The organism is Spiribacter salinus M19-40 (assembly GCF_000319575.2).
Taxonomy (GTDB): Bacteria; Pseudomonadota; Gammaproteobacteria; order Nitrococcales; family Nitrococcaceae; genus Spiribacter; species Spiribacter salinus.
This window is the reverse complement of record NC_021291.1, coordinates 1,522,624-1,577,500: the sequence shown is the minus strand read 5'-3', so window position 1 is coordinate 1,577,500 and position 54,877 is coordinate 1,522,624. Positions and strand designations below refer to the sequence as shown.

36 protein-coding genes, 5 tRNA genes, 2 rRNA genes and 2 pseudogenes (2 of these 45 running past the window's edge) are annotated in these 54,877 nt (G+C 61.3%); 42 read left to right on the top strand and 3 right to left on the bottom strand.

Annotated features, from left to right (window positions below):
• The 20 genes from SPISAL_RS07810 to SPISAL_RS09005 form a co-directional block, all read left to right on the top strand.
• Positions 1-1,053, top strand: a 23S ribosomal RNA gene (locus SPISAL_RS07810); it begins 1,838 nt to the left of the window's first position.
• A 96-nt stretch (positions 1,054-1,149) separates the two neighbouring features.
• Positions 1,150-1,266, top strand: a 5S ribosomal RNA gene (gene rrf, locus SPISAL_RS07805).
• A 99-nt stretch (positions 1,267-1,365) separates the two neighbouring features.
• Positions 1,366-2,151, top strand: coding sequence for a biotin--[acetyl-CoA-carboxylase] ligase (locus SPISAL_RS08715; protein ID WP_016353933.1), 786 nt, complete (start codon positions 1,366-1,368; stop codon positions 2,149-2,151).
• Complete coding sequence (locus SPISAL_RS07795; RefSeq protein WP_016353932.1) at positions 2,148-2,885, top strand: type III pantothenate kinase; 738 nt, start codon at positions 2,148-2,150, stop codon at positions 2,883-2,885. Before SPISAL_RS08715 ends, SPISAL_RS07795 begins: the two co-directional genes overlap by 4 nt.
• Positions 2,886-2,943: 58 nt before the next feature.
• Positions 2,944-3,019, top strand: a tRNA-Thr gene (locus SPISAL_RS07790).
• Positions 3,020-3,041: 22 nt separating this feature from the next.
• The gene (locus SPISAL_RS07785) at positions 3,042-4,781 is read left to right on the top strand and encodes a type I secretion system permease/ATPase (RefSeq protein WP_016353931.1); all 1,740 of its coding nucleotides are present in this window, start codon (positions 3,042-3,044) and stop codon (positions 4,779-4,781) included.
• A complete protein-coding gene (locus SPISAL_RS07780) occupies positions 4,778-6,178 on the top strand; it encodes an HlyD family type I secretion periplasmic adaptor subunit (protein WP_016353930.1) in 1,401 nt (466 codons plus the stop codon). The genes SPISAL_RS07785 and SPISAL_RS07780 overlap by 4 nt, the downstream gene beginning before the upstream one ends.
• A 4-nt stretch (positions 6,179-6,182) precedes the next feature.
• Entirely contained in the window at positions 6,183-7,583 is a 1,401-nt protein-coding gene (locus SPISAL_RS07775) for a TolC family outer membrane protein (RefSeq protein WP_016353929.1), read from the top strand.
• Positions 7,546-8,706 carry a glycosyltransferase family 4 protein gene (locus SPISAL_RS07770; protein WP_187287965.1) on the top strand — a complete coding sequence of 387 codons (1,161 nt, stop codon included), beginning with the start codon at positions 7,546-7,548 and terminating at the stop codon, positions 8,704-8,706. Before SPISAL_RS07775 ends, SPISAL_RS07770 begins: the two co-directional genes overlap by 38 nt.
• Complete coding sequence (locus tag SPISAL_RS07765) at positions 8,703-10,148, top strand: Coenzyme F420 hydrogenase/dehydrogenase, beta subunit C-terminal domain (protein WP_016353927.1); 1,446 nt, start codon at positions 8,703-8,705, stop codon at positions 10,146-10,148. Before SPISAL_RS07770 ends, SPISAL_RS07765 begins: the two co-directional genes overlap by 4 nt.
• Entirely contained in the window at positions 10,145-11,392 is a 1,248-nt protein-coding gene (locus SPISAL_RS07760; protein WP_016353926.1) for an oligosaccharide flippase family protein, read from the top strand. The genes SPISAL_RS07765 and SPISAL_RS07760 overlap by 4 nt, the downstream gene beginning before the upstream one ends.
• The gene (locus SPISAL_RS08710; RefSeq protein WP_016353925.1) at positions 11,376-12,617 is read left to right on the top strand and encodes a polysaccharide pyruvyl transferase family protein; all 1,242 of its coding nucleotides are present in this window, start codon (positions 11,376-11,378) and stop codon (positions 12,615-12,617) included. Before SPISAL_RS07760 ends, SPISAL_RS08710 begins: the two co-directional genes overlap by 17 nt.
• Positions 12,614-13,366 carry a glycosyltransferase family 2 protein gene (locus SPISAL_RS07750; protein WP_016353924.1) on the top strand — a complete coding sequence of 251 codons (753 nt, stop codon included), beginning with the start codon at positions 12,614-12,616 and terminating at the stop codon, positions 13,364-13,366. Before SPISAL_RS08710 ends, SPISAL_RS07750 begins: the two co-directional genes overlap by 4 nt.
• Positions 13,363-14,529, top strand: coding sequence for a glycosyltransferase family protein (locus tag SPISAL_RS07745; protein WP_016353923.1), 1,167 nt, complete (start codon positions 13,363-13,365; stop codon positions 14,527-14,529). Before SPISAL_RS07750 ends, SPISAL_RS07745 begins: the two co-directional genes overlap by 4 nt.
• A 145-nt stretch (positions 14,530-14,674) precedes the next feature.
• Positions 14,675-15,892: a hypothetical protein gene (locus SPISAL_RS07740; protein WP_016353922.1), complete on the top strand. Its 1,218-nt coding sequence runs from the start codon at positions 14,675-14,677 to the stop codon at positions 15,890-15,892.
• Positions 15,893-15,986: 94 nt separating this feature from the next.
• On the top strand, positions 15,987-21,536 hold the full coding sequence (locus SPISAL_RS07735) for a beta strand repeat-containing protein (RefSeq protein ID WP_016353921.1): 5,550 nt from the start codon (positions 15,987-15,989) through the stop codon (positions 21,534-21,536).
• A gap of 358 nt (positions 21,537-21,894) precedes the next feature.
• Positions 21,895-22,023 carry a hypothetical protein gene (locus SPISAL_RS09030; protein WP_281166704.1) on the top strand — a complete coding sequence of 43 codons (129 nt, stop codon included), beginning with the start codon at positions 21,895-21,897 and terminating at the stop codon, positions 22,021-22,023.
• A 379-nt stretch (positions 22,024-22,402) separates the two neighbouring features.
• Positions 22,403-24,415 carry an FG-GAP repeat domain-containing protein gene (locus SPISAL_RS07730; protein ID WP_016353920.1) on the top strand — a complete coding sequence of 671 codons (2,013 nt, stop codon included), beginning with the start codon at positions 22,403-22,405 and terminating at the stop codon, positions 24,413-24,415.
• 89 nt (positions 24,416-24,504) lie between these two features.
• Positions 24,505-24,954 (top strand): hypothetical protein, encoded by a 450-nt coding sequence (locus SPISAL_RS09010; protein ID WP_016353919.1) that lies wholly within the window; start codon positions 24,505-24,507, stop codon positions 24,952-24,954.
• Between the two features lie 50 nt (positions 24,955-25,004).
• Positions 25,005-25,673, top strand: a complete 669-nt coding sequence (locus tag SPISAL_RS09005; RefSeq protein WP_016353918.1) for an integrase core domain-containing protein — start codon at positions 25,005-25,007, stop codon at positions 25,671-25,673.
• 360 nt (positions 25,674-26,033) lie between these two features.
• Here SPISAL_RS09005 and SPISAL_RS07715 read toward each other — a convergent pair whose 3' ends face one another.
• Together SPISAL_RS07715 and SPISAL_RS07710 are read right to left on the bottom strand one after the other, a co-directional pair.
• Complete coding sequence (locus tag SPISAL_RS07715) at positions 26,034-28,538, bottom strand: beta strand repeat-containing protein (RefSeq protein WP_016353917.1); 2,505 nt, start codon at positions 28,536-28,538, stop codon at positions 26,034-26,036.
• Positions 28,539-28,634: 96 nt separating this feature from the next.
• The gene (locus tag SPISAL_RS07710) at positions 28,635-31,760 is read right to left on the bottom strand and encodes a beta strand repeat-containing protein (protein ID WP_016353916.1); all 3,126 of its coding nucleotides are present in this window, start codon (positions 31,758-31,760) and stop codon (positions 28,635-28,637) included.
• Between the two features lie 398 nt (positions 31,761-32,158).
• On the opposite strand from SPISAL_RS07710, the gene SPISAL_RS07705 reads away from it, so the two are divergent.
• From SPISAL_RS07705 to SPISAL_RS07695, 3 genes are all read left to right on the top strand, one after another.
• Positions 32,159-33,331, top strand: a complete 1,173-nt coding sequence (locus SPISAL_RS07705; protein ID WP_016353915.1) for a site-specific integrase — start codon at positions 32,159-32,161, stop codon at positions 33,329-33,331.
• 100 nt (positions 33,332-33,431) lie between these two features.
• Positions 33,432-34,586, top strand: a complete 1,155-nt coding sequence (locus tag SPISAL_RS07700) for a site-specific integrase (RefSeq protein WP_187287964.1) — start codon at positions 33,432-33,434, stop codon at positions 34,584-34,586.
• A gap of 75 nt (positions 34,587-34,661) precedes the next feature.
• Positions 34,662-34,856, top strand: coding sequence for a DUF6447 family protein (locus SPISAL_RS07695; RefSeq protein WP_016353913.1), 195 nt, complete (start codon positions 34,662-34,664; stop codon positions 34,854-34,856).
• 15 nt (positions 34,857-34,871) lie between these two features.
• Here the strand turns inward: SPISAL_RS07695 and SPISAL_RS07690 are convergent, their stop codons facing one another.
• Positions 34,872-36,068, bottom strand: coding sequence for a Calx-beta domain-containing protein (locus tag SPISAL_RS07690; protein WP_016353912.1), 1,197 nt, complete (start codon positions 36,066-36,068; stop codon positions 34,872-34,874).
• Between the two features lie 116 nt (positions 36,069-36,184).
• On the opposite strand from SPISAL_RS07690, the gene SPISAL_RS07685 reads away from it, so the two are divergent.
• The 19 genes and pseudogenes from SPISAL_RS07685 to rpsJ all read left to right on the top strand — a co-directional run.
• A tRNA-Tyr gene (locus SPISAL_RS07685) sits at positions 36,185-36,269 on the top strand.
• 36 nt (positions 36,270-36,305) lie between these two features.
• Positions 36,306-36,379: transfer RNA gene (locus SPISAL_RS07680), tRNA-Gly, on the top strand.
• 9 nt (positions 36,380-36,388) lie between these two features.
• Positions 36,389-36,463, top strand: a tRNA-Thr gene (locus SPISAL_RS07675).
• 42 nt (positions 36,464-36,505) lie between these two features.
• A pseudogene (locus SPISAL_RS07670) lies at positions 36,506-36,724 on the top strand (GTP-binding protein); the annotation flags it as partial.
• A gap of 1,016 nt (positions 36,725-37,740) precedes the next feature.
• A pseudogene (locus SPISAL_RS08905) lies at positions 37,741-38,208 on the top strand (EF-Tu C-terminal domain-related protein); the annotation flags it as partial.
• A gap of 72 nt (positions 38,209-38,280) precedes the next feature.
• A tRNA-Trp gene (locus SPISAL_RS07660) sits at positions 38,281-38,356 on the top strand.
• 32 nt (positions 38,357-38,388) lie between these two features.
• On the top strand, positions 38,389-38,766 hold the full coding sequence (gene secE, locus SPISAL_RS07655) for a preprotein translocase subunit SecE (RefSeq protein WP_016353909.1): 378 nt from the start codon (positions 38,389-38,391) through the stop codon (positions 38,764-38,766).
• A 6-nt stretch (positions 38,767-38,772) separates the two neighbouring features.
• The gene (gene nusG / locus SPISAL_RS07650) at positions 38,773-39,306 is read left to right on the top strand and encodes a transcription termination/antitermination protein NusG (RefSeq protein ID WP_016353908.1); all 534 of its coding nucleotides are present in this window, start codon (positions 38,773-38,775) and stop codon (positions 39,304-39,306) included.
• 75 nt (positions 39,307-39,381) lie between these two features.
• Positions 39,382-39,813, top strand: coding sequence for a 50S ribosomal protein L11 (gene rplK / locus SPISAL_RS07645; protein ID WP_016353907.1), 432 nt, complete (start codon positions 39,382-39,384; stop codon positions 39,811-39,813).
• Between the two features lie 3 nt (positions 39,814-39,816).
• The gene (gene rplA, locus SPISAL_RS07640; protein WP_016353906.1) at positions 39,817-40,509 is read left to right on the top strand and encodes a 50S ribosomal protein L1; all 693 of its coding nucleotides are present in this window, start codon (positions 39,817-39,819) and stop codon (positions 40,507-40,509) included.
• A 205-nt stretch (positions 40,510-40,714) separates the two neighbouring features.
• A complete protein-coding gene (gene rplJ / locus SPISAL_RS07635; protein ID WP_016353905.1) occupies positions 40,715-41,233 on the top strand; it encodes a 50S ribosomal protein L10 in 519 nt (172 codons plus the stop codon).
• A 69-nt stretch (positions 41,234-41,302) separates the two neighbouring features.
• Positions 41,303-41,680 carry a 50S ribosomal protein L7/L12 gene (gene rplL, locus SPISAL_RS07630; RefSeq protein WP_016353904.1) on the top strand — a complete coding sequence of 126 codons (378 nt, stop codon included), beginning with the start codon at positions 41,303-41,305 and terminating at the stop codon, positions 41,678-41,680.
• A gap of 202 nt (positions 41,681-41,882) precedes the next feature.
• Positions 41,883-45,950, top strand: coding sequence for a DNA-directed RNA polymerase subunit beta (gene rpoB / locus SPISAL_RS07625; RefSeq protein WP_016353903.1), 4,068 nt, complete (start codon positions 41,883-41,885; stop codon positions 45,948-45,950).
• 14 nt (positions 45,951-45,964) lie between these two features.
• Positions 45,965-50,215, top strand: a complete 4,251-nt coding sequence (gene rpoC / locus SPISAL_RS07620) for a DNA-directed RNA polymerase subunit beta' (RefSeq protein WP_016353902.1) — start codon at positions 45,965-45,967, stop codon at positions 50,213-50,215.
• A gap of 125 nt (positions 50,216-50,340) precedes the next feature.
• Positions 50,341-50,715: a 30S ribosomal protein S12 gene (gene rpsL / locus SPISAL_RS07615; protein ID WP_016353901.1), complete on the top strand. Its 375-nt coding sequence runs from the start codon at positions 50,341-50,343 to the stop codon at positions 50,713-50,715.
• A gap of 14 nt (positions 50,716-50,729) precedes the next feature.
• The gene (gene rpsG / locus SPISAL_RS07610) at positions 50,730-51,200 is read left to right on the top strand and encodes a 30S ribosomal protein S7 (protein WP_016353900.1); all 471 of its coding nucleotides are present in this window, start codon (positions 50,730-50,732) and stop codon (positions 51,198-51,200) included.
• Between the two features lie 18 nt (positions 51,201-51,218).
• Positions 51,219-53,312, top strand: coding sequence for an elongation factor G (gene fusA, locus SPISAL_RS07605; protein WP_016353899.1), 2,094 nt, complete (start codon positions 51,219-51,221; stop codon positions 53,310-53,312).
• 55 nt (positions 53,313-53,367) lie between these two features.
• Positions 53,368-54,558: an elongation factor Tu gene (gene tuf, locus SPISAL_RS07600; protein WP_016353898.1), complete on the top strand. Its 1,191-nt coding sequence runs from the start codon at positions 53,368-53,370 to the stop codon at positions 54,556-54,558.
• Between the two features lie 12 nt (positions 54,559-54,570).
• Positions 54,571-54,877, top strand: the 5' portion of a protein-coding gene (rpsJ, locus tag SPISAL_RS07595) for a 30S ribosomal protein S10 (RefSeq protein WP_016353897.1). It continues 5 nt past the right edge of the window; the window shows 307 of its 312 coding nt (coding positions 1-307); its start codon is at positions 54,571-54,573; its stop codon lies off the right edge, out of view.

Here is a 54,877-nt window from a genome sequence, read left to right as displayed (position 1 = left end):
TGATGGGGTTAGCTCTTCGGAGCGAAGCTCTTGATCGAAGCCCCGGTAAACGGCGGCCGTAACTATAACGGTCCTAAGGTAGCGAAATTCCTTGTCGGGTAAGTTCCGACCTGCACGAATGGCGTAACGATGGCCCCGCTGTCTCCACCCGAGACTCAGTGAAATTGAAATCGCTGTGAAGATGCAGCGTTCCCGCGGCAAGACGGAAAGACCCCGTGAACCTTTACTACAGCTTCACACTGGACTTTGAGCATGCTTGTGCAGGATAGGTAGGAGGCTTTGAAACCGGAGCGCCAGCTCTGGTGGAGCCATCCTTGAGATACTACCCTTGCATGGTTGAGGTTCTAACCTAGACCCGTTATCCGGGCCAGGAACAGTGTGTGGTGGGTAGTTTGACTGGGGCGGTCTCCTCCCAAAGAGTAACGGAGGAGTGCGAAGGTACCCTCGGCGCGGTCGGAAATCGCGCTATGAGTATAAAAGCACAAGGGTGCCTGACTGCGAGACTGACAAGTCGAGCAGGGGCGAAAGCCGGCTTTAGTGATCCGGTGGTTCTGTATGGAAGGGCCATCGCTCAACGGATAAAAGGTACTCCGGGGATAACAGGCTGATTCCTCCCAAGAGTCCACATCGACGGAGGAGTTTGGCACCTCGATGTCGGCTCATCACATCCTGGGGCTGTAGCAGGTCCCAAGGGTATGGCTGTTCGCCATTTAAAGTGGTACGCGAGCTGGGTTTAGAACGTCGTGAGACAGTTCGGTCCCTATCTGCCGTGGGCGTCGGAGATTTGAGAAGATCTGCTCCTAGTACGAGAGGACCGGAGTGGACGAACCTCTGGTGTTCCGGTTGTCACGCCAGTGGCACTGCCGGGTAGCTACGTTCGGAAGGAATAACCGCTGAAAGCATCTAAGCGGGAAGTCCACTTCAAGATGAGATCTCCCCGAGGACTTGATCCTCCTGAAGAGCCGTAGAAGACGACTACGTTGATAGGCTGGGTGTGGAAGTGCAGTAATGCATGAAGCTAACCAGTACTAATTGCTCGTGAGGCTTGATCATATAACCCCAAGTGGATTGTATGCATCGGTCCTGTATGCCATAGACAACATTTTCTGATCCGCCGGCGCCGCGATGCGCCGACGGAAAACCGGCTTGCCTGGCGAAAATAGCGCGTGGGAACCACCCGACCCCATTCCGAACTCGGAAGTGAAACTGCGCAGCGCCGATGATAGTGCCGCCTCGCTGTGGTGCGAAAGTAGGTCATCGCCAGGTTTTTACACCCAAACCCCTGCAGTCTCTGGCTGCGGGGGTTTTCTTTTTTCAGCACCCCGCGGCGATAATGGCCGAACCAACGGTAAGGCGTTTTCAGCCATGACCACGCAAGACACCCTCGCTGCAGTCCAGGCAGGGCTCGGCCCCCGCCATGCCCAAACGGCCATTCACGTGTTCGAGTCGCTGGCCAGCACGAATGAATGGCTCGCTGCGCAGTCCCTGGCCGGTCCTACACTGGTGACTGCGCGGACGCAGACCCAGGGTCGCGGCCGACGTGGCCGAGCCTGGGCCTCGCCCGCGGGCGGATGGTATTTCAGTGTGGGCGTGCCGCTGTCCCCGGACGAGCCAGTTCAGCCGACCGTGACACTGCTGGTCGGAATCGCCCTTGCCGAGGCGCTAACGAGCGCAGGCTTCCCGGGCATTGCCGTTAAATGGCCGAACGATTTGGTCGTTAACGGCGCCAAACTGGGCGGTATCCTCGTCGAACGGCTGCCAACGGCGCTGATCGTGGGTGTTGGCATCAATCGGTCAACAACCGCGATTCAAAACCTGCCGACCGACCGGCGCGCCATCGGCCTGAAAGACCTGGGTGACCGACCGACCCACGAAAACCTCATCGGCCAACTCGCCGCGGCGATATTCGACGCCGTCATGCGCTCGCCCGACGCCGCCGCGGCCATCCTGGATGCCTGCTGGCCCGCACGCGACGCCCTCGCCGGGCACATCGTCGTGGTTACGCAATCGGACGGCACGGGCACCCCACTACAAGGCGAAGTGCTCGGCATCACCCCCAACGGTCAGTTGCGGCTTGCCACGGCATCGGGTGAGCAGTGGGTGAACGCGGGTGAGTGCCGTATCCAGGGCGGCTGGGAGGCAACGGCATGAACGACCTGGTGGTTGATGTCGGCAATAGCCGCATCAAATGGGCGCTGGCAGCGAATGGTCGAGTCATCGGTAGCAGCCGCGCCGTGGCCCACGACAACCTTGAGCTGTTGTTCGCTGAATGGTCGCGGCTGAGTGCGCCGCCGCAACGCGTGCGCGGCGTGTCTGGCCCCGCGTCGGCCGGCACCCAGGCCGCAATCGCGCAATGGACCACGACCCATTGGGATCTCGCGCCCCACTGGTTGGAGACACCGGCCACGGGGGGCGGGGTGCAAGTCGCCTACCCAACGCCAGCGCAGCTGGGGACCGATCGCTGGCTTGCCATGGTTGGCGCCAGAGCCGCGGGCAAAGCGCCCGCCTGCATTATCGACTGCGGCAGCGCGATCACCCTGGATGTGCTCGATGCGCATGGCCAGCACCAGGGCGGCCTGATCCTGCCGGGCCTCGCCGCCCAACAAGCCGGCCTAACCGGCCTGGCCCCCGGCCTGCCCCGCGTTGACTGGCCCAACAGCACGCCCTTTCCGGCCAACAACACCCCCGACGCGCTGGCAAGCGGTTACCTGCACGGCACCGCCATGGCGCTCCAGGGGCTGTTGCAACGGTGCGCAACGAATACGCCTGAGGCGCTGACGGCGGTCTTAACCGGTGGCGATGCTACATTGATCAGCCGTTATCTGGACCGGTCGGTCACCTTGCGCCCGGACCTTGTCCTCGAGGGCATAGCCGCCCTCCAGTAGCATTTGCGAATTGCCCGTTGCGGTCAACCGGGGTACCCTCTCGCGTTGCATCAAAGATGCTGGCGTAGCTCAGTTGGTAGAGCAGCTGATTTGTAATCAGCCGGTCGGGGGTTCGAATCCTCTCGCCAGCTCCAATCTCCTGCTTAAGGGTGGCGCATGAACAGGGACGCATCTGGCCAAAAGGTGCCCGAGCTCAAACGGATCCTCCAAACGGCGCGGTCCGGCTTTATCGCGGTCGGCGTATTCAGTCTGTTTATTAACTTGCTGATGCTCGTGCAGCCGTTCTACATGCTGCAGGTCTTCGACCGTGTCCTGCGCTCCCGCAGTGAAGAGACCCTGCTGTTCCTCAGTCTGATTGTGCTTGGCCTGTTTGTGCTGATGGGCGTGCTGCAGCTGATTCGCTCGCGCATCCTGGTGCGGGTGGGCGTGGCCGTCGACCAGCGCCTGGGCGAGCGGCTGTTTGATGCCATGTTCCGCAACTCGCTCCGCCAGCGCGGCAGCGGCACGCCGCAGCCGATGGACGATCTGTCCAACGTCCGCCAGTTTCTGACCGGTCCCGGCATCCTTGCGCTGTTTGATGCCCCCTGGACGCCGGTCTACCTGGGCGTGATGTTCCTGTTCCACCCCTGGCTCGGCGTGTACGGCGTGGCCTGTACGCTCATTATCGGTGCGCTGACGTGGGCCAACGAGGTCTTTACCAGCGCCCCGCTCGCCAAGGCCAACGAGGCCAACCGCAGCGCCCGGCGTTTCGCCGGTGACAACCTGCGCAACGCCGAGGTGATTCATGCCATGGGCATGGAGCCGGAAATCCGCGATCGCTGGCTCTCCCGGAACTCCAGCACCATTAACGGCCAGGCGTTTGCCAGTGACCGCGCCGGCGTGTTCAGTAACGCCAGTCGCGTCTTCCGGTTCATGGCCCAGGCGTTTGCCTATGGTCTTGGTGCGCTGCTGGTGCTCCAGGGGCAGATGAGCGGCGGCATGATCATCGCCTGCGCCATCCTCATTGGCCGGGCCCTGGCCCCACTTGATCAGATCACCGGCGCCTGGCGCCAGATTCAGCAGGCCCGGGAGAGCCACGGACGCCTGACCCAGCTGTTCGAGGGCTTCCCGGAGCAGCCGCGCCTGACCACCCTGCCGGCGCCGAAGGGCCGGCTCGATCTCGCCAACGTCCTGGCGGCGCCCCCCGGCACGCGGACGCCGGTGCTGCGCAACGTCAGCCTCAACGTCACCCCGGGCGAAGGCCTGGGCGTGATCGGCCCCAGCGCGGCGGGCAAGTCCTCGCTGGTGCGGGTGATACTGGGCGTCTGGCCGGTGCTGAACGGCTCCGTGCGCCTCGACGGCGCGGATGTTGATCAATACAACCGCGACGAACTAGGCCCTTACGTGGGCTATCTGCCACAGGATATCGAGCTCTTCGAGGGCACCGTGGCACAGAATATCGCGCGCTTTGGCCGGGCCGATGACGAATCCATCGTCAGCGCCGCCCAGCTTGCCGGCGCGCATGAAATGATCCTGCAACTGCCGAATGGCTACGACACGGCCGTGGGGGTTGGGGGGAATACCTTGTCCTCCGGCCAGCGCCAGCGCGTGGGCCTGGCCCGGGCGCTCTTTGGTGACCCGAAATTGGTCATCCTGGATGAGCCCAACTCCAACCTCGATGACGCCGGCGAGCAGGCGCTTACCAGCGCCGTCGAGCGGTTGAAGTCGCAGGGCGCGACGGTCCTGGTGGTGACCCACCGACGCTCGATACTCTCGCAAATGGATAAGCTCCTGGTGCTCCAGCAAGGCCAGGTGGCGGCGTTTGGCGCGCGCGAAGAGGTGCTGGGACGGCTCCAGTCCAACACCGCTCAGCCGCTGCGCGTCGCCGGTAACCAATCCAACGGGGGGCAGTCATGAAGTCGCTGATCGAGCGTTTCCGGGGAAGCGTCGCCACCGGGGAGTATCTGCCCGGCAACGGCACCGCCAGCGAAGAGGCGACCCCCACCGATGGCGTCCCCAAGGCCTCGGGTAATTACCGGCGCTACTCGCTGATCGGCGCCATTGTCCTGTTCGTCGGCTTTGGCGGGTTTTTGATCTGGGCGGCCACCGCGCCGCTCGCGGGTGCGGTCATCTCCAACGGCCAGGTCGTTGTCGAGGGGTATCGCCAGACCATTCAGCATCTCGAGGGCGGCATTATTTCCGCGCTGAACGTCGAAGAAGGCGAGCGCGTGCAGAGCGGTGATGTCCTGGTCGAGTTTGATGGCACACAGGCCAGCTCTGATCTCAACGTCGTCGAATCCCGTCTGCTCTCGGCCCTGGGCCGCCGGGCGCGTCTGCGCGCCGAGCGCGATGGCCTGGAGGAGATCGACTTCCCCAAAGAGTTGACCGAGGCCGACGATCCGCAAGAGGCCGCCGAGATCATGGCCAACCAGCGCAGCCTCTTCTCGGCCCGGCGCGAGGCCCTGGTGACCGACCTCGACCTGCGGGCCCAGCGCATTGACGAGCTCGAAGAGCAGATCCGCGGGCTGGAAGCGCGCCTGTCCGCGGTCGAGTCGCAGATCGACTCGTTTGCCGAGGAAGTCGAGGAGTGGAGCGGTCTGGTGCAGGATCAGCTCGCCGACAAACAGCAGCTTCGCGACGCCGGCCGGCAGCTGGATGACTACCGCGGCGACCGCGGTCGGCTGATTGCCGATATCGCCGGGGTGCGGGCCCAAATCGCCAGCACCCAGATGGAGCGCACCCTGCGGCGTCAGGAATACGACCAGGAAGTGGCCTCCCAGCTCGGTGAGGTGCAGGAGAGCATTCTCGACTCCCGGGCACGCATCAGCGCCCTGCGCGACACCCTGCAGCGGACCGTGGTCACCGCCCCGGTGAGCGGCGAGGTGGTCGGGCTGCAGTTCCACAGCGAGGGCTCGGTGGTGAACTCCGGCGGCGAGCTCATGGACATCGTCCCGCAGCAGCGCACGCTGCTCATCGACGCGCGGGTACAGCCCGATGACATTGATGATGTGCGCGTGGGCCAGAACACCGACTTGAGCTTCCCAGCGCTGAATACGCTGTTTATCAACGACATCGAGGGCGAGGTGATCTCCATCTCCGGCGATGCGCTGACCGACCAGCAAAACGACGAGAGTTACTACCTCGCCCGGATTCGCGTGAACGAGGCGGGTGTGGATTCGCTGCGCGAAGAAAACTTTGAGCTGGAGCCCGGCATGGGTGTGCAGGTGTTCATTAAAACCGGCTCCCGCAGCCTGCTGGGTTACCTCACCAAGCCATTCCGTGACATGGCCTCCAGAGCATTCCGCGAGAGCTGACGACATGATGCAGACACGTTTTTTGATGGCCGCCCTCGCGCTGAGCGTCGTGGCCGGGCCCGCCGCGGCACAGTCCAACACCGATGAAGAGCCCCTGGGCCTGTTCACGGCCTATCAGCAGGCGCTGGACCAGGCGCCAGTCATCGGCGAGCGCCGCGCGCTTGTGGAGGCAGGCGAGGAGGTCGTCAATCAGGCCAAGGCCCGGCGCTGGCCCACGCTGTCGGCCAACGCCCGCTATACCGACTCCGAATACGAGACCAACGACGTCCAGTTCGATCCAGAGACCGGGCAGCGCAGCGAAGGCCTCGCGACCACCGAAGAGGACAGCTACAACTTCGGTATTGACCTTGCCCAGCCCCTGTATGACCGCAGTGTCTCCAAGGGCCTGGCCGAGGCGCGCTCGAAGCGTGCCGTGGCGAATGCCGAGCTTGCGGCCACCCGCCAGGACCTGGCCTCTGAGGTGGCGCAGGCCTACCTGCGCGTTTTGCGGGCCCGGGCAACGCGCGAACTCGCCGACGCCGAGGCCGAGGCCTATCGCACGCGCTGGAACCAGATGGAGCGCCAGCTCGAGCGTAATCTCGCCAGCCGAGTGGATGTCCTCGATGCGCGGGTGCGCTACGAGACCGCCCAAAGCGATATCGCTGAGGCAGAAAACGAGCTCGATGCCGCGCGCCTCGGGCTTGAGCGCCTGACCGGCGCCTACCCACAGGCCCTGCGCTCGGCCGATCCGCGCTCGATGACCCTCGAGGCGCCCCCCATGGACAGCCGCGTCGCCGCGCTCATGGAAGAGGCCGCGGAGACCAACCCCCAGGTGGGCGTGCAGCGAGAGCGCCTGGGCCAAACACAGGACAGCGTCTCTGTGCGTCAGGCCGAGCGCTTTCCCACGATCACGCTCGAGGCCCGCTATAGCGACACCAACGCCACCGACCGCGTGGTACAGGGCGAGGATGCGCGCGTGCAGCTGATGGTTCAGATGCCGCTTTTCTCCGGCGGTGGCGTGAGCGCGGGCATCGCCGAAGCCCGGGCCCGGGAGCGAGCACAGCGCTCGGCGCTGGACAATGCCCGGCGCGAGGCCATGATCGAAACGCGCCAGGCGGTGAACGAGCTGCGCAGCGCCCATCGGCGCATTGAGGTCTCGCGTCAGGCCGCGCAGACCGCCGAGGCCCAGGTCGAGGCCGGCGAGCAGGGCCTGGGGGTTGGGCTGCGCGACCTGGTCGAAGTGCTCGATGCCCGGGCGCAGCTATTCAGCATTCGCCGAGACCTGGCCGAGGCGGCCTATGACTACCTCATCGCCGAGGTCCAGTTGCAGACCATCACCGGGGCGTTCGAGCCCAGCCGTCTGCGCGATCTGGATCGGGCCTACCTCGATGAAGTGGTCTACCTGCCGGGTGCCGATGGCGGGTAAGCGCCTCTTATTCGTTGTTAACGACCCGCAATCTTTTCTGCTTTTTCGGCTGGCGTTAGCACTCGAGGCGCAAAAGGTTGGGTTTGAGGTCAGCATCGCCACCGGGCCGGGTGTCGGTGCCGAGCGAATTATCCGCCACGGACTGCCGCACTATCCCCTCCCCATGACCTCAGCGGGCACCCGCCCGCTCAAAGACCTGCAAACCCTGCTGGCCATCGGGCGGCTGTTTCGCCAGCTGCGCCCGGATCTGGTCCACCTGGTCACGACGAAGCCGGTGATCTATGGCGGGCTGATGGCGCGTTTGACGCGCGTACCGGCCATGGTCTCGGCCATCGCCGGCCTCGGGTTTTTGTTCACAAGAGAGCGCAGAAGCCTGACCCGATGGCTTGTTGAACGGCTCTACCCCCTCGCGCTCCACCATCCCAACAGCACGGTCATCGTCCAGAACGAATCCGATCGTGCGGTCTTGGACGGCCTAGGCGCGCTGCCCGGCGGTGAGGCCGTTTTGATGCCCGGCTCTGGCGTGTCGCTTGATGAGTTTGTTGCAACGCCCATGCCCGCTGGCCACCCGATCGTCGTCCTCCCGGGGCGCATGACCTCGGATAAGGGCGTGGGTGAGTTTGTTGAGGCGGCGCGTCAACTGCAGCGCCGCGGCGTTGAGGCACGATTCGTCCTGGTGGGTGATCACAAAAGCGAAAACCCGAGCGCCATTCCGCAGAGGACACTCGAGCGCTGGGTCAATGAAGGCGTGGTGGAGTGGTGGGGCCACCAACCGGATATGCCAAGCGTAATGCAGCAATCGACGCTCGTGGTCCTGCCCTCGTACCGAGAGGGGATGTCGAAGGCCCTGCTCGAGGGGCTGGCCACGGGCCGGCCCATTGTGACCACCCATGCCCCGGGCTGCCGCGAGACGGTCGAAGACGGCTGGAATGGCCTGATCGTTAAGCCGGGTGATGTCGATGCGCTGGCGCTGGCGATCGAGGCCCTCCTGAACGACCCGGCGCGTTGCGCGTTGATGGGGCAGCGTGGCCGTGAAAAGGCTGAGGCCGAGTTCGACATCCAGCGGGTGGTCGATCGGCACATGGGCGTGTATCAAGCGCTTGTGGCACAGGATGCGGCGTGAGCGCACCCCACGCCCAACACGCCGCCCCGGCCTATCGGTTTCAAGCGCTGCTTGAGCGGGTGGTGGATGGGGGGTTTTGCATCGGGTGTGGCGCCTGCGCGGCGGTGCCCGATTCACCGCTGGTGATGCAGCTCCAGGCCGATGGCCTCTATCGCCCGCAAATCCGCCCGGGATATACGCAGCCCGATGCGGGCCCCGACCTGGGCCAGGTCTGCCCCTTCTACGCCGATGACGACGAAGACACCCTGGCCTCGGCACGGTATGCGGATGCGCCCGCGCGCAACGCAGCGCTCGGTTTTTACCGTCAGTGTTACGCCGGCAGCGTGACCGATCCGGAAAGCCGGGCGGTCAGCAGCTCGGGGGGGCTGGTTACCTGGGTGCTCGATGCCCTGCTACAGCGGGGCTGGGTGGATGGCGTGATCCACGTTGGCGCGGTGGAGGGCGACCCCGAGGGGGCGTTGTTCCGCTACGAGGTCGCTCGTCGCCCGGGTGAGGCCAGCCGAGGGGCGAAGACGCGCTATTACCCGGTGGAGTTCTCGCGCGTCGCAGGCTTTATTCGGGCGCATCCGGGGCGCTATGCCTTTGTCGGGGTGCCATGCTTTGTGAAGGCGATACGCTTGCTGGCCAAGAATGACCCCGCCATTGACGCTGCCATCACCTACACCATTGCGCTTTTCTGCGGGCACATGAAGTCGGCGGCCTATGCCGAGCACCTGGCCTGGCAGCTGGGGGTGCCGCCCGGTGCGCTCGATGGCATCGACTTTCGCAGTAAACGCGCGGGGGTGCCGGCTAACCGCTATGGCGTGACCGTGCGGGCCAAAGATGCCAACGGCGGTGAGCGGGTTGAGCGTTTTGCGCCCATGGAGCAGCTCCATGGCGGGGATTGGGGGCTGGGGCTATTCAAGCCGCGGGCCTGTGATTTTTGTGATGACGTTGCCGGGGAGACGGCGGATCTGGCCTGCGGCGATGCCTGGCTGCCGGAATATGTCAGCGACAGCCGCGGGACCAGTGTGTTGATTGTCCGAGAGGCGGGCCTTGAGCGCTTACTCATGGATGGGTGTCGCGGGGGCGAAGTGGATTTGGAGCGCCTGGCGCCCGAGCGCGTGGCCGCCTCGCAGGATGCGAGCTACCGGCACCGGGGCGAGGGCCTTGCGTATCGCCTGGCGCAGTGGGACCAGACGGGCCGCTGGCGGCCGCGTAAGCGGGTGCAACCCCGGCATGATGGCCTCAGCCCGCGTCAGCAGCGTGTCGTCGACCTGCGCGTGGTGCTCGCCGAGCGCAGTCATGGCGCGTTCATGCGAGCGCGGCGCAGGGGCCGCCACTGGGTGTTTCGCGCCCTGATGGCGCCCTGGATACTGCGCTATACCGTCTGTCACCGCGGGTTGTTGCGGGCGTGTGCGCAACCGCTGCGGCGGCTGTGGCGACGAATAGGCCAGTCATGAAGCGCTTACTGGCGGTGCTGGGCAGTTCGGTGATCGGGGCCGGGATCGGTTTTGCCGCCACCGTCATCATTGCCCGGCGTTTTGGCGCGGCGGACTTCGGTTTTTTTGCCAGTTTGATCGCGATCTGGGCGCTGCTGGCGCCCGTGATCGGTTTTGGCTCGGGTAAGTTGATCCTGCGGGCCCAGGCGCAGGGCGCGCCGGCATTGGCGGTCTGGTTGCTGGGGCGAGGTTTGCTGGTGATTGCAGCTGCCCTGATGGTGGTGACCGCATTCGTGCTGGTTGCCGGCCCGTTGGCCTACGACCGGCATTGGGGGGTGTTCCTGCTGGCCAGCGTCGCGTTGGCCAGCCTGGTGCTGCAAGACCCGACCAAGGCGGTTTTCCAGGCGCGTGACCACTATGCCGGCCTTGCCGGCTGGCAGCTCCTGCCGCCCATCGCACGCCTGGTGGCGGGCGGCGTCGCGTTGCTGGGCGGATTATCCTTTCTGGGGTTTATGGCGGTGTACGCCTTTGCCGAGCTCATTGTCATTGCAGTTTCCCTGGGCTGCCTGTCGCATTACCGCCGCCACATCCGCCAACAGCCCGATGCGCAGGCGCCCGCGCCTGCCATGCCGCAGATTTTGCGCCAGGGGATGCCGTTTGCCGTTAGCGGCATGCTGTACACCATTTATTACCAAGTCGATGTGGTCATGCTGGGTTTAATGGCAGGCCTTGAACAAGCCGGTATTTACAAAGCGGCGTTCGTATTCATTGCGGCTGCCTACCTTTTGCCAAGTACCTTTTTTCAACGTTTTTTACTATCGCGCATTTTTCGCTGGTGGGAATCATCCATTCACCTTGTGCCGATCGTGCAGCGCAGTCTTTTTGGCTGTTTTATTTTTGGCGGTTTGGTCGTGGGTTTTTTTGCGCTTTTCGCTGATCCGTTGATCGCCATTGCCTACGGCAAAGGCTATAGCGAAGCGGCGGTGTATCTGCGCTGGCTCGGCTTGGCAGTGGTGTTGCACACCCTGGCGATCGGGGTGGGCGCCTACCTGGTGACGGCGCCCGGGATCGCCCGCAAGGTCCGGGTGCAGGTGGTCACGGCGGTTTTGAACGTGCTGGGTAATCTGCTGATGATCCCGGCATTCGGTATTATGGGGGCCGTCATCGCCACGATTGGCACCGAGGCCGTGCTCCTCACGGGGTACGCCGCCATGCTGATGCGCGAGCTTCGTGATCGAAGGATAGCCCATGCAGATCCTGTTTAGCGGGCACAACAGTTGCTTTAACCGGGGTTGCGAGGCCTTCGTGCGCACAAGCGCCCAGGCCTTCAAACAGCTATGGCCGCAATCGCAGATCACGCTGCCCACGCGGACGCCCGCCGACGATGCACAAGCGCTCTCTGACCTCGGCGATTACGTCCATCCACAAGGCCGCCACGCCGGGCTTTTAGAGCGCGCTCTGTGCCGCGCTCAGCAGCGCCATGGCCTTGCCGCACTTGCTGTCTGGCCGGGGCCTGTCCCACGCCGCTGGCATCGCGCGCTCCAAGGGGTCGATCTGGTGGTCGCGGTGGGTGGGGATACCTACTCACTGGACTACGGCGTGCCCAGTGGAATAGCGGGGTTTGATGGTTTGGCGGCCGCCGCGGGCGTACCTGTCGTGCTGTGGGGGGCGTCCGTGGGCCCGTTCCGAGCATTGCCAGCCTACGAGCGCGCGCTGGCCCGATCACTGGCCCGCTACCGGCTCATCGGCGCCCGAGAATCCCTGACCCAGGCCTATTTGGAAGACGAACTGGGCCTCACCAATGTGGTCGCCATGATCGATCCGGCGTTTGCCCTGGCGCCAGAGCCGCTACCCGCCTCGACAGATTGGCTCACCGCTATTGGGCGTGCGGAGCGCGTGATCGGCTTGAACCTGAGCGATCTCATCGCCCAGCAGGCCGGTGGCGAAGCGGCCCTGGCCGCCGCGACCGCGCAGTGGCTGCAGGCGGTGCTGAGCGATCCGGGCACATGGGTGGTGCTGATCCCCCACGTTGCCAATCCACGGCAACCTGGCCGCAGCGATGGGCCATTCATGCGCCGCGTAATGGCGGCGGCGGACATCACGCCAGCGCAGGCCGCGCGGGTGGTGATGGCGGGTGAGGACTGGCGGGCCGGGCAGTACAAACAACTGGTCGCCCATTGTGATGTGCTACTGGCCGCGCGCACGCACCTGACGATTGCCGGGTTCTCCCAGGGTATCCCCACGGTGTCATTGGGCTACAGCCAGAAGGCCCGCGGTCTTAACATCGATGTCTATGGCACCGAACAGTTTCATATCGCGGCCTCGGCGGTCTCGGCTGATTCGCTGCAGGCTGCCATCGAGGCGGCGCTCAGCGCGCGCGAGACACTCCAAGGCCATTCACTGCGCTACACCCAAGCGGGCCAGCAGCGCAACGAAGCGGTACTCGCGCAAGCGCCCGGGTGGCTTGCCGCGGAGTCGCCCGCGGCATGATCACCGTCATCATCCCCACGTGTGATCGCCCAGCGCGACTGGCCCGCGCGCTTGCCTCAGTCTCGGCGCAAGGCGTGGCGCCTGCGCAGGTGGTTGTTGTGGACAACGGGCGCACACCGACCCAGCCCATCGCACTCGAGGAGCTGGAGGTGAGCACCACGCGGGCGCCGGTGCGGTGTGGTGCCGCCCAGGCCCGCAACATCGGCGCGGTGCTGGCACAGAGCGAGTGGTTGGCCTTTCTCGACGATGACGATACCTGGCATACGGATTATCTCAGTGCCTGCCATCAGGCAATGACGGCCGATACCGCAACGCGGTTGTGGCTTGGCGGCGTTGAGTTGCTGGACGAGGCAGGTCAGGTCACCGCGGTCAAGCGCTGGGATGCCGGGAAGCCGCGCGCCGTGCTCTGGCGTAATCCCGGTGTGGTTGGCAGCAATGTGGTCATCCATCGCGAGACATTTCTGCAGGTGGGTGGATTTGATCAGCGACTGGCCTGTGGTGAGGATCGCGCCCTGCTGTGGCGCTGCCTGCGCGCGGAGGTGCCGGTGGCGCGGGTACCCGGCGCCCGCGCGTTCCTGCAAAGCCATGGCGAGGGCCGGCTGAGTGACCCAGGGCCGCTATTACACGGCAAAGCGCATTTCGCGTGGCTCTACCGGCGTGAGATGCGCTGGCGCGAGCGGCTGGCAACACTCGCGAATATGGCGATGGGCCTCTGGGTGGCCGCACGCCAGGGGCTGCTCCGCCGATGAAGCGCGCGGTGAGTCTCTGGCTGCTGGACAAAGTGGATCCGCCCACCGAGTCCTTTATTGACGGCATGCTCGCCGAGGCCCTGCCAAAGACCGGCAAAACGTCGGTGATTCTTCTGGTTAGCCGTCATCCCGCGCGGCCGAATAAGCCGTATCGCTATGGCAGGGCGATCTGCGTGCCGCGGCTGCTGGCTCGGCGGCATGTGGCGCGGTTTCTTAACTTTCCACTTGCCTGGTGGCTTCTGGTGCGGCTGCAGCGTCGGATCAGCCGCCAAGGCCGTCGCTGCGCGTGGTTTGTGCGAAACGAGCCGGTGTATCTTGCCGCGGCGGTTTGTGCCCGGCGCAAGGACACGCCGGTGATCTACCAGCAGTCGTTCCCGCATGACGACTTTTGCAGGAACCCGGTCAAGCGGGGCGTTGCCCGCCGCATCTTGCGGGGGTGCCGGCGCGGCGTGGATGGGCTGCTGGCTGTCTCGCCATTGGGGCTAAGCCGGTTATCCGGTCAGTTTCCCGACGCCGTCAAAGGGGCGGTGATCCCGTTGCTGGCGCCCCGTCCCGCTTTACCAGACCCGCTGCCTGTGCCGACACGACACTCACCCTGCGAGTGCGTGTATATCGGCACCCATGAACCCGCTCGCCAACTCGATGTTGTCCTGGAAGGCGTTCGTCTGGCGGTGGCTGAGGGTGTGGATGTGCGTGCGACCTTCATCGGAGGGCATCCGGATGATGTCACTCGGCTGCGGGGCGTGCCCGGCGTATTAAGCCTGGAGGCCCAGGACCGGGTCCGCTTTGTTCCGCCATTTCCCCGGGCCCAGCTGCTTGAGCAGCTTCCCGGTTTTGACGTGGGGCTCTCGCTCATTCCGCCCACCGACATTTTCCGTGAGTCATCGCCCACGAAACTCACTGAATACATTGGTGCCGGGCTCGCGGTGCTTGCCTCATCCGGTATTCCCTTGCAAGAACAGTTTGTTACGGAATCTGGCGCAGGCGAGCTGGTGCGGTTTGATCCCGCTGCAATAGCCGTGGGGTTGGGCCAGCTTGCGACTGAAGCACAGCGATGCCATGGATCGCGTCGGCGTGCTGCCAGGGACTATGCATTACGACAATTAACGTATGACCAGCACGTCGATGCCCTGCTCGATTGGGTGGGTGATGACCAGAATTGACCCCTCAAAGGCCCCATGGCACCCTATAACTGTGTGGGGGGTACAGAAGATTGTCATTGCGTTGTCATTGTTCGTAAGTCACTATTTCACGCATCTATTGGTTTGATCGAGCAACAGTGATGATGGCTCGATTAACCTGTCCTCGGTGAACGTGGGCGATGGCAGCAACGACATCGTCTCGGTGCACTCGGGTAACGCGAGCGCCAACACGCTGGTGGTCGACGAGGCCTTCGGTAAGGTCACGGTGGTGAACTGGCACAAGGTCTCGCCGGATGACGTCGATAATCGGGACGAGATGGGTGAACATGCGCTCGACTTCTCGGCCTACCTTGACGACCAGATCGACGACTCGGATAACGACAACGCCGACACGGCGGTCGAGGTGGCGGCCAGCGCGAACATGGTGGCGGGCGCCTCGGCGCTAGGCACTGCTGTGAGCGCCGGTCTCGATAACGACAACACCGCCAGGGCGAACTCGGTTAACTCCATTCGCTTCGAGCAGAACCTCGCAGACGGTGAGACCTTCGAGGGTCTTAACGACTCCAATCTGCTCACTGCACTGAACGCAGCCGATGCGGACGACGAGTACGGCAACCTCAATGATGCCCTGCTCAACCCGGGCACCACGGCGGATCTGGTGGGTGATACGCAGAACCACATCGTGATGGTCGAGAACGACCTGAACGAAGGTGAGTACAAGGTGTTCCACCTGACTTCTGAGTCCGACGCTGATGATTTCAGCACGGCCGATGAGCTCGGTACGCTCGACTTCGGTGCCTCCATTAACTTCAACGTGGCAGGTAGCACGACGTTCGAGAACTACGTCGAGGCCGTGAGCCAGGCGAAGGATGACGGGGCAACGGACTTCACCTACGACGTTGTCGACTCCGGTGGCAATGTGGTGGCGACGGCTGACGCGGACGTCAACGACGGTACCGGGGACGCTGGTGGAGCTGGCGGCGGCGGTGCTGGTGCTGGTGGAGCCGGCGGCAGCGGTGCTGGTGGCGGCGGAGCTGGCGGCGCCAGCGAGACCGTCGAGGTCACTGGTGCGGGCGACGACGATGCCGCTAACGCCGACGTTACCTTCGACTTCGACGATGGCGCCTACGAGTTCGACATCGCCAACTTCGACACCGGCGACACGCTCGACTTTGGGGACGTCGCAGGGGTGGACCAGGCGATCTTCAACGTGCTCGCTGATGCGAACCTGGGCGATGGCGAGAAACAGCTATCCGCCGCGAATGGTGACACCGGGGACACGGTCGAGGTGACTCTAACCGGTCTGACAGCTGCGCAGGACAACGCAGTGTTCAACCAGTCGAGCTTCGAGAACACCTTCGGTGCCGATAGTCTCGTTTTTTAGGGCTTGTAAGCAGTGGAGTATGGCCCCGCGTCCTAAGCGGCGCGGGGCACCTCCCAGAGACAACCGGTTTTATCAGTAAAAGGAAACTAAGATCATGGCTAAGACATTCCTCGACGCCGACGACACGTTCATCGTTGCGAATAACAACAGCACAATCGTTGGTGGGAACGGCAGCGAGACCATTCAAATCAATTCGGGCATCACCGGCCTCGAGCTCGATGGCAACATTGAGAAGGTCGAACTCAACAATTTAGCAGCCGCTGACGTTGAGCTTCGCGTGAACAACAGCAACCAGCTGGAGTTTGTGAACGATGGCAACGTGGTTGCGACCGCTACGGCTGGGCTTAACTCGGCCGTTGATGTTGCTTTCAGTGATGGCAATGCAACGCTGACACAGACGGGTGGAGCGAGCTACACCCTCGCCGATCCGGACGACGACACCGATTCTGTGACGGTTGACGCCAATAACTCGCAGGACGGCAACGCTGTCGGCCTCGGTGACGAAACGTCCTCCGACGATGACGGCGGTGGCGACACCGGACAAACCTTCACCCTCACTACAAGTGCTGACTCTGTCGACGAAGGCGGCTCTGTTGTCTTCACTCTCGATTCAGAAAATGTCTCCGCCGGTGAGGAGTACAGCTATTCCATTACCGGGGTTGATAGCGCCGATATAGATGGCTCGCTCACTGGGACGGCCAAGATTGGGGCGGATGGCAAAGCGACCATTGCAGTAAATTTGAACGCCGATGAGATCACTGAGGGCGCCGAGACGCTGACCCTGTCGGTGGCCGGTCAGACGGCTGATGTGACGGTGAACGACACCTCCACGACGCCTGAGCCCGAGACCTTCACGCTGACAGCGAACGATGTGTCGATCACCGAGGGCGATAGCGGCACCAATAACATGGTGTTCACCGCGGAGCTCGATTCTGCGCCGACTGAAGCCACTACGGTTAACTTCCAGACCCTGACCTCCGGTAGTGCAACGGCGGGCGATGATTTTGACGTCGCGGCTGGCACGATCGAATTCGCTGCTGGCCAGAGCACAGCCACTGCGACCGTAACGGTGAATGGCGACACGGCGTTTGAGCAGGATGAGACGGTTGATGTTCAGTTCTCGGGCGACAGCCTGACATCTAGCGTGACTGCAACTGGCACCATCACGAACGACGACGTGGACCCCGACACTGTTCCGCAGACGATTGCTCTGACCACCAACGTAGACACTGGTGCAGACTTCGTTGGCGCTGGTGCCGACGATACGTTCCGTGCTGTGGTTGGCTCCGACGGCACCACCGCTAACGGCACCACGCTGCAAGCTGGTGACGACCTTGATGGTGGCGCAGGTTCCGACGAGCTGGCTATCAGCATCACCGGTACGCACAACAATGCCGTTACCCGTGACACCTTCACTCTGAGCGGCATCGAGCGTGTATCCGTCTCCAACTCGGAACAGTCAGGCAACGACGACACGATCTCGCTGAGCTTGGCGACTGGTGTCGAGACAGTTGAGCTGAGCAGCTCAGTTGCAAATGGCAACACTGTGTTTGACAACGTTCAGAACGTCGTAGACGCGGAGATGTCGAACGGTGAAGGTAATCTGACGGTCAACTATGCAAACGCAGCAGTGGCTGGTACCGCAGACGAAATGAAACTGACGGTTTCGGGCGTCACGGCCGGTACCTTTTCCGTCGACGATGGCATCGAAACTTTCTCGGTCGTGTCTTCGGGGACTGCAGATAACACGCTTACGGAAATCGACTCAGGCGATGTTGAAACTCTGACAATTTCTGGATCTGCAGATCTCACCGTCACTGACGATGTTGATGGAGATGTGACCACTGTGGACGCGTCCGTTGCGACTGGTGACATTGATGTTGAAGAGGTTAACGCTGCTGCCATGACCCTTACGGGTGGTGCAGGTGACGACACTCTTGAATTCGACAACCAAGCAGCTAACGATACAGCGACCGGCGGTGCTGGAAACGATCGTATCATTTTTGCTGGTGGTGAATTCGACAACGATGATACCGTCGATGGTGGTGACGGCACTGATACGCTGGTTGCGCAGTCCGCTGATCTGACCGGCTACACCATTCCGGACACTGCCACTTTGAGCAACATCGAAGCACTCGAAGTTTCAGACGATCTGCAGGATAATCTTACGACTGCAGATCTGCAGGCTGGAATCAACACGGTTACCTTGGCTTTGGATCTTGATAATGGTGCGCGTACCATTACATTGGAAGCTGGTGCCAAGACTGTGAATCTTCAGTCTGCGCTCGACGCTGCATTAACGGTTGAAGATACCGGCACTGCTGTGGACGACACTCTTTCGATCGTGAATGATCAGGATGGTGCCGTTGATGTGGTTAGTGATGAAAACCTTGCCATTGACGGCTTTGAAACTGTCACAATCGACGGCAGCGCCAACGGTGCTACAGCGCAGAATCTGGGCGATGTCACACTGACGCCGGACACGGATGGGACCGCGACGCTCAATCTCACCGGATCTGATGAGTTCAATGCACCGGACACGATTACCGCAGATGTCATTGATGCTTCCGGCCTCACTGGCGATGCACTCTTAAACATGACAGCTGCTGCTGCTGGTGTCGAAACCATCACGGGTACGGCTAATGCGGATACGCTGTTGGGTGACGCTTCGTCGACCATCAACGGTGGTGCTGGTGATGACACGATCACTGGTGGCACAGGCAACGATACGCTGAATGGTGGTGCTGGAGCTGACGAAATCACCACCGATACCGGTGATGACACGGTCGACGGGGGTGCTGGTGATGACACCTTCACTCTGGCGGGTAACTTGACCAGCGCAGACACTATCGATGGTGGTGTCGGCGACGACACACTTAATGTCACGAACTTGACAGGGGACGCTCTGACGAACGTCTCGAACGTCGAGACTGTCGCTATTACTGGCAATTCTACTGTATCTCTGTCCAGCAACCTTGTTGGTGGCGAGTCTCTCGATCTGTCAGACGCAGCTAACCAGTCGTTGACCTTTGCCGACGGCTATACTGCGGCAATCTCGGTCGCCCTCGGTGACGATGCTGGAGACACGGTTGTTAACACTGCTGGTATCGCACTTACTGTCAGCGCCAATTCAGACAATCTTGATGCGGGAGACGACACGACCCTGACCGGTAGCACCGACGCTGTGGACACACTCAACGTGACCAACGCGACTGGTACCATCGATATGCAGACGGACATCACCGACTTCGACGTCGTCAATGTTCTCGATAATGCCAATACCGACGGTAACGATGTTACGATCGACGTTACAAACCACGGCGCGGCTGATGGGACCCTGACGATCGACGCATCGGCATTGGATGATGGTGAGGTTCTCACAGTCGATGGGGAGGCTGATGCCGACCTCACGGTGACTGGTGGTGCCGGTGCTGATGACATTGATCTCGGTGCTGGTAGCGACACCATATCGACAGGTGCAGGTGACGATACGGTTCGTGGCGCTAGCGTTTTGGATGCCACTGACACGCTCGATGGTGGTGATGGCACTGACACCCTTCGGACTTCGGCTGCGCTCACAGACATTCAGCTTCTGAATGTGTCGAACTTCGAAACCCTTGTGGCGACCACAGACGATACTCAGACACTTGCTGGCGAGTTCAGTGAGTCTGGGATTACCACCGTTCGTGGTGAGGACGGCAGTGATACTGACATTGACGCCGACGGTGCGACCGTAGACGTCGACTTCATTGCGGCCGATACCGGCACCGATGACGCCGAGGCGTTTTCCGGTGGTACCGGAGACGACGATTTCATCGTCGGGCGCCTTGATGGTGCATCTGCAATCGACGCCGACGATGAATTCGACGGGAATACCGGTACAAACCGCATTATCCTCGACAACGAAGATGATGATGACAACGACACCGGTGACGCCGTGAGCGCAACACTGGACGCCGGTTACACCAACTTCAGCACTATCTTGGTGCAGGACGATGCGACTGATGACGCGGCTGGTGATGTTAGTGTGACGCTTGATACAGCCTTTGCCGAGGCGTCCGTTACAATTGATGGCTCTGCACTGGATGCCGGGGAAGTCCTCACGGTTGACGCCTCTAACAACAATGACGAAGAGCTTGTCACTGTAACTGGTGGTGCTGGTGCTGACGCCATTACTGGCGGTGCTGGTGCCGACACAGTTGTTGGTGGTGCTGGTGCTGACACCCTTGTTGGTAATGGCGGCGGAGACACCCTCACCGGTGGTGCTGGTGCCGATACCTTCGAGTATGCCTCTACGACTGATCTTGATACCGACGCAGGCGCCACGACGAACTCAACCAGTACGTCTAGCGACAACATTACTGACTTCACAAGCGGTACGGACAGCATCGCGCTAGATTTGACCCTTGCAGCAGGTGACCAGACGGTAGATGTCACCGACAAGGGCGATGCCGGGTCCATTTCCGATGGTCTTGCGTTGCTTAGCAGTACCAATGGCGAGTACTTCTTTGACACCGGTAGTAACCGACTAGTCGCGGACTTGGACGGCAACGGGTTGATTCAGGCAACGGACTTGGTTGTTGATCTCGACGGAGAAACCGGCTTCGATAGTTCGGACCTGAACGTTACTGTAACTGGCAATACTGGCGACGACACCATTACAACCGGTGCTGGCAGTGACACCATCACGGGTGGTGACGGTGCTGACGAGCTGACTGGCGGTGCTGGGGATGATGAATTCATCACTGATGTTGGTGAAAGTGCCACTGGCTCGATCGACAGCCTCCAAGATTTTGGGACTGGTGCTGACCGTTTGGTACTCCGTGGTGAAGTGGCGAATGATACCGATCTAGACCTTCCCGGTAATATAACTGCAGCAGATGGAGTTGATGCTGTCTTTGGAAATGCCGATGACTTCTCGTTCACAAATGACACAGGTGGCTCAATCGACTTTGATGAGCAGAATGTTCAGTTAGGTGACGAAAATCAGGCGTATATCAGCGATGCAACTAACATCACTGGTGGTGACTTTGACGATGTTATAACTGGTCAGGGAGCCGCTAACACCATCACGGGTGGTGCTGGTGCTGACACCATCACGGGTGGTGCTGGTGCTGACACGCTGGACGGCGGTGATGGTGCAGATACGTTCGTCTTTAACGATGGAGACCAAGCAGACACTGTCAACAACTTCGTCGTAGGGGACGATGACTTTGACATCGACAATACTGATGGCAACCTTGTAGAAGATGGTACTGGTGACGGTACAGTCGACATCGACACTGTTAACGTAATCGACACGGCTGCTGATATCACAGTGGCTAGTGGTATTCAGATCGTTGATAACGGTGATGGTGATATTGCGGATGCGGATGATCTGACTACTGCCAACATTGCGGATCGCCTGAACGATACGGGTGATGACAACAATGGTGGTGGAGGTGACAACATCATTTCGTTCGCCAACGCAGACGATGAAATACTCTTCGCTATCAGTGATGGAACCGACACAGCGATCGTTGAAGCGGACGCTGGCGGCGATGACACCGTTATTGAGCAAGGAGAGCTGACTGTTCTCATCACGCTTGATGGCATCGGCGATGCTGGTACGTTGAGTGCGGCTAACTTTGACGGCTTTGCCTAAGCCAACCCCAAAACCAATCCTCCTCTGAGGAACGGTCCTGAGAAAGCCCTCGTCACTTAGTGGCGGGGGCTTTTTTCTGTCTATGGTTAGGGAAATACACCAACGCCAACATGTGTAATCATTCCACGCGCTAAGCGCAGCTCACGTGATACCAGTGTGGATATGGTGTTCTTCTGCACTGTCGTATCCAATGCTTGTTCTGCCATGCGCTTACGACTGGGTTTTTTGGGCTGTTACGATTTGCAAAGACATTAAAAGGAGCCAAGACATGACCAAAGCAGCCATCTTTACCTTACTAATCCCCCTCCTAACCGGCTGCAGCGGTATTCCCTTAGTACCGGGCATCTAACGGGAGCATATGAAAGACCTCGACATCGCTATTGTCCCGCTAGGACGTCAACAAGATCGCCTCTCTAGGCAGATCAAGGCGCTGTATGACGAGGACTTTGATTACCGCACGTTGCAGCGCTGGCGGGATGGCTGGTAACGATGATGACGGGTGATTAACACAATCGTTGAATGAGGCCGTATTACAGGCTGTTTTCCTCGGAACATGAAGCTATCCCCGCCTAAGGCATAAACTGTAGTGGCCACAAATTCCTGCGGCCCGAGAAGTAACCGCCACACTGCCCTTGAGCGCCCAAACACCGCCCCTCCTAAACCAAGCAGTCATTACGCCCAGCGGCCGCTTTCAACCAAACCGCTAAGCTATACCCGCCGAACACTCTTTCTGCGGTTTGATAACTGGCTAGATCGGGACAACTAGGACCATTGATTCGCTCACGGCATTCCGGATACCGTCACTAAGACGGGGTCTCTCCCTATGTATCGTTAAAACGGATCGTCTATCCATGGAGGGAGTACCAATGGCACGCGGTGTACCGAACTATGCAGAAGCAATTAGCCCAGCTGTATCAGGCGATGTTATTTCGCGATTCCGCGAAGGATTCGCTGTTCGTGATGTAAACGGGGATCGCAAGCCCGACCTTGTCATCACCGAAACTGGAGACACCGATCAGCCGATTCAGCCAGATGACACCCCGATCACCATCATGCTGGGGGATGATGACTATCGCTTTACCCAAGCGGACACCAGTGATTTGCCACCCGCCGGGTGGATCAACGATTACGTCTTCCTTGATAGCGATGAAGACGGGTATGTCGAGATCGTCGCGATCGACCATGGACGTGAAATAGACTACTCCAGCGAATACTGGGAGAGCCTCCCTGTTTACGAATACGCCCAGGAAAAGGCCGCCTTTGTCGATCGCACGGATGTAACCATCGGAAATGAACCCGGCTTTTACCACAACGCCTCCGCCAGCGCTGATCTAACGGGCAATGGTCTCAAGGACTTTGTCGTCGCCCGTCTCGAAGAGATTCCAATTAACATCTTCGAGGGTAATGCCGACTCAGTGATGCGCGACGCCACGCAAGAAATTCTCGGTGACCGGTATCAAGCGCTGACAGATTTCGACAGCCAAGAATATCTTCGAGCAGGTGCTGCGGGGATACTCGACTATGGCGGCGACGGAGACTACGACGCGATCACATTGCCCTATAAGTTCTACCCTGGAGAAACCGGGCAGCAAGAGGGCCATGTCTTCGAGTTTGAAGATGGGGAGCTTGTCGACGATTTCAGCCAAGAAGTCAGAAGCGGTTCCGATTTTGAGCTTGGCGATGATTGGGGCTACTCGTTCCTGCGCACCAGGGACATCAATGATGATGGCCTCATGGATGTTGTCGCCTTAGCAGAGAATCCTGAAATAGCTCCTGCTGGCGAGGCGTCCTTCGTCTCAATGCTCCAGAGGCCAGAGGGCGGGTTTACGGTTTCCAAGGCATTCCCTGATCAGCCATTGGTAACCAGTCGTGAGGCCGATACCTTCCTGGGTAGTGAATGGATTGATCTGAAATTTAGCCTGGAAGACCTGGACGGCGATGGTGACCCCGATCTGTACTGGCCTGACTGGACGGCCACGGAAAGCAGCTCCATGGAAGCGGGCTTGTATTTCAACGATGGGAACGGCGCTTTTTACAGAGACCCAGCTAAAGCTCAACAGATTACGGATCAAATTGACTGGCCATCCGGTAACCAGACACGCACCTGGATGGAAGACATCAATGCTGACGGCATCGGCGATTTCCTTGCTATGTCATCGGAATGGAGCGGGGGGCAAGACGAAACAACCATTCGTGCCTTCACCTCGCAAACAGAGATTGCCCGGGCGGCAGACGAAATGGCGTTTAGTGGCAATCGTGCTCGCTATCGCATCGACAGCGAGGGGAATGACTTCGTCGTGTTTGATGAGCTCGGGCTGAAAACCCCACGACTGATTCCAGAGGGCGGCATCGCCCATTTCCAGGATCAAAGCCTCACATTGGGTAACGCCGCACCACCGCCCTCATACCAGGCAATGAACGCACCTTTTGCTGACGCGATGACTGATGATCAAGACGACATAGCAACCGTCAAGGCCGCCTATGAGCAGCTACTCGGTTATCCGGATGCTGACAAGATGGCTGATGCGCAGGCCCGAATCGACTACTGGGTGGGGCAGCTGCGGTCTGACACAGTCGCAACACGCCACTTCGCTGCCGAATTCTTGCACACAGCAGAGACTGAACGGGGTCACCTCATCAGTGAAACGACCTTTTCGAACAACCAGAAAGTGGTCAATGAGCTGAGTAAATTGGAGAGCTTTGACGGCATTGAGGACATCGCCGCCGTGGCCGTAGAGCACCGGCTGCCTGATACAGCGTCAGCCGCGTCGGCAATAGCCCCCAGTGAGGACACTGAAGACCTATTGACTTTGACCGGAGTGGATAGCGGTAGCCTTTCTTCCGCTGGGGGCCGTGAAATTGATGGCGCAATGGCGTAGCGCCGTCATGACAGCGGATGACTTTGGCATCCCCGGTCACTAACAGTTTAGGCTCTGCCTCTTTGTAATTAACAGGGAGGTCGTTTGCCATGGAAATCGTCATCGCTGCCAGTGTGAGCTTTGCGCTGGGCGCACTGAGCACGCGACGCTATCGCCGGGACCGCGTCGCTTGGGCCCGCCGCCGGCTTCAGTTGCAGGTCTTATCCGTTGAAGTAAAGCATCTCCGCAGCAAACCCGTCTCGGTGCAAAAGGGAAACCGCAGCCCAGCACGACGTCGTTTAGTCCGGCTGCAGCCAACCCTGACGCGGACCCAGGCGCTCGTCATTGGCTTGCTTCATAAGCTATGGCCGTGGAGCACGCGATTTATGCAGTTCAGCCCAATGACCTATATCCGTTGGCTTCAGGCCCGTAGTCGGAAGGTACACGCGGATAAAATCAAAGCTGGCAAGGAACGCGGGCGACCGCCTACACCGGCTTTTATCGTGGAAGCCATCCTCACCATTAAAAAGACAATCCCCGCTATGGGGCTAGGCGCATAGCGAACATCATCTCTGGCGGGGAGCTGCAATACCCTATAGGCCGGACCAAAGTGACGGCGATCCTCAAAGCCTATGGGTTTAAGCCTGGCCCAAAGGGCGGGCTGCCCCCGCGGGAGCGTGAACCTGGCTGGCTCACCACCCTCTACAACCAGCATGTAATGGCATTGGATTTCAAAGTGACTCGCGACCTTCATGGACGCGCGATCTACATCCTCAACATCATCGATCACGGCCGACGCGCCCTGCATTGGAGTCGCGCGACCTACGACCCCGGCAGCCAGTGGGTTGCCCAGCAGCTGCGTAATGCCTTTATGGATCTGGATGACTTACCCGAAGCGATTGTGATGGATCGAGACAGCACCCTCGCGCCAATCGCCAAATGGATATTGCCCCGGATGAATATAAAGGCCATCCGCATTGGCTATAAGTGCCCCTGGCAGAACGGGGTCGTGGAACGCTTCCACCGCACGCTTAACGAAGAGCTTCTGCGGTATGTGCAACCCCTTAATGACCGACACATGAATCGGCTACTCAAGGAGTTCCGGGAGTACTACAACACCGCCCGACCACACATGAGCAATGAAGCCGAGCCACCAATACGCCCTGAAGACGCAGATAATCTGGCCTGTAACGACCCAGATTTCTTTAAGCAACCCAGGAAACTTGTTCGGAAGACATGGCTCGGCGGCCTGCACTCAAGCTATCGCTGGGCGTCTTGATTGCTTGGGTTGAGAGACTGGGGGCGGAGGCGTTCAAGAGTGTCGCAAGGCCCGTTTGCTGGGGCGGTTGAATTTGTGGCCACTACACAGAGAAGCTCTGTGAGCGCTTTTCTCTTTTTATATGAGGCAACCTACTGCTAAAAGATAAAGTCTTCTCAGGGAGCCCTTTTTCTAGATACCCGGTACTAGAGGAATACCGCTGCAGCCGGCTAGGGGGATCGTTAGGGTAAAGATGATTGCTTTGGTCATGTCCTGTTTCCTTTCTATTTCGTCAGTCCCACAAAGAAAAACCCCCAGCCGAAGCCGGGGGTTTCTTTAGCTAACAGCCCTTAGAGGCTGCATCCGCTCCTTAGGGAGGGATTAGGCGAAGTTAGCGTCGGACAGCGCCCCAACTTCGACATCTTCAAGAACACCCACCAGGGAGATGTCATCGTTGCCGCCTGTATCGTCACCGATGGCAGTGTCACCCGTACCAGCATCTCCTTCAAAGAGATAAGCATTGCCGTCCTGATACGCAATCATGAGCACTGCGTCAGCGGCATTGTCAGCAGTGATGGTGCCCGCGGTCGTAGACGAATCCGTGCCGTCATCCGCCGCGCCGATTGCGCCGAGGATGTCACTCTTGCTAGCCGTATCGAGGTCAACTTCGCTGTCGAACTCGAAGGCGAACTCTATGGCTGCCTCGGCGGCTGCGATGGTGTAGGCAGTTGCTGAAGTCGTCACTGACTGGAGTTCCCCAGCCCCAAGACCGTCAGTAATATCGCCACCGCCATTAGTGTCAAGGTTAGTAGCCTCATCAATTGACAACGTATCAACGCCTGTACCGGTTGCGTTGAAGTTCTTCACCGTGAACTGATTGGCGTTCGTCAGATCCGTATCGCCAACGGTGATATTGTCGACGTCGTCGTCGTCTCCAACATCGAAGGTATCCTGCGCACCACCAACCGTGATGGCGTCAGCGCCTACCCCGGCGTTGATGGTATCAACCTCGGAACTCGCCGTGATCGTGTCGTCATTTGACGAACCGGTCACGGTAACCCCGTTCACAGCAGTAGCACTCAAAGCCACCGTTACACCGTTTGTCTGGGTATCGGCATCGAAGCCGGACAGATCAACCGTCTCCACTACTGTTCCAAGCGTGCCAAGATCAACAGCCTGATCCGTAGCGGCTGTCTGAGACAGACTAATTGTCTCTAGCTGCGCATTAGTCAGGGCAAGGGTTGAAGTCCCGGTTGCGCCATCGGTGTTGACGTTGAGGTTTTCGACGTTTGCGGCATCGACCGTGTACGTCACACCTCCACCATTCAAATCGAGGTTCAACGTGTCACTGTCACCGTTTGTCTCAAGGTCGAGATCAACGCCAGACGTATCTGCAAGAGCGACCGTCGCACCTGAGGTCAGGTTCTCAACCGTCGTTGTAGCAGCAGCGGCAGCAGCGAAGGTAACATCAGTGATTCCACCCCAATGCGCCAAGTTAATGGTGTCTCCCGCAGTAGTAGCGGTGTTAACCCGAAGCACCTCAAAGCCAGAGATGTTGGTGTAAGCCTCGGTTGTGGCAGCCTCTTCGTCATCAATGCCAAGAGTGTCAGCACCCTCGCCACCGCTAACGCTGTCGTCAGCATCGAAAATATTGGTGGTTCCAAAGTCGATGACATCGTCGCCGTCACCACCGGTGAATGTCGTGTTGGCGCTGGCTCCGTCCACGTTTAAATCAACCGCACTACTGGAAGCCGATGCGTCGATTGTCTCCAGATTGCCGGCTGTGACTGCGTCCACGGTTACGCCCTCACCAGTGGAGCTGACATTCACGGTTTCCGCGCTATCGAGAACGAGGGTCTCGATATCGCTCGTAGCATCGGAACCCGTCTCGGAGACATTCAAGGTCTCGATATTAGCAACCGTCACTGTGTCTGCCGCCGCATCCTTCAACGCTACCGAAGCAGAGTCAGATGCGCCCGCCACGCCAGTGAATGCTACGGTCACGTCAATGGTGTTGCCATCTGTGTTGTCAACCGTTCCACCTTCGATGCCGACGGTCACATCCGTGCCGATATTAGTGAGGTTGATTTCTTCGTCGGCGTCATCGCTAGTGTCAGCGTCGACGGCATCCTGCACCCAGAGCTGCTGCAGCCCGGTTACATTAGCGCCGGAAATTTCCACATCCTCACCAGCGGCTGTGGTCGGGGTGACATACCACTCTTCGACCGACACTAGCTCCGGCGCAACCACCAGGTTAGCGGCATTTGTGACCGCTGCGGTAAGCGTGTCAGACCCATCCCCTGCGTCAATGAAATCCGCAGTAGTCAACCGGCCATCCTCTGGCGCACGGAATCTGTCGTCATCGTCACTCGTCTGATTTGCGGTGGATGAAGCATTAGGCGACAGGGTGTCCGCATCAGTAGTGAGCGTGAAGATGTTCCCGGTGTCGCCACCACCGTCATCGTCGGAGGACGTTTCGTCACCGAGGCCGACCGCGTTGCCGTCCTGCGAGTTATTGGCATCAACCGTCACAGAATCGGTGTCGTCGTCCGGATCGGCGAGGGTGTAGCTCGCTCCACCCGTCTGTGTCAGCGTTGCATTGCCATCACTGAAAGCAACATCAACGGCCGAGTTAAGCCCAGCCGTAGCGGTCGCAACCACGTTGCCATCGTTCACAAACTCCAGCTGGTTGCTGTTGTTCACACGAAGCTCAACGTCAGCGGCTGCTAAATTGTTGAGTTCGACCTTCTCAATGTTGCCATCGAGCTCGAGGCCGGTGATGCCCGAATTGATTTGGATGGTCTCGTTACCGTTTCCGCCTACGATTTCGCTGCCGTTATTGGCAACGATGAACGTTTCGTCGGCGTTGAGGAATGTCTTAGCCATGATCTTAGTTTCCCTTTACTTGATAAAACCTGGTTGTCTCTGGGAGGTGCCCCGCGCCGCTTAGGACGCGGGGCCATACGCCACTGCTTACAAGCCCTACAGCACGAGACTATCGTCGCCGAAGGTGTTCTCGAAGCTCGACTGATTGAACACTGCGTTGTCCTGCGCAGCTGTCAGACCGGTTAGAGTCACCTCGACCGTGTCCCCGGTGTCACCATTCGCGGCGGATAGCTGTTTCTCGCCATCACCCAGGTTCGCATCCGCGGCCACGTTGAAGATCGCCTGGTCCGCCCCTTGGACGTCCCCAAAGTCGAGCGTGTCGCCGGTGTCGAAGTTGGCGATCTCGAACTCGTAGGCGCCATCGTCGAAGTCGAAGGTAACGTCGGCGTTAGCGGCATCGTCGTTGCCCGCACCAGTGACCTCGACGGTCTCGCTGGCGCCGCCAGCTCCGCCGCCGCCAGCTCCACCAGCACCAGCACCGCCGCCAGCACCAGCACCGCCGCCGCCAGCTCCGCCAGCACCGCCGCCAGCACCGCCAGCGTCCCCGGTACCGTCGTTGACGTCAGCATCAGCCGTCGCCACCACATTGCCACCGGAGTCGACAACGTCGTAGGTGAAGTCCGTTGCCCCTTCATCCTTCGCCTGGCTCGCGGCCTCGACGTAGTTCTTGAACGTCGTGCTACCTGCCACGTTGAAGTTAATGGAGGCCCCGAAGTCGAGCGTACCGAGCTCATCGGCCGTGCTGAAATCATCAGCGTCGGACTCAGAAGTCAGGTGGAACACCTTGTACTCACCTTCGTTCAGGTCGTTCTCGACCATCACGATGTGGTTCTGCGTATCACCCACCAGATCCGCCGTGGTGCCCGGGTTGAGCAGGGCATCATTGAGGTTGCCGTACTCGTCGTCCGCGTCGCTCGCGTTCAGCGCCGTGAGCAGGGTGTCGCCGTCGAGTGCCCCGAAGGTCTCACCGTCTGCGAGGTTTTGCTCGAAGCGAATGGAGTTAACCGAGTTCGCCCTGGCGGTGTTGTCGTTATCGAGACCGGCGCTCACAGCAGTGCCCAGCGCCGAGGCGCCCGCCACCATGTTCGCGCTGGCCGCCACCTCGGCCGCCGTGTCGGCGTTGTCGTTATCCGAGTCGTCGACCTGGTCGTCAAGGTAGGCCGAGAAGTCGAGCGCATGTTCACCCATCTCGTCCCGATTATCGACGTCATCCGGCGAGACCTTGTGCCAGTTCACCACCGTGACCTTACCGAAGGCCTCGTCGACCACCAGCGTGTTGGCGCTCGCGTTACCCGAGTGCACCGAGACGATGTCGTTGCTGCCATCGCCCACGTTCACCGAGGACAGGTTAATCGAGCCATCATCACTGTTGCTCGATCCACCCGCCTGCAGGTCGAAGTAGGTGTTGGTGGCATCCTGGAAGATACCGCCTGCGGTGTCAGCCGCATTAACGCCCTCAGTCACGTCACCTTCGATATCGGCTGTGGACTGCAGCACCTCATCACCGGCCCCCGAAGCATTAAGCGAGCCGTGGAAGTTATCGTCGCTGGTGGCATCCACAATGTTGGCCACCGTGGTGTCGTCAGAGTCAGCGCTATTGAATTCCTCCGTGCTGATCAGTCCGCCACGGATCGCGGCGACATCGCCCTCGGCGAGCGCCACATCTTGACCAGCGGCCTCTCCGGTCGACGCCTCTTCAACAAGCTCTGGCTGGTAGATGGCGATGCCGAGGTTGTTAACACCGCCCACGTTGGAGGTGATCGTGAGCGACTGATCGCCCGTGCCATCCTCGTAGTTGAGCAGATCGCTCAGCTCGTGGTTGCCATCAATGGCCGCCTTCACGGCGGTGTTGATGTCGGTCTGGGTCGCGATGAAGTTGCCATCCCGATCCGTCTCAACGTCCACCGTCTCCTCGATGCCCGCGAAGTTAACCGTCAGGCTCGCCTCGTAGAGCACACGCTCGTCAAAGCTCTGGGCGCCGGTCTCATCACCGATGCTCCACTCGCCAGCAGTGGCGTCACCGTTATCGCCAACGGAGTTGATGCGAACGAAGTCGCTACCATCACCCGTGGAGATGTCGAACGTGCCGTAGGCGTCGAGGTTGACCGTATCATCACCCGCACCGGTGGAAACCGACAGGTTGTCGAGCTCTTCCATGGTGTCGAACGACACGCCATCATCCATATCAATCACAACTGTGTCGTCGCCACCGTTGGTGCTTGCCGCGAAGCTCTCACCGACCGTATCGACATCATTACCGTCCACCGTGGTGGTCAGCGTGTCGCTGCCGGCGCCCGTGGTGTAAACATTCTCGCCCGCAGCCGTGCTGGCGGTGACATCCACATCCGCCGCCACATTAGCGTCGAGCTTCTCCAGTGCACTGGCTGCGTTAATCGTCAGGCTCTCGCCAGCGAAGGTCGAGGCATCAAACTTGGTCGTGCCCTGAATATCTTCGACGGACAGATCACCCTCAGCATCGCCCGAAGTCAGCTCGATCTCGCTGAAGCCTTCGTAGCCAGCGCTATTAAACGCGTTGTCTTCCATGCCGGAAGCCGTGGCGAGATCATCGATCTTGCTGTCGCGATCGACCACGAGGTTCAGCTTCTCAATGGTCTTATCCGAGTCGGACATACCGCCGATGATCGCATCACCTGCCGTGGAACCCCGGCCGGCGTTATCGAGCACGAGGTTGGTCTCGATGACCGTCGAGTCCACACCGTCAAGGCCCTCAGCGGACAGCGCCGACTCAATGGCCGTGGCCAGCCCCTGATAGGTGCCATCCTCGGAGGTGATCGACTCGAAGCTGTATGCCTCACCGCCGAAGGTAAAGTTCAACTCAAGCTCAATGCGCTCGACCGGCGTGGTCGTATCCGCATCCTTGTTGCTGTCACCCACCTCAACAATGATCTGCGAGTTCTGGGTGGTCGCTCCCGCTTTTTTAAACGACTGCGACTCGAAGGCCGCACTCAGGCCTGAGTCGGTGTCGACGTCGCGCATCCCGAAAGTGACATCCTTGGTAATATTGAGATCGCTACCAAGGCGCACATCCTCAACGATCACGTTCTCGTCGCTGTCGTCCGACCAGAACTGCTCAACACTGTCCATGCGGCCAGCATCCAGCGTGACGTCCTCATCCATACCCGTGATGTAAACCTGCTCGAGGTTGTCAGTGCGCGGATTAACAGTGAGGTTCTCGCCATTCTGCGTCTGGTTGTCGTTCACCAGTGTCGCTTCAAGCTTGTCAGTGCCCTCACCGCCGTCGATAACATCACCGGTGGACAGCGCGTTGGTGCTGGCGCCTTCGCCATTCTGCTGAACCTCAGCAGTGAAGGTGTTGTCTTCGTCAGTGCCCGTGAGATTGTCAACATTCGTAGTAAGCGGACAAGTACGGTTTAATCAAACCTACTTTGTTTCAAGCAGTTAAAAGTCGATTTTCGCCGCATTTCCGGCGGCACATACCAAATACCTACCAAAATGGTCGGGCTAGGATGCCCGGTTATAGGATGGGTTGGCCGTAAGCGGCTGAAAGTTCAATAAATTAACGAGCGGGGGTGGTGAGGTGCTTGGTTGGGTTTTGCCTACCAACCACCTACCACGCCTCGGTTTGCAAGGAGGCATCAATGGCTGTTGTCACATTTTCCCGTCAGGCAGTACACCAGATTTTAGGGGCGCCGCCGCCCAAAACCCGTAGCTTCCATGATGAGGTCACTCAAGGGCTGATGCTCGAGGTGCGCCCCAGTGCCAATGCCACCTGGTACTATCGTTATCGGGCACGCTCGGGCCGGGTGCGGATGAAACGCATTGGGTGTGTGCACCAGCGCTCGGTGGACGAGGCGCGGGCGGCCGCTCTCTCATTTATGCAGCAGGTGCGTGAGGGCCATGACCCGGTGGAAGATGCCCGGGCCGAGGTTGCCTCGGATACCTCGCTGCGCGACTTCGTCCAGGTCCACTACATTCCCCACGCCAAATCCCGCAAACGCGCGTGGGCGCCGGAGCAGGCCCTGCTGGATCACCATGTCCTGCCTGCGTTTGGGCACCAACCGTTATCCGCGGTCTCGCGCATGGATGTAATGCGCTGGCACGAGCAAACGCACGCCAATGGCTACGCGGTGGGCACCTGCAACCGGATCCTCGTGCTCCTGCGCCATATCTACAACTGCGCGATCCGCTGGGAGGTGATCCCGAAAGATACCAACCCCGCTCAGGGCGTGAAGCCGCTTAAGGGAGCAGCGCATGGTGAGCGGTATCTCTCAGACGCTGAGCTCGAGCGGCTGCTTGCTGTGCTGGATGATTACGCCGGCCGAATGGTCGCGGATATCATCCATTTGCTAATCTTTACCGGCGCACGCAAGCGTGAAGTGCTGGATGCCCGGTGGGAGCACATCGACCGCGAGCGGGGTATTCTGACGGTGCCCCGCTCAAAGTCGGGAAAGCCGCGCTATATCCAGCTCTCTTCGGCGGCGCTGGAGGTGATCAACCGCCAGTTCCGGACTGACCAGAACCCCTGGGTGTTCCCGAGCCCAAAAACCGGCCAACCGCTGGTCTCGATCTTTAATGCCTGGAACACGATCCGCCACCGCGCGGGCTTGGCGGATGTTCGGCTGCACGACCTGCGCCATTCCTTCGCCAGCTTTTTGGTGAACTCCGGCCGGTCGCTCTATGAAGTCCAGGCCTTGCTGGGGCACGCCAATCCGCGGACAACGATGCGCTATGCGCACCTATCGCAGTCCTCGCTCCAGGATGCCGCCGAGGTGGTGGCGGTCGGCGCAGGCCGGGGTACGGCGGTAAAGTGAGTTGGGCTGTCTATGCAAGCTTTGGCAGCTTGTATATGATCCGCATGTGCCCCCTCACATGGGGGGGGGTAAATCGTGGAGTGATAAACAGTTGCCGGTTGTGAAGCTCAGCCCCGCGTTCGTGCGGGACGTGCAGCGCCATCTGCCGCAAAGCGGTGCGGTGGCCTTCTTTGATGAATCGATTAAAGGGCTCATGCTTGAACTGCGTGCCAGCGGGACCGGCACGTGGTATTTCCGATATCGCGATAACGACAAGCGCCTGCGGCTCAAGCACATCGGGCGGCTGGACAGCGTAGCGGTCAATAGCATCCGCAAGCAGGCGAAGGCGATGCGTGCGGCCCTGGCCGCGGGGGACGACCCGACATCGGTCACGCAAAAGCGCTCGAAGGTGTTGCGGTTTGATGAATTTGTAGAGCAGCACTACTTCCCGCATGTGCGCATCAACAATCGCAGCTGGCCGAGCACCAAATCACAGATCAGCCGGCATCTCATGCCGCGCTTTGGCACCTTGCCGCTGGACCAGATCCATCGCGCGGACATCCTCGCGATGCAGCAAACCACACGCGCCGAGGGAATGGCCGTGGGTACGTGCAATCGGCTGCTCATCCACATGCGCACGATCTTTAACGCAGCGATCCGCTGGGAGATCCTGCCCGAGGGCAGTAACCCCTGCCGGGGGCTTAAACCCATGAAAGGTGAGGTCCGCCGCGAGCGGTTTTTGACCTCGGCCGAGGTCCAGCGCCTGTTTGACGCGCTTGATCGCAGCCGCAGCCCGCAGCTGGCGATTGTGGCGCGGATGTTGTTGTACACCGGGGCGCGAAAGCGGGAGATATTGGATGCGCGCTGGGAGCACATCGATTTTGAGCGCTGCATTTTGACGGTGCCGCGCGCGAAGTCGGGCTACACGCGGCACATCCCGCTGTCGCAAGCGGCTATGGACATTGTGAACGCCCAGCCTCGCCGGCCGGGTAATCCCTGGGTGTTTCCCAACCCCAAAACGGGCGAGCCCATCGTCTCGCTGCATGCCGGATGGGATGCGGTCCGCCGCTGGGCGGGCCTGCCCGATGTGTGCCTGCACGATCTGCGCCACTCGTTTGCGAGCTTTTTGGTCAACGCCGGTCACTCGCTCTACGAGGTCCAGGCGCTGCTAGGCCACCAGAGCCCGAAGATGACCATGCGCTATGCCCACCTGGCCCCGGAGACGCTACTGCGGGCGGCGAACAGTGTGGCCGGTGCGCTGGGTACGCCGGGGTGATCGGCTGACGGGGCGGGGGCGGGCGCGCTACACTGCGGGCTTTAACGTGAACGCAGCGCCTTGAAGGAGCAACGCATGGCCAACCCGATCACCATTGATGGCAAAGAATACGATCTCGACACTCTGTCCGAGGCCGCCAAAAGTCAGTTGACGAATATCCAGATCACCGATCAGGAAATCGCACGGCTCCAGCAGCGCTTGGCGATTGCGCAGACCGCGCGCCAGGCCTATGCGCGGGCCCTGCAGGGCGAGCTGCCCGCCGACGCGTAAGGCAGTGCCGCTCGCCTACACCATCATCCCGTCGTCATCGATGATGGTGCGGGTGGCGGTGAGCTCTTCCACGCCCTCGCCAAAATCCCCGCCCACGGGGTCGTAAACGCTTAACGAGAAGGTCTCGTTGCCTTCGACGAGGTTATCGCTCAGCACTTCGACCGGGATAACGGCCTCGGTCTCGCCGGGGTAGAGGATCAGCGTGCCTTCTGCGGCAATGTAGTCCTGGCCGGCCTCGGCGGTGCCGTCTTCGGTGCGGTAGTCAACGCTGAGCAGCTCGTCCGGCGTGTCCCGATCGCCATCAAACGACAGCATGAAGTAGGCATAGGTGCTGGCGCTGTCGCCCTCGACCACCGTGGTGGAGACCTCATCGGGGGACTGGGGCGCGTTGGGGTATTCGGCCCGCAGCGACTGATCGATCCACTGCTGGTTGGAGGACACGCGCTGAAAGCCCGCGATCTCGCCGTAGCTGGAGTCGCCTGTGGCATTGACATCCGGCTGGGTGGTTGGCGTGGACAGCGAGGCGGTGTAGCTGGCAACGCCGGCGACCGCGCCATTAATCAAGGCGGGGCCGCCGCTATCGCCTGGCGCAATGAGCCCCTCGGTCTCGCCGAGCCCCAGGCCGGACTGGTTGATCAGCTGCCCCAGCGCGTCGTTGGCATCCTGGCCGTTGTCAAAATCGGCGACGAGCTGCTCTCCCGGCGCCGGGTCCCAGCCCATGCGATCGCCGAGCGTGGCCTTTAACGTCGCGGCATCGGTCTCCAACCGGTTTTCGACCAACCGGCGCACGTTATTGGACGGCACGGTGTAGCCGTCCTCGCCTGTGCCGGTGACGCCGTAGCCGAGCATGTCGACCGTGGCGCGGTTTTCGTTGTCCAGTCGGTAGGGCGAATGGCGCGTTGCCGCGGCCGACACCGGCTCGTCAAACCACAGCAGGGCGAGATCGTAGTTGTTATTACCGGCGTCGTAGTTGGGGTGGATTGAGTACTTCTCGAACCCCTGCCGGAAGCTGCCTTCCGGCGTGGTGAACTGCGCGGAGGCCTGCGTGAGGGGGCCGCTGCCCTCCAGGATATGGGCGGCGGTGAGCACGGCGCGGCCATCGTAGAGCAGCGTCCCGGTGCCTTGGCCGCGGTCCGTCGCAACACTGACAACACCGGTGTAAGGCGTCGCCGCCTGTTCGGTCTGTTGAATCGAGCCAGCGGTTACGGGCATGTCGCGCCTCTAGCGTTTTTCGGGTAGATCGTCTGGAACAGTCGCACACGCGGGGCGGGGACTGCAATTTGCTTGACAGTGTGCCCAGATTTTAGAACACTGCGCGGCTTGACTTCGGAGGGTTACCCAAGCGGTCAACGGGGGCAGACTGTAAATCTGCTGGCACAGCCTTCGGAGGTTCGAATCCTCCACCCTCCACCAGATAGAAAGACCCGCAACCGTGGCGGGCGCGGGCATGCGGGTGTAGTTCAACGGTAGAACCTCAGCCTTCCAAGCTGATGATGTGGGTTCGATTCCCATCACCCGCTCCAGAGCAATAGGCCCATGTAGCTCAGGGGTAGAGCACTCCCTTGGTAAGGGAGAGGCCGGCGGTTCAAATCCGCCCATGGGCTCCAGATAAAAGACCGGTAACGAACATCGCAGAGGGAGGCCGCACCGTGTCCAAGGAGAAGTTTGAGCGTAATAAACCGCATGTGAACGTTGGCACCATTGGTCATGTTGACCATGGTAAGACGACGTTGACCGCGGCGCTGACGAAGGTGCTGGCCGAGCAGTTCGGTGGTGTGGCGCAGGATTTTGCGCAGATTGATAACGCCCCGGAAGAGCGCGGGCCCGGTATTACGATTGCCACGGCGCACGTGGAGTACGTGTGCGAACGCTTGACTGAGATGCTTGTCATCCGGTACAAGGCTTTCGAGACGATACCGGTGGATCGTCGTGGGGAGTGTCGGCATAGCTTTGGACGTCCCATAAGATTGGAATCGTAAAATTGTCAACAGGAGGACTATCAATGTCCCTTTACGAAGATATCAGCGAGCTGTTTGCTACCGCTATTGACGGTCAAGACAACGAAGCTATTGTCAAAACGGCCTACGAGGACCTGCTCGGCTACACCGACGCAGACACCATGAACAATGCCCAGGCCCGTATCGACTACTGGGTCGGGAAGCTGGCGTCAGGCGACCTCACTGCCGATACTTTTGGCGGGGCGTTCCTGGAAGAGGCGGAAACGAATCAGGGCGACCTGATCTCTGCCACGACGTTCGCTAACAACAAGACCGTGGTCGAGGCTCACCAGACAGCATACGACGAAGACCCGGACACGACACTCGAGCAGTTCACCACAATTGCTAGCGATAACCGTGTCGGCGACGAGGAGTCGGAAGAAGATTCCGGCACCCCGGGTGAGACTTTTACGCTTACTACAAATGTTGACAATCTCACGGGCACTGACGAAGACAACACCTTCACTGCTGAGGTTCAGCAGAATGGCGAAGGCGCCAGCACCAACGCTCTGTCCACCGGTGATGTTATCGACGGCGGTGAGGGCACTGACAAGCTTGAAGCGACACTGGTGAACGACAACCAGACGCAGAATGGCGAGGGCCTCACTGTCAACCCGCGCACTGACAACCTCGAGCAGGTTTACATCACGGGTATGGATGAGGACGTCACGCTGGATGCTGGCCGCATGGACAGTGTTGAGCAGTTCTGGTCGGACGACAGCGACGAGAACGTGATCGTTGAGGATGTGCGCCTTGGTAGCGATCTCAATATCACCAAGGATGTCACTTTCGGGATGCGCGACGTCGACACCGACTCAGGCCTGAGTGCGGCCTTCGAGTCGCAGTCGTTTAAAAAAGCGGGAGCGACCACCCAGAACTCGCAGATCATTGTTGAGGTGGGTGACAGCAACAAGGATGCGGATACGACGACCGTGGGCACGGGTGTGGAGATGTTCCGCAAGCTGCTCGATGAGGGGCGCGCGGGGGATAACATCGGTGCGCTGCTGCGCGGCACCAAGCGTGATGACGTCGAGCGTGGTCAGGTGCTGTGCAAGCCCGGCTCGATCACCCCGCACACGAAGTTCGAGTGCGAGGTCTATGTGCTGGGCAAGGACGAGGGCGGCCGTCATACGCCGTTCTTTGATGGCTACCGCCCGCAGTTTTACTTCCGCACGACCGATGTCACCGGTGCCTGTGATCTGCCCTCGGGCACTGAGATGGTGATGCCGGGTGATAACGTGCAGATGACGGTCACGCTGATTGCGCCGATCGCCATGGAAGAGGGCCTGCGCTTTGCGGTGCGCGAGGGCGGCCGCACCGTGGGTGCCGGCGTCGTCGCCAAGATCCTCGAGTAAGGCTTCCATTGCCCCGAGGCATGGCGTAGACTGCCGGGCTCGCTTGCTGACGGTCGGTCAGCAAACGACGTTAGGCCAGTAGCTCAATTGGCAGAGCAACGGTCTCCAAAACCGTAGGTTGGGGGTTCGAGTCCCTCCTGGCCTGCCACTTTATCCGGCCACCAAGACCGTCACGGGTTCATGAGCGCAAAAGACCAGACAGAAGCGACCGGCACCGACAAGGCCAAACTCGTCCTGGCAGCAGGCGTGTTCCTGGCTGGCGTGGTGGGCTTTTATGTGGCCGAAGGCCAGTCTGACCTCATCCGTGTGGTCGGCATGGTGGCCGTGGCCGCCCTTGCGATTGCCATTGCCATGAGTAGTCAGCCGGGCCGCAACGCCTGGGCGTTCGCCCAGGAGGCGCGCCAGGAGCTGCGCCGCGTGGTCTGGCCGACGCGGCAGGAGTCGATTCAGACTACGTTGATCGTGCTGGTCATGGTCATCCTTGTCGCCATTCTGCTGTGGCTGATGGATATGTTTTTCATGTGGGGCGTTGGCGCCCTGGTACGCCCTGGAGGCTGATCAGTCATGGCGAAGCGCTGGTACGTCGTACACGCTTACTCCGGTTTTGAGAACCAGGTGAAAAAGGCGCTCGAGGAGCGCGTGACGCGTGCCGGCATGGAAGACCAGTTCGGCGAGATCCTGGTGCCCACCGAAGAAGTGGTGGAGATGAAGGAAGGCGAGCAGCGCCGGAGCGAGCGCAAGTTCTTCCCCGGCTATGTGCTGGTGCAAATGGACATGACCGATGACACCTGGCACCTGGTCAAGGAAGTGCCGCGGGTCATGGGCTTTATCGGCGCCTCGCGGGGCCGGCCGACACCGATCTCGGACGCCGAGGCGGACCAAATTCTGAATCGGGTGCGTGAAGGCGTTGAGAAGCCGCGTCCGAAAGTGCTGTTCGAGGTGGGCGAAGTGGTTCGCGTCACCGACGGCCCGTTCAACGACTTCAACGGCGTGGTCGAGGAAGTCAATTACGAGAAGAGCCGGCTGCGAGTGGCCGTGCTCATCTTTGGCCGCTCCACTCCGGTGGAGCTCGACTTTAGTCAGGTCGAGAAAGGCTAGCGCGGCAACACAGCCGCTATCGGGGAGCCAGGGTGAGAGCCCCTGGCGTTACCACCCACACAAGGAGTTTCGACAATGGCAAGAAAAGTCAGCGCGTATATCAAGCTGCAGGTCCCGGCCGGGGCCGCTAACCCGAGCCCACCCGTGGGCCCGGCGCTGGGTCAGCACGGCCTGAACATCATGGAGTTCTGCAAGGCGTTTAACGCCCAGACCCAAGAGTTGGAAAACGGCCTGCCGATCCCGGTCGTCATCACCGCGTATTCCGATCGCAGCTTTACCTTCGTCACCAAGACGCCGCCGGCGGCTGTGCTGCTGAAAAAAGCGGCGGGGCTGAAGTCGGGCAGTGGCACGCCGAACACCCACAAGGTGGGCACGGTCAATCGCTCGCAGCTCGAAGAGATTGCGCAGACCAAGTGGCCTGACCTCAATGCGGCCGATATGGATGCCGCCGTTCGCACCATCGCGGGCTCTGCCCGGAGCATGGGCCTTGACGTGGAGGGGGTTTAAGCCATGGGTAAGCTGACCAAACGCCAGAAAGTATTTGCCGAGAAGGTCAATCCGGAGCATTTGTATCCGGCCTCTGAGGCCTTTGCCCTGCTCAAGGAACTCGCCACCGCCAAGTTCACCGAGTCGGTGGATGTGAGCGTGAACCTGGGCATCGACCCGCGGAAGGGCGATCAGATGGTGCGCGGCTCGACCGTGCTGCCGCATGGCACGGGCAAGACCGTGCGCGTGGCGGTGTTCGCCCAGGGCGCCAACGCCGAGGCCGCTGAGGCCGCCGGGGCCGACACCGTGGGCATGGACGACCTGGCCGAGCGGATGCAGGGCGGTGAGCTCGATTACGACGTGGTCATCGCGAGCCCCGACGCCATGGGCGTGGTGGGCAAGCTGGGCCGCGTGCTCGGCCCGCGTGGCCTGATGCCCAACCCGCGGGTGGGCACGGTGACCGCGGAAGTGGGCGAGGCGGTACAGAACGCCAAGGCCGGTCAGGTGCGGTATCGCGCCGACAAGGGCGGACTGATTCATTGCAGCGTGGGCAAGGCGGACTTCGAGCCGCAGGCCCTCGCCGAGAACCTGCAGGCGCTGATTAGCGACTTGCAGAAGGTTAAACCGGCTTCCTCGAAAGGGGTGTACCTCAAGCGCGCCACGGTCTCGACGACCATGGGGCCGGGGGTGCCGGTCGATCTGAGCACGCTCGCTTAGCGGCGAGGGTGCTGAGGCTGTCGTCATGACAGCCGTCAGAGACCGTCTGGTGTGGTTCGCCACATAAAGGTCGCAAGACCGCCGACGGTAGACGGTGTTACCGGGACAGGACGGATTTCCTGCACGGGTTCACCGTTGAAAGGGGGCAGACGGGCCACGGGGCCTGGATGCCATGGCCAACCGCCGTTCCAGGAGGCATTGGGATATGGGCGTAAGTCTGGAACAGAAAAAGCGGATGGTGCAGGAAGTCGCTGAAGTGGCCAATGAGGCCCATTCCGCTCTTGCAGCGGAGTATCGGGGCCTCTCAGCCGGCGAGATGGATAACCTGCGTGTGCAGGCCCGCGAAGCGGGTGTCTACGTGCGTGTGGTCAAGAACACCTTGGCCAAGCGTGCCGTAGAGGGCACAGAGTTCGAGTGCATGACCGATGATTTTCAGGGTCCGCTGCTGCTCGCATTCTCGCAGGAAGATCCCGGTTCGGCCGCGCGTGTTCTCAAGGATTTTTCCAAGGAGCACGAGCAGCTGGTAGTGAAGATGCTGGCCGTGGGCGGGGAGAAATACCCCGGCTCGGAAATCGACCGGCTCGCGACACTGCCGACCTACGATGAGGCGATCAGTCGTCTCATGGCGACCATGCGGGCGCCGGTACAAAAGCTTGCCACCACCTTGAACGAGGTGCCGAGCAAGCTGGTGCGTACCGTCTCCGCCGTCAAGGACGCCAAATAGTAGGCCGCTGCGACATCCGTTGCTGCCGCTAGCGTATTAATTTCAACGATTCAGCCAGGAGACAAGACGATGGCCGTTTCCAAGGACGACATTCTCGAGACAATTTCCAGCATGACCGTGATGGAGGTCGTTGACCTCATTGAGGCCATGGAAGAGAAGTTCGGTGTAACCGCTGCTGCCGCCGTTGCAGCTGCCCCGGCCGCGGCCGGTGGTGGTGAGGCTGCCGCTGAGGAGCAGACCGAATTTGATGTAACCCTGACCGGCTTTGGCGAGAACAAGGTCGGCGTGATCAAGGCGGTGCGTGGCGCCACGGGCCTGGGCCTCAAGGAGGCCAAGGAGCTGGTGGAGAACGTGCCGGCCGCTGTGAAGGAAGGGGCCTCGAAGGAAGAGGCCGACGAGCTGAAGGGTCAGCTTGAAGAGGCAGGCGCCACCGTCGAGCTCAAGTAAGGGCTCGGTGGCGGCATTGCCGCAAGCTGAGACGGTAGGGGCTGGTGGCCTGACGGTCACCGGCCCGCTGCCGTTTTGCTCGCAACGTCGAATCGCGCGGAATCTCCGCGCCGGCCGGCGTGTCCAAGTCTGCGGGAACTTGCATGGTGCAAGCCCCCGAAGCCTTGCATACGGCGGAACCCAACCCGGTTGAGGAACCTCGATGGCCTATACGTTTACTGAAAAAAAGCGCATCCGCAACGATTTTGGCAAGCAGCCGAATATTCTGGATGTCCCCTACCTTCTGGCGTCGCAGATCGAGTCCTATCGGGATTTTCTGCAGCTGGACCACGACCCGGACAGCCGCGATGGCAAAGGCCTGCATGCGGCGTTCGACTCGGTGTTTCCCATCGAGAGTTACTCCGGTAATGCCCGGCTTGAGTACGTGCGCTACCGCATCGGCGAGCCGGGTTTTGACGTCAAGGAGTGTCAGCTCCGGGGCCTGACCTATGCCGCGCCGCTGCGCGTGCTGGTGCGCCTGGTCATCAATGACAAGGAAACCCGCACGGTCAAGGACATCCGGGAGCAGGAAGTCTACATGGGCGAAATGCCGCTCATGACGCGCAATGGCACCTTCGTGATCAACGGCACCGAGCGGGTCATCGTGCAGCAGCTCCATCGCTCCCCGGGTGTGTTCTTCGACCATGACAAGGGCAAGACGCATAGCTCCGGCAAGCTGCTGTTCTCCGCCCGGGTCATCCCGTACCGCGGCTCGTGGCTCGATTTCGAGTTTGATCCGAAAGACGCGATTTACGTGCGCATCGACCGGCGCCGCAAGCTGCCGGCCACGGTGCTGCTGCGCGCCCTCGGTTTTGATAACCAGCAGATCCTCGATCGGTTCTTCGAGAAAAACGCCTACACGCTGCGCAAGCAGGGCGCTGACCTTGAGCTGGTGCCCGAGCGCCTGCGCGGCGAGACCGCCACCTTCGACATCAAGGATGGCGAGGGCAACGTCATTGTCGAGAGCGGCCGGCGGATCACCGCCCGGCACATTCGCCAGATGGACAAGGCGGGCCTCAAGAAACTGCACGTGCCGGATGATTACCTGGTCGGCCGGGTGCTGGGCGAGGACATTGTCGACAAGTCCACCGGCGAGATCCTGGCGGCCGCCAATACCGAGATCACCGAGGAGCTCGTGCAGACCCTGCGCGATGCCGGGGTGAAAAAATTCCAGGTGCTGTTCATTAACGACCTGGATCACGGCCCGTACGTCTCGAACACGCTGGCGATCGACACGACGACTACGCAGCTTGAGGCGCTCGTCGAGATCTACCGGATGATGCGTCCTGGTGAGCCGCCGACCAAGGATGCCGCCGAGAACCTCTTCGCCAATCTGTTCTTTAGCGAGGAGCGCTACGATCTCTCCTCGGTGGGGCGGATGAAGTTCAACCTGCGCGTTGGCCGTGATGAGGTCGAAGGCAGCGGGGTGCTCGATAACGACGACATCCTCGCGGTGCTCAACGAGCTGATTAACATCCGCAACGGCAAGGGCAGCGTCGATGACATCGACCACCTGGGTAATCGCCGCGTGCGGTGCGTGGGCGAGATGGCCGAGAACCATTTCCGCGTCGGCCTGGTGCGCGTGGAGCGCGCCGTGCGCGAGCGCCTGAGCCTGGCAGAGAGCGAGGGGCTGATGCCCCAGGAGCTCATTAACGCCAAGCCGGTGGCGGCGTCGATTAAGGAGTTCTTTGGCTCCTCGCAGCTCTCGCAGTTCATGGACCAGAACAACCCACTCTCCGAGGTCACCCACAAGCGCCGTGTCTCGGCGCTCGGCCCGGGTGGCCTGACCCGGGAGCGCGCGGGCTTTGAGGTGCGCGACGTGCACCCGACCCATTACGGCCGCGTCTGCCCGGTGGAGACGCCGGAAGGCCCGAACATCGGCCTGATCAGCTCGCTGGCCTGCTATGCCCGGCTGAACAGCTACGGCTTCCTCGAGACGCCGTACCGCCGGGTGGAAGAAGGCCGCGTCACCGATCAGGTGGAGTACCTCTCCGCGATCGAGGAGAGCCGCTACATCATCGCCCAGGCCAATGCGCGCCTGGACGAGACCGGGCATCTGGTCGACTCGCTGATCTCCATTCGGCACCAGAACGAGTTCGGCATGTCCTCGCCAGACAAGGTCCAGTACATGGACGTCTCGCCGAAGCAGATCGTCTCGGTGGCGGCCTCCATGGTGCCGTTCCTCGAGCACGATGACGCCAACCGTGCGTTGATGGGCTCGAACATGCAGCGCCAGGCGGTGCCGACCCTGCGGGCCGAGAAGCCCCTGGTGGGCACGGGCATGGAGCGGGCCGTGGCGATCGACTCCGGCGTCACCGTTGTCGCCGATCGCGGCGGTGTGGTTGATCAGGTCGACGCCGCGCGCATCGTCGTGCGGGTCAGTGATGAAGAGACGCAGTCCGGTGAGCCGGGTGTCGATATCTACAACCTGACCAAGTACACGCGCTCCAACCAGAACACCTGCCAGAACCAGAAGCCACTGGTCCGCCCCGGCGACACGGTTGACCGCGGTGACGTGCTGGCCGATGGCCCGTCCACCGACATGGGCGAGCTGGCCCTGGGCCAGAACATGCGCGTCGCGTTCATGCCCTGGAATGGCTATAACTTCGAGGACTCGATTCTCGTCTCCGAGAAAGTCGTCGAGGAAGACCGCTACACCACGATCCACATCGAGGAGCTCACCGCCGTTGCCCGCGACACCAAGTTGGGGCCGGAGGAGATCACCTCCGATATTCCGAACGTCGGCGAAAGCGCCCTCGGCAAGCTCGATGAGTCGGGCATTGTCTATGTGGGGGCCGAGGTGAACGCCGGAGACATCCTCGTCGGTAAGGTAACGCCGAAGGGCGAGACCCAGCTGACGCCGGAGGAAAAGCTCCTGCGCGCGATCTTTGGCGAGAAGGCCTCCGATGTGAAGGATACTTCGCAGCGGGTGCCCTCGGGCATGGATGGCACGGTCATCGACGTGCAGGTCTTCACCCGCGATGGCGTGGAAAAAGACGAGCGCGCGCTCTCCATCGAGGGCGATGCCCTCGCCGATGTGCGCAAGGACCTGGACGATCAGTACCGGATCTTCGAGGACGATGCCTTCGCCCGTCTGGAGCAGACGCTGGTTGGCAAGGTCGCCGAGGGTGGCCCGGATAAGCTCAAGGCCGGGACCAAGCTCACCGCCGAGTACCTGAACAGCATTGACCGCCAGCGCTGGTTCGAAATCCGCCTGCGGGATGATGCTGCAACGGCCCAGCTGGAGGCCGCGCAGGCGCAGCTCAAGGCCCAGCGCGAGACGTTTGATGAGCGCTTTGAGGAAAAGCGCGCCAAGATCACGGCGGGCGATGACCTCGCCCCGGGCGTGCTCAAGATGGTCAAGGTCTATCTGGCGGTGAAGCGCCGGATCCAGGCCGGTGACAAGCTCGCCGGCCGCCACGGCAACAAGGGCGTGATCTCCCGCGTGGTGCCGGTGGAGGACATGCCGTTCTCCGCGGATGGCGAGCCCATTGATGTGGTGCTCTCACCGCTTGGCGTGCCCTCGCGCATGAACGTCGGGCAGGTGCTCGAGGTCCATTTGGGCTGGGCTGCGAAGGGTCTGGGCCGGCGCATCGCCGAGATGCTGGATGCCCAGCGCAAGATCGGCGATCTGCGTGAGTACCTGGAGCAGATCTACAACTCGAGCGGTAAGCGCGAGGACCTGGCCGGGCTGAGCGACCAGGAGGTCGTCGAGCTCTGCCACAACCTGCGCGAGGGCGTGCCGATGGCCACGCCGGTGTTCGATGGCGCCAACGAGGACGAGATCAAGACCATGCTGCGGCTGGCCGGTCTGCCGGAAAGCGGCCAGGCCCAGCTGTGGGACGGCCGCACGGGCGAGGCCTTCGATCGGCCGGTGACCGTGGGCTACATGCACATCCTCAAACTCAACCACCTGGTGGATGACAAGGTGCACGCACGCTCGACCGGGCCCTACAGCCTGGTCACCCAGCAGCCGCTGGGCGGCAAGGCGCAGTTCGGTGGTCAGCGCTTCGGCGAGATGGAGTGCTGGGCGCTGCAGGCCTACGGTGCGGCCTACACCCTCCAGGAGATGCTCACGGTCAAGTCGGACGACGTGGCCGGGCGCACCAAGATGTACAAGAACATCGTCGACGGCGAGCACCAGATGGAAGCGGGCATGCCCGAGTCCTTCAACGTGCTGGTCAAAGAGATACGCTCACTCGGTATTGATATCGAGCTCGAGCAGGACTGAACGGGTAGCCATATATGAGAGATTTACTGAATCTGTTCAAGCAGCCGGGCGCCCAGCTCGACGACTTTGATGCCATCCGTATCGGTCTGGCATCGCCGGAGAAGATCCGTTCGTGGTCCTTCGGCGAGGTCAAAAAGCCCGAGACGATCAACTACCGGACCTTCAAGCCGGAGCGGGACGGCCTGTTCTGCGCGAAGATCTTTGGCCCGGTCAAGGACTACGAGTGCCTGTGCGGCAAGTACAAGCGCCTGAAGCACCGCGGCGTGGTCTGCGAGAAGTGCGGCGTTGAGGTGACGCTGGCCAAGGTCCGCCGTGAGCGGATGGGCCACATCGAGCTGGCCAGCCCGGCTGCGCACATCTGGTTTTTGAAATCACTGCCCTCGCGCATCGGCCTGCTGCTCGACATGACCCTGCGCGACATCGAGCGCATCCTCTACTTCGAGGCGTTCGTGGTCATCGAGCCGAACATGACCCCGCTCAAGCAGGGCCAGCTCCTCAGTGACGACCAGTACCTGGACGCCATGGAGCAGTACGGCGACGAGTTCGATGCCCGCATGGGCGCCGAGGCGGTGTTCCACCTGCTCAAGAACCTCGACCTCCAGGAGGAGACCGGGAAGCTGCGCGAGCAGATGGACGCCACGAACTCCGAGACCAAGATCAAGCGACTCTCCAAGCGCCTGAAGCTGGTCGAGTCGTTCCTGGAGTCGGGTAACCGGCCCGAGTGGATGATCATGACCGTGCTGCCGGTGCTGCCGCCGGATCTGCGCCCGCTGGTGCCGCTGGACGGGGGCCGCTTTGCGACCTCGGATCTCAACGATCTGTATCGCCGGGTCATTAACCGCAACAACCGCCTGCGTCGGCTGCTGGATCTCTCCGCGCCCGACATCATCGTGCGCAACGAAAAGCGCATGCTCCAGGAGTCAGTGGACGCGCTGCTGGATAACGGCCGCCGCGGCCGGGCGATCACGGGCACCAACAAGCGCCCGCTGAAGTCGCTTGCCGACATGATCAAGGGCAAGCAGGGGCGTTTCCGGCAGAACCTGCTCGGTAAGCGGGTCGACTACTCCGGGCGTTCGGTCATCGTGGTTGGCCCGACGCTGCGCCTGCATCAGTGCGGTCTGCCCAAGCGCATGGCGCTTGAGCTGTTCAAGCCGTTCATTTTCTCCCGGCTACAGCGCCTGGGCCTGGCGACCACCATCAAGGCCGCCAAGAAGATGGTCGAGCGCGAGACCGCCGAGGTCTGGGACATCCTGGAAGAGGTGATCCGCGAGCATCCGGTCATGCTGAACCGGGCGCCGACGCTGCATCGACTGGGTATCCAGGCCTTTGAGCCGGTGCTCATCGAGGGCAAGGCGATCCAGCTGCATCCGCTGGTTTGCCCGGCGTTTAACGCCGACTTTGATGGCGACCAGATGGCGGTGCATGTGCCGCTGTCGCTGGAAGCGCAGCTTGAGGCACGGGCGCTGATGATGGCGACCAACAACGTGCTCTCGCCCGCCTCGGGTGAGCCGATCATCGGCGCCTCGCAGGACGTGGTGCTGGGGCTTTACTACATGAGTCTCGCCCTCGAGAACCGCGCCGGCGAGGGCATGAACTTCGCCGACATCGAAGAGGTGCACCGGGCTTACGAAAGCCGCACGGTCAGCCTGCAGGCCCGCGTCAACGTCCGCATCCACGAAGTGGTGGTGGATGATGAGGGCGAGCGCAGCGAGGCCACCCGCCGGTTCGAGACCACCGTTGGCCGGGCGTTGCTCTACGACATCGTGCCCGAGGGCCTGCCCTTCGAGCTCGTCGACCGCGACATGACCAAAAAGGCCATCTCCGAGGTCATCGACCAGTGCTATCGCCGCCTGGGCCTGAAGGCCACGGTGATCTTTGCTGACCGGATCATGTACCTGGGCTTCCGCATGTCGACCCGGGCCGCTGTGTCCATCGGTATGGAAGACATGGTCATTCCGGGCGAGAAGGCGCACATCCTCACCGAGGCCGAGACCGAGGTGAAGGACATCGAGGATCAGTACGCCTCGGGCCTGGTCACCAACGGCGAGCGCTACAACAAGGTGGTGGACATCTGGTCGCGGACCAACGATGAAGTGGCCCGCGCCATGATGGACAAGCTCGGCAAGGAGACGGTGACCGACCGCGAAGGCAACGACGTGGTCCAGAAGTCCACCAATTCCATCTTTATGATGGCCGACTCCGGTGCCCGTGGCTCCGCCGCGCAGATCCGGCAGCTCGCCGGCATGCGGGGGCTGATGGCCAAGCCGGATGGCTCGATCATCGAGACGCCGATTACCGCGAACTTCCGCGAGGGCCTGAACGTCCTCCAGTACTTCATCTCCACCCACGGCGCGCGTAAGGGCCTGGCGGACACGGCGCTCAAGACCGCCAACTCCGGCTACCTGACCCGGCGCCTCGTGGACGTCTCGCAGGACCTGGTGGTCACCGATCAGGATTGCGGGACGCATCGTGGCCTGCGCATGACGCCGCTGATCGAAGGCGGTGACGTGGTCGAGGCCCTGGGCGAGCGCGTGCTCGGCCGGGTCGTGGCCCAGGACATCGTCCAGCCCGGCACCGGAGAGATCCTCGTCGATCAGGGCACGCTGCTGGATGAGCGCCTGGTCGAGACCATCGAGAGCGAGGGCGTGGACGAGATCTGGGTGCGCTCCCCGATTACCTGCGAGACCCGTCACGGCGTGTGCTCGGCCTGTTACGGCCGGGATCTCGCCCGTGGCCATCGCGTGAATGTGGGTGAGTCGGTCGGCGTGATCGCCGCGCAGTCCATCGGCGAGCCGGGCACGCAGCTGACGATGCGTACCTTCCATATCGGGGGTGCCGCGTCGCGGGCTGCCGCGGTCAGCAATGTGCAGGTGAAATCCGCCGGCACGGTGCGGCTGCATAACCTGAAGACCGTCGCCCATCACTCCGGCAACCTCGTGGCCGTCTCCCGCTCCGGCGAGATCACGGTCATGGATGAGGCCGGTCGTGAGCGTGAGCGCTACAAGGTGCCCTACGGTGCCACCATCGCCGCGGCGGACGAAGAGGCCGTGGAGGCCGGTCAGATCGTGGCGACCTGGGATCCGCACACCCACCCGATCATCACCGAGGTGAAGGGGCGTCTGAAGTTCTACGACTTCGTCGAGGGCGTGACGGTGAACCGCGAGACCGACGAGGTCACCGGCCTGAGCAGTCTGGTCGTGACCGATCCGAAGACCCGCGGCAACGGCGAGCACGTGCGCAAGAGCACGGGTGAGAAGGTCGCCTACAAGGACCTGCGCCCGCTCATCAAGCTGGTGGACGAGGCCGGTAACGACCTCAACCTGGCGAGCACGGACATCCCGGCGAACTACTTCCTGCCGGCGGGTGCGATCGTGAGCGTGGACGACAACGCCGAAGTGGATGTGGGTGACGTCATTGCCCGTATTCCGCAGGAGTCGTCGAAGACCCGTGACATCACCGGTGGTCTGCCGCGTGTGGCGGACTTGTTCGAGGCCCGCAAGCCCAAGGAGCCCGCCATTCTGGCGGAGGTCTCCGGCACGGTGTCCTTCGGCAAGGACACCAAGGGCAAGCAGCGCCTGGTGATCACCACCGCCGAGAACGAGCACTATGAGGAGCTCATTCCGAAGTGGCGCAACGTCACCGTGTTCGAGGGTGAAAACGTCGAGAAGGGCGAGGTCATCGCCGATGGCGAGCCGAACCCCCACGACATCCTGCGTCTGCTGGGCGTCACGGAGCTGGCCGCTTACATGGTCAAGGAAATCCAGGACGTCTATCGGCTGCAGGGCGTGAAGATCAACGACAAGCACATCGAGGTGATCAGTCGCCAGATGCTGCGCAAGGTCGAGATTCGCGAGTCGGGCGACACCCGTTATCTGCGCGGCGAGCAGGCCGACTGGGCGCGGGTCGAAGAAGAAAACGAGGTGCTCATCGACCAGGGCAAGCAGCCGGCGCGCTATGAGCGTCAGCTCCTCGGCATCACCAAGGCATCGCTGGCCACCGAGTCGTTCATCTCCGCGGCCTCCTTCCAGGAGACCACGCGGGTGCTGACCGATGCGGCGACTCGCGGGGCTCGGGATGATCTTCGTGGCCTGAAGGAAAACGTGATTGTGGGCCGGTTGATTCCGGCCGGCACGGGCTATGCCTACCATCAGGACCGGCAGCGGCAGCGTCGCGAAGGGCCGGCCCCGATGATTCCGATGGCACCGCAGTTCGGGCTGAGCGCCCCGGCGGCGGCGCCGGACGAGGCCGGGCTGCCCGAAGAGTAGACAGGACGCGGCTTTCGCCGGGTTGTTCAGTTGACACCCCGGTGGGCCGAACATACACTTAACGGCTTTCGCCAGGCCGGGCACTTCCCGGCCTGTCGTTCGTTGAAGGACTGGAGTTGAGCCTTATGGCCACAATCAATCAGCTGGTGCGCAAGCCTCGCAAGCGGCAGGCCGAGAAAAGCAGCGTTCCGGCGCTGGAGGCTTGCCCGCAGCGGCGCGGCGTGTGCACTCGCGTGTACACCACCACGCCGAAGAAGCCGAACTCCGCGCTGCGTAAAGTCGCGCGTGTCCGGCTGACCAACGGTTACGAAGTCTCGAGCTACATCGGTGGTGAGGGGCACAACCTGCAGGAGCACTCGGTGGTGCTGATCCGCGGCGGTCGTGTCAAGGACTTGCCGGGTGTGCGCTACCACGTGGTGCGCGGCTCTCTGGATACCGCCGGAGTCAGCGCGCGCCGTCAGGGGCGTTCCAAGTACGGCGCGAAGCGCCCCAAGGGATAATCGGGTAGTCAGTTATGCCGAGAAGAAGAGAAGTTCCGAAGCGCAAGGTCCTTGCGGATCCGAAGTACAACAGCGAAATGCTGACGCGCTTCGTCAACATGATTATGCGCGATGGCAAGCGGGCCGTGGCCGAGAAAATCGTCTACGGGGCGCTGGATCGCATGGCCGAGAAATCCAGTGGCGATCCGATGGAGGTCCTGGAGACCGCCCTCGAGAATGTCCGCCCGGTGGTCGAGGTGAAATCCCGCCGCGTGGGCGGTGCCACCTATCAGGTACCGGTCGAGGTGCGCCCGCAGCGGCGTAACACGCTGGGCATGCGCTGGGTGATCGACGCCGCCCGCAAGCGCAGCGAGGCCACGATGGGCCATCGCCTCGGCAACGAGCTCCTGGAAGCGGCCGAGGGTCGCGGAAGCGCCGTGAAGAAGCGCGAAGACACGCATCGCATGGCGGAGGCCAACAAGGCCTTCTCGCACTTCCGCTGGTAAGAGTCAGAGGTATACGTTTTGGCACGCAAGACACCGATCGAGCGCTATCGCAATATTGGCATCATGGCGCACATCGACGCCGGTAAGACCACGGTCACCGAGCGCATCCTGTTCTACACGGGCATCTCTCACAAAATGGGCGAGGTCCATGAGGGTGCGGCGGTCATGGACTGGATGGAGCAGGAGCAGGAGCGTGGCATTACGATCACCTCGGCTGCGACCACCACATTCTGGCGGGGTATGGATCAGCAGTACCCCGAGACGCGCATCAACATCATCGACACCCCCGGTCACGTCGACTTCACCATCGAGGTGGAGCGCTCGCTGCGGGTGCTCGACGGCGCCGTGTGTGTGCTGGATGCCAACGCGGGTGTTGAGCCGCAGACCGAGACGGTGTGGCGCCAGGCCAACCGCTATGGCGTGCCGCGCATGATCTTTGTCAACAAGATGGACAAGATGGGCGCCGACTTCTTTCGGTGTGTCGACATGGTGCGCGAGCGTCTCGGCTGCAACGCCGTGCCGGTGCAGCTGCCGATCGGTGCCGAGGATCAGCTGACCGGCGTCGTCGATCTCATTCGTGAGAAGGCGATCTACTGGAACGAGTCCGACATGGGCGCGACCTATGAAGAGGCTGAGATTCCGGCCGAACTCGCCGAGTCCGCCGCCAGTTATCGTGAGGCCCTGGTCGAGGCCGCGGCCGAGGCCAACGAGGCGCTGATGGACAAGTACATCGGCGGCGAGGCGCTGTCGGTTGCCGAGATCAATGAGGGGCTGCGTAAACAGACCATCGCCAACGAAGTGGTGCCGGTGCTGTGTGGTTCCGCGTTCAAGAACAAGGGCGTGCAGGCCATGCTCGACGCCGTTGTCGAGTACATGCCCTCGCCGGTGGAAGTGCCGGCCATCGAGGGTGAGCTCGAGGATGGCAGCCATGCCGAGCGTGGTCCGTCCGATGACGAGCCGTACGCCGCACTGGCCTTCAAGATTGCGACCGACCCTTACGTGGGCACGCTCACGTTCTTCCGCGTCTACTCCGGCGTCGTGAAGTCCGGGGACACGGTCTACAACCCGGTCAAGGGCAAGAAAGAGCGTCTGGGCCGAATCGTCCAGATGCACTCGAAAGAGCGGAAAGAGATCGAAGAGGTGCGAGCCGGTGACATCGCCGCCGCCATCGGTCTGAAAGATGTCACCACGGGTGACACGCTCTGCGCCAATGACAATCGGGTCACCCTCGAGCGCATGGAGTTCCCGGATCCGGTGATCTCCGTGGCCGTGGAGCCAAAGACCAAGAGCGACCAGGAGAAGATGGGCATCGCGCTGCAGAAGCTGGCGCAGGAAGACCCGTCATTCCAGGTTCGCACCGATGAGGAATCTGGCCAGACGATCATCTCCGGCATGGGTGAGTTGCACCTGGAGATCATCGTTGACCGCCTCAAGCGCGAGTTCAAAGTGGAAGCCAACGTCGGTCAGCCCCAGGTGGCGTACCGCGAGGCCATCCGCAAGGAAGTGGAAGTCGAGGGCAAGTTTGTCCGTCAGTCCGGTGGTCGCGGTCAGTATGGCCACGTCTGGATCCGGATGCGCCCGCAGGAGCGCGGCGAGGGCTACAGCTTCCAGAACAAGATCGTCGGTGGTGTCGTGCCGAAGGAATACATCCCTTCGGTGGATAAGGGCATTCAGGAGCAGATGGAAAATGGCGTGCTCGCCGGCTTCCCGGTGGTCGACCTGGCGGTCGAGCTGTTCGATGGCTCGTACCACGATGTGGACTCTTCCGAGATGGCGTTCAAGATTGCCGGCTCGATGGCCTTCAAGGATGGCTTCATGCAGGGTTCGCCCGTGCTACTGGAGCCGATGATGAAGGTCGAGGTGGTGACGCCCGAGGAGTTCATGGGCGATGTCATGGGTGACGTGAACCGCCGTCGCGGCACGGTGCAGGGCATGGAAGATGGCCCGGCCGGCAAGATCATTCGCGCGGAAGTCCCCCTCAAGGAGATGTTCGGGTATGCTACCGACCTCCGTTCGGCGACTCAGGGCCGCGCGGCCTACTCGATGGAGTTCGAGGGGTACGCCGAGGCACCGAGCAGCATCGCTGACGAAGTGATCAAGAAGGCCGGCTGAGCCAGAGGCTCGGTCGATAAACGATTTTAGGTATTTGACGGGTAAGAGGTGAGCCGTGTCCAAGGAGAAGTTTGAGCGTAATAAACCGCATGTAAACGTTGGCACCATTGGTCATGTTGACCATGGTAAGACGACGTTGACCGCGGCGCTGACGAAGGTGCTGGCCGAGCAGTTCGGTGGTGTGGCGCAGGATTTTGCGCAGATTGATAACGCCCCGGAAGAGCGCGAGCGCGGTATTACGATTGCCACGGCGCACGTGGAGTACGAGACCACGGACCGGCACTACGCCCACGTGGACTGCCCTGGTCACGCGGACTATGTAAAGAACATGATCACCGGTGCCGCGCAGATGGACGGCGCCATTCTGGTGGTCTCCGCCGCGGACGGCCCGATGCCCCAGACCCGTGAGCACATCCTGCTCGCGCGCCAGGTGGGCGTGCCGGCGATGGTGGTGTTCCTGAACAAAGCGGACATGGTTGACGATGCCGAGCTGCTCGAGCTCGTCGAGATGGAAGTCCGCGAGCTGCTGAGCGACTACGACTTCCCGGGTGATGATATTCCGATCACCACCGGCTCGGCGCTGAAGGCGCTCGAGGGGGATACCTCGGACATGGGCGCCCCGGCCATTGTGAAGCTGGTGGAGTCGATGGACGCCTACATCCCCGAGCCTGAGCGCGCGGTGGATGGGGCCTTTTTGATGCCCATCGAGGATGTGTTCTCGATCTCCGGGCGCGGCACGGTGGTCACGGGTCGCGTGGAGCGCGGCATTGTGAAGACCGGCGAAGAGGTCGAGATCGTGGGCATGAAGGACACGACCAAGACCGTGGTCACGGGTGTGGAGATGTTCCGCAAGCTGCTCGATGAGGGGCGCGCGGGGGATAACATCGGTGCGCTGCTGCGCGGCACCAAGCGTGATGACGTCGAGCGTGGTCAGGTGCTGTGCAAGCCCGGCTCGATCACCCCGCACACGAAGTTCGAGTGCGAGGTCTATGTGCTGGGCAAGGACGAGGGCGGCCGTCATACGCCGTTCTTTGATGGCTACCGCCCGCAGTTTTACTTCCGCACGACCGATGTTACCGGTGCCTGTGACCTGCCCTCGGGCACGGAGATGGTGATGCCGGGTGATAACGTGCAGATGACGGTCACGCTGATTGCGCCGATCGCCATGGAAGAGGGCCTGCGCTTTGCGGTGCGCGAGGGCGGCCGCACCGTGGGTGCCGGCGTCGTCGCCAAGATCCTCGAGTAATCGGGAATGGCAATGGCAAATCAAAAGATCCGCATCCGCTTGAAGGCGTTCGACCACCGACTGATTGATCAGTCGGCCCGGGAGATCGTCGAGACGGCAAAACGCACCGGCGCCCAAGTTCGGGGCCCGGTGCCCTTGCCGACCAAGAAGGAAAGGTATACGATCCTGATCTCGCCGCACGTCAACAAGGATGCGCGGGACCAGTACGAGATTCGCACTCATAAGCGGTTGATGGACATCGTCGACCCGACGGACAAAACGGTTGATGCGCTGATGAAGCTCGACCTGTCGGCCGGTGTAGACGTTCAGATCAAGCTCT

Excerpts from the sequence above, each read along its gene's own strand:
- SPISAL_RS08715 (WP_016353933.1), top strand. The coding sequence starts at position 1,366 with ATGACCACGCAAGACACCCTCGCTGCAGTCCAGGCAGGGCTCGGCCCC.
- SPISAL_RS07795 (WP_016353932.1), top strand. The coding sequence starts at position 2,148 with ATGAACGACCTGGTGGTTGATGTCGGCAATAGCCGCATCAAATGGGCG.
- SPISAL_RS07785 (WP_016353931.1), top strand. The coding sequence starts at position 3,042 with ATGAACAGGGACGCATCTGGCCAAAAGGTGCCCGAGCTCAAACGGATC.
- SPISAL_RS07780 (WP_016353930.1), top strand. The coding sequence starts at position 4,778 with ATGAAGTCGCTGATCGAGCGTTTCCGGGGAAGCGTCGCCACCGGGGAG.
- SPISAL_RS07775 (WP_016353929.1), top strand. The coding sequence starts at position 6,183 with ATGATGCAGACACGTTTTTTGATGGCCGCCCTCGCGCTGAGCGTCGTG.
- SPISAL_RS07770 (WP_187287965.1), top strand. The coding sequence starts at position 7,546 with ATGAAGTGGTCTACCTGCCGGGTGCCGATGGCGGGTAAGCGCCTCTTA.
- SPISAL_RS07760 (WP_016353926.1), top strand. The coding sequence starts at position 10,145 with ATGAAGCGCTTACTGGCGGTGCTGGGCAGTTCGGTGATCGGGGCCGGG.
- SPISAL_RS08710 (WP_016353925.1), top strand. The coding sequence starts at position 11,376 with ATGCAGATCCTGTTTAGCGGGCACAACAGTTGCTTTAACCGGGGTTGC.
- SPISAL_RS07750 (WP_016353924.1), top strand. The coding sequence starts at position 12,614 with ATGATCACCGTCATCATCCCCACGTGTGATCGCCCAGCGCGACTGGCC.
- SPISAL_RS07745 (WP_016353923.1), top strand. The coding sequence starts at position 13,363 with ATGAAGCGCGCGGTGAGTCTCTGGCTGCTGGACAAAGTGGATCCGCCC.
- SPISAL_RS07735 (WP_016353921.1), top strand. The coding sequence starts at position 15,987 with ATGGCTAAGACATTCCTCGACGCCGACGACACGTTCATCGTTGCGAAT.
- SPISAL_RS09030 (WP_281166704.1), top strand. The coding sequence starts at position 21,895 with ATGAAAGACCTCGACATCGCTATTGTCCCGCTAGGACGTCAACAAGAT.
- SPISAL_RS07730 (WP_016353920.1), top strand. The coding sequence starts at position 22,403 with ATGGCACGCGGTGTACCGAACTATGCAGAAGCAATTAGCCCAGCTGTA.
- SPISAL_RS09010 (WP_016353919.1), top strand. The coding sequence starts at position 24,505 with ATGGAAATCGTCATCGCTGCCAGTGTGAGCTTTGCGCTGGGCGCACTG.
- SPISAL_RS07715 (WP_016353917.1), bottom strand. The coding sequence starts at position 28,538 with ATGGCTAAGACATTCCTCAACGCCGACGAAACGTTCATCGTTGCCAAT.
- SPISAL_RS07705 (WP_016353915.1), top strand. The coding sequence starts at position 32,159 with ATGGCTGTTGTCACATTTTCCCGTCAGGCAGTACACCAGATTTTAGGG.
- SPISAL_RS07695 (WP_016353913.1), top strand. The coding sequence starts at position 34,662 with ATGGCCAACCCGATCACCATTGATGGCAAAGAATACGATCTCGACACT.
- SPISAL_RS07690 (WP_016353912.1), bottom strand. The coding sequence starts at position 36,068 with ATGCCCGTAACCGCTGGCTCGATTCAACAGACCGAACAGGCGGCGACG.
- secE (WP_016353909.1), top strand. The coding sequence starts at position 38,389 with ATGAGCGCAAAAGACCAGACAGAAGCGACCGGCACCGACAAGGCCAAA.
- nusG (WP_016353908.1), top strand. The coding sequence starts at position 38,773 with ATGGCGAAGCGCTGGTACGTCGTACACGCTTACTCCGGTTTTGAGAAC.
- rplK (WP_016353907.1), top strand. The coding sequence starts at position 39,382 with ATGGCAAGAAAAGTCAGCGCGTATATCAAGCTGCAGGTCCCGGCCGGG.
- rplA (WP_016353906.1), top strand. The coding sequence starts at position 39,817 with ATGGGTAAGCTGACCAAACGCCAGAAAGTATTTGCCGAGAAGGTCAAT.
- rplJ (WP_016353905.1), top strand. The coding sequence starts at position 40,715 with ATGGGCGTAAGTCTGGAACAGAAAAAGCGGATGGTGCAGGAAGTCGCT.
- rplL (WP_016353904.1), top strand. The coding sequence starts at position 41,303 with ATGGCCGTTTCCAAGGACGACATTCTCGAGACAATTTCCAGCATGACC.
- rpoB (WP_016353903.1), top strand. The coding sequence starts at position 41,883 with ATGGCCTATACGTTTACTGAAAAAAAGCGCATCCGCAACGATTTTGGC.
- rpoC (WP_016353902.1), top strand. The coding sequence starts at position 45,965 with ATGAGAGATTTACTGAATCTGTTCAAGCAGCCGGGCGCCCAGCTCGAC.
- rpsL (WP_016353901.1), top strand. The coding sequence starts at position 50,341 with ATGGCCACAATCAATCAGCTGGTGCGCAAGCCTCGCAAGCGGCAGGCC.
- rpsG (WP_016353900.1), top strand. The coding sequence starts at position 50,730 with ATGCCGAGAAGAAGAGAAGTTCCGAAGCGCAAGGTCCTTGCGGATCCG.